The sequence below is a fragment of the Treponema lecithinolyticum ATCC 700332 genome, from assembly GCA_000468055.1.
Lineage (GTDB): Bacteria > Spirochaetota > Spirochaetia > Treponematales > Treponemataceae > Treponema_C > Treponema_C lecithinolyticum.
Genome location: KI260564.1, coordinates 288029 through 345699 on the forward strand (window position 1 = coordinate 288029; position 57671 = coordinate 345699).

Below are 57671 nucleotides of genomic sequence, written 5' to 3' on the forward strand. Positions count from 1 at the left end.
CTGGCGGCAATAAAAAACATAAACTCGGTAACGGTGGAAGTAAGCGACGGTTCGGCTGAAATGCTTAAGGGCGGTGAACAAGTTGCCGAAGAAATGCACAAACTGGACGATTTAACGCGCGTTATTTCGAACAGTATGAACGAAATGGCTGCCGGTGCGATACAAATTAACAATGCGGTGCAGGAAGTAAACGAAATTACCCAACGCAACAAACACAGCATTGAAAACTTGTCGAACGAAGTAAATAAATTTAAAGTATAATTTTTAACAATAGTATCCGTTCGTGTTAAACGCGAACGGATACTATACTATACGAGCGGTACTTCCACAGCGCCGAGCGGTCGTATGCTCATGCGGTATACCGGGCTTTCGTCGGCGCTTTTTCCCAAAGCGTTTTCCATATACGAAGTATACTCTCTGCTCAAACGCTGCGGCATAAACACTTGAATAACACCTGCAAATCCTCCGCCGTGTATGCGGCATGCACCTTCGCCTTTTTGTCCGATAAAATGTTCAGTTAAAGCAAGGCACACGGCTATGCTTTGTTCATCCGGCTGTCCTGGAACGTATACGTTTTGCAGCCATTTCCACGACGAATTACCCGATTGCGTTATTAACTGCAAAAAGGTTTTAAAATCATCCGCTTTTAATGCGGCAACTTCTTTGTCAACCCGTTCATTTTCTTCAAAAAAATGAAACGCGCGCAAAACGGCGCGGTCGCAGCATTTTGTACGTATGCCGGCGAGGTTTGAAACAACGTCGGCAAAGCTTATATCGCGTAAATGTTCTTTGCCGAGTATGCGTGCAACCGCTTTCATTTCTTCCGGGATCGCCGAATATTCTTTTGATAAATCGGCATGGCTTTTTCCCGTATTTACGATTATTAAATCGTATGCTTGTTTTTCAAAATCGAACGGGATTTGTTCTATCAGGGGCTGCGCGGGATTTTTAAAGTCTATTGCGATAAGACCGCCGACTGCGCATGCTGTTTGATCCAATAAACCTGAAGCTTTGTCCCAATACCGGTTTTCGGCAAATTGTCCGATTTCGGCAAATTGCTGTACGCCGATTTTTCCGTCGTTAAACAAATTATTCAAAATAAGACATATAATCATTTCAAACGACGCCGAAGAACTTAACCCTGCTGCCGCTATAACATCGCTGGTAAAACACGCTTTAAAACCTCCGGTTTTATAGCCTTTGTTTTTAAATCCTTGCACTATACCGCGCACTAAAGCTGCAGAACCTTTTTCATCCGGTATACGCTCGCTCTTTTGTGTGTCGATACGGTAGTCTTCTGCATACGTAAGGTCGTACAGGTGTATAATATTATCGTCGGTTTTTTGTACCGCTCCGATAACATCCTGTCTGATACTTGCGGCAAGCACTTTACCCAAATTGTGGTCGGTATGATTACCGCCGATTTCGCTTCGTCCCGGAGAACTGAAAAAGCGCAAGTTTTGAGCGCTACTGCCGGCAAGTTTTTCCGGCTCTCCGAAGCGTTCAACCCACTTTTGTGCGGCAGCTGAATAGCGTGCACGCTGTGCTTCCAAAATACTTTCGTTTGCGCCGTACAGCTTTGAAAAAACGGAACGGTCAAAATTCAAATGCTTAAAATTCAAATCATTCATTATCGATTTATCGGTTAATTAAAACAAAAATAATATGCCGGAAGCGGTAAGTTTTCCGGCAATCCCGACGCTTTACGGAACGCATCGATCAATTGGGCTTCGGCGGGCTTTGCTTTAAAACCTGCAAAGGCTGCCGCTTGATACAAATAATCCTGAAAAGTCCGCTTTTGCGGCACTCGAAACTCTTCTATGGATACGTTTTGTTCAAATAAATCGGTTATATTGTCGATTGCGTTTTCATAATAGTCGATATAATCTATAAGACCGTTGTTTTTTGCTTGCTGTGCGGTGTAAATGCGTCCGTCAGCAAGACGGCGCACTTTTTTTATATCCATTTTGCGACTTTCGGCTACAATGCCGGTAAATTGGTCATAGGCTTCATCGGCAATGCTTTGCATAACCGCACGCTGTTCTTCGGTAAGCGGGCTGTTGATATTCAGCATATTTTTATTTTTGCCTGCGGTAATCGTAGTCATCTTTATGCCGTGCTTTGCCATCAGTTCCGTTAAATCCACGGAACTGGAACTGATAACTCCAATCGAACCGGTAAGGGTGTTGCGGTTGGCATAGATAATATCCGCTGCGCACGCAATGTAGTAGCCGCCGGAAGCCGCTAAAGAGCCCATGTATGCCCAAACTTGATTGTCGGTACGGTGTTTGTAGTTTTGCAGCGCCGCATATACTTCGTCGGATTGATAGACGCCGCCGCCCGGTGAATTGATAAACAGCACAATGCCGCAATTTCTATCGTCGTCAGTAAGTTTTTCTATTGTGTTTAAAAGCCACTGCTGATTATACGTAGTGTTTTGCTCTTCAATAACGCCTTCTATGTATAAAACGGCTATGTAATCCTCAAAGTGAAACGAAGAGGGGAGCGTTTTAAAACGCTTTGAAAACGTACGGGAAAAAAGCAGTTTATCCGTGCTCGGCAAAAAATTACGGAACAAACGTTTGTTCGATTTGAACATAAAAAGCTGAGCACACAGCGCAGTAATACCGACTGCAAGGATTATAATCAATACGACTAATCCGTGTTTTGCCCGTTTGCTTAAACCTTTTTTTTGCGTGTACACGGTTTATCCTTGAGTATACGTCGGTACGACGCCGAAATCTTCAGGTTTTAAAACACCGGTTTTCAAAGCCGTTTCTTTTAAATAACGGTACGCATACAGTTGTGTGCTTTCCATATAGGGAATAAGCCATAAATAACCGATGTACAAGCTCAATGTGGCTAACAGCGCCCAACCGAAAAAGCTTAAGTACATAACGAATAAATCGCCTTTATAGCCCTTAGTCATTGCTATACTTATGCGCATAGCTTTGCGTACCGACAACTTAGGATATTCGGCTAAGATGTAAAAAATTTGCGAGTAAGCAATCATTTTTATGATTCCCGGAATATAAAAAAGGAATGACCACAAGATTACCCATAAAATCGACCATAAAGTAGCGCCAATTCCTTTGCCCCACAAAGAAAAACCTTCCAAAAAAGCGGAAAATGTTGCCTGTTCGCGCCGTACGGTAAAAACGACAAAGTAGCGCGCATACGCCATTTTTAAAGCGGCTAAAAAGCAAAAGCCTAAAACACTTAAGCCGAGCGTAAAAAAAATAAATTGGCTGTACCCGATAGGCAGAAAATCGAATATTTCCTTTTGCATTATCTGTCTGGTAAAAGAATTGGCGAAAAACAATGCATCCCAAACCAAAAGAACGGCAGCGCCGGTCAGTGTTATCAAAATCGGCGTTTTCCAATTATTTTTTAACTGCGCTTTAGCTTGCGCTTTGTATTGCACTCTGTCGAACATTCTTGCCTCCGTTGCTGTATTTTAACCTAAGAAGTAAGTTCTGTGCAAGGGTTTATTTTTCTCTTGTAAAATTTTGCGTTCGATTGTATAGTAAAAGTATGCTTTGGAGCGCTAAAAGTAATGGATATCAATTTTAAAGAAGAAAACGAACAGCTTAAACAAAAACTGCGAGCATGCGAAGAAATGTTAAAGCAGCAGGATACCAATCCGCTGACAAATTTATTTTCGCGCAGAAAATTTTTTGAAGAAATGCGTAAAAATCTTGCGGCAAATCAAGACAAACAATTTGTGTTTATGCGTTTCGATATCGTTCGTTTTCAATTGATTAATTCTTTTTTCGGCTTGGAAGAAGGCAACCGTCTTATAAAATATTTGGCATTTAAAATAAAACAGTTGTCGCTTTTATTTCCCGGTTCTTGTGTCGGTCACATAGAAGGCGACGTTTTTGTCGTATGCTGCCAGCTGAGAGGCAAAGTGGAAGTGCTTATTTCCGTTTTAGAGCAAAACATTAAAGATTTTATCGGCGGTTTCCGCTCCGATTACGAATTGAGTTTTGCCGTCGGCATTTACGTAATAGAAGACAACAGTACGCCCATGGAAGATATTTATTCCAAGGTAATTTTAGCTGCAAAAAAAAGCAAAGAAAATTACGGTTCTCATGTAACGCTGTATGATAAAAAAATGGGCGAAGCGCTTATTAAAAGTCAGCGGATGACAAACGAAATGCGTAGTGCGCTGAACGAAAAACAATTTAAAGTGTATTTTCAGCCAAAATGCAGCTTGGAAACGGGACATATAATCGGAGCGGAAGCTTTGGTACGCTGGCAGCATCCGCAGCACGGACTTATTCCGCCGGATGAATTTATTCCCGTATTCGAAAAAAACGGTTTTATTTCAAAAGTAGACGAATATATTTGGGATACCGCATGCGCTTATATCCGCTCGTGGATGGATGAGGGTTTGCATATTGTGCCCGTATCGATAAACGTATCCCGATGCGATTTACGCAATCCTGCACTGCCGGAAAAATTCCAAACGCTTTTAAAACACTACGGTATCCCGCCGAACTATGTACATTTGGAAATAACCGAAAGTGCTTATGTGGATGATTTGCAGCGTATTCTTGAAGCTGTGCGGCGTTTAAAAGATATTCATTTACATATTGAAATGGACGATTTCGGTGCCGCTTATTCGTCATTAAATATGTTAAGCGAAATGCCGATTGATACGCTTAAATTGGATATGGGCTTTGTGCGCAACTGCGAACATTCAAGAGAAAAAAGTATTATTTTGCGTGCCGTTGTAAAACTGGCAAAAGAGTTAAAACTTTCCGTTATAGCTGAAGGTATAGAAACCAAAGAACAGTTAAAATACTTGCACTCTTTGGGATGCGATTACGGACAAGGCTTCTTTTTTTCGCGTCCCATTCCCGAAAAAGACTTTAGGGAATTTGTTGCCGACAATATCGCAAATTTTCCCGACTGACTGACGCTCATTACACATTCACTTAAATACCGGTGTACGTGTTTTTTGCAATTTGATTTTGCACATTTGACAAACCGGTTTGAGTAGGTTATAATCGATTTGAATTACGAACGATGTTCGTATATACGAATACCGAAAGAGAGGGGCGGAATTCGAATTCCTATGCACAATCCTACTATGCGGGTTATTTCCGCTTTTAATTTAATTTCAGCGCATGAACAGGGTTTAAGTCTTGCTTCTTGTTCCAAGCTGTCCGGAATTCCTGCCGGAACCCTCTATCCGATTTTGCAAACCCTTTACAAAAAAAACTATCTTGATTACGATACTCTTTCGTGCCGCTATACGGTCGGTATACGCTTGTTTTTGGCAGGGCTCGGCTATGTTTCCGGTTCGCAGCCTTACGGCAGTTTGCAAAAGATTTTGCAAAGTATAGCAGCCGAATGTGGAGAAACCGCCCATTTCGGAGTATTGGAAGCGGGAAAAGTGCTGTATTTGGCAAAAGCGGATTCGTCCGAAGCTGTGCGTATGTATTCTGCTGTCGGAAGATCGCTTCCCGCTTATGCAACAGCTTTGGGAAAAGCGCTTTTGTCCGGGGTTTCGCGCGATCAGCTTACGGCGCTGTATCCTGATGGGCTAAAACCCTTGACGGAATATACGATAACCGATATGGACAAACTGTACCGGCAGCTGTGCGATGTACGCTCTACGGGCTTTGCATACGAAAGCGAAGAATCGAACAATTCGATTTGTTGTATCGCAGTTCCCGTTATGCTGCATAAAAAAAATGCCGCTTCATTATCTGTGGCGGTGCCGGTTTTTAGATATACGGAAGAAAAAAAGCGGTGTGTTGAACGGTGTTTAAAAGCTGCGGCTTTATCCGCCGGTAAAATATTACCGTATCTTCATTTATAGTGTTAGGGGGTAACGGATATGAAAGAAGCTATGGATATGAACGTCCTAAGCGAATTGGAAAAACGCGCGGTAGTTGCCGTGCTGGAAATCGAATCGGCAGAAAATGCCGTTCCTACGGCAAAAGCATTAGCAGCAGGAGGCGTAACGGCAATAGAATTGGCGCTGCGTACCGATGCGGCAGAACCATCGATTGCGCTGATAAAAAAAGAAGTGCCTGAAATGATGATCGGAATCGGAACAATTATACTGAGCGGTCAAGCAAAGCGGGTAAAAAAAGCGGGCGCTTCTTTCGGAGTTGCTCCGGGCTTAAATGCAAATATTGTAAAAGAAGCGATAGCTTGCGGTTTACCCTTTGCGCCTGGTGTTGCTACGGCAAGCGAAATAGAACAAGCTTATGCGTTAGGCTGCAAATTGTTAAAACTGTTTCCTGCAGGACCTTTGGGCGGCATTCCGTATTTAAAAAGCGTATTGACGCCCTATAAGCATTTGGGGTTAAAATACTTTCCGTTGGGAGGCGTTACCGAAGATACGTTGGCAGACTATGCCGCAGTGCCGCAAGTAGCTGCTATAGGCGGAAGCTGGATTGCTACCCGAGATTTAATATCCTCTAAAAACTGGGCGGAAATCGAACGGCGCTCAAAAAAAGCGTGCGAAATATGGAAAGGTGCGCGCAGCTAAAGCCGATTTTAAGGAGATACAGATGAATAAAGCTATAGTTACATTCGGTGAAATAATGATGCGCCTAAATCCGAAAGGATATGAGCGCTTTTTGCAAGCGGACGAAATGGAAATAAGCTATGCCGGCGGTGAAGCGAACGTTGCCGTGTCGCTTGCTAATTACGGTTTGAACGCCCGCTTTGTTACCAAGCTTCCGAACAACGATTTGGGGCAGAGCGCTTTGAATACGGTTCGGCATTTTGGTGTAGATACTTCGTATATCGTGCGCTCGGAAGGCAGGTTGGGCTTGTACTTTGTGGAAAAAGGCGCAAGCCAAAGACCGTCCAAAGTTATTTACGACAGAAAAGATTCAGTTATCGCAAAAGCGTCGGTAAACGATTTTAACTGGGACTCTATATTCGACGGCGCCTCGTGGTTGCACTTTACCGGCATTACTCCGGCTTTGGGCGGCGAAAATCCGGCTATTTGTCTTGAAGCGTGCAAAAAAGCAAAAGAAAAGGGACTTACAGTAAGCTGCGACCTTAACTACCGCAAAAAGCTGTGGACGCGCGAGCAAGCGAATACGGTTATGTCTTCTTTAATGCCTTACATAGACGTGTGTATATCGAACGAAGAAGACGCATCCGATGTGTTCGGTATTAAAGCGCAAAACACCGATATAGACAGCGGCAAATTAAACCGCGAAGGCTATGTGAGCGTAGCCCGCCAAATAGCCGAACGCTTCGGCTGCAAAAAAGTTGCAATTACGCTGCGTGCAAGTATTTCGGCGAGCGTAAACGAATGGGCGGGTATGCTTTATGACGGAGAAAACGCTTATTTTTCGCCCAATTATACCGTTCAAATCGTAGACCGTGTAGGCGGCGGCGATTCTTTCGGCGGTGCGCTTATTTATGCGCTTATTCAAAACTACACGGGACAGGATGCAATTAATTTTGCCGTCGCAGCTTCCGCGCTTAAACATACCATTGAACACGATTTTAACGTTGTGTCGGTAGATGAAGTAAAAGCATTGGCTGCAGGAAACGCTTCCGGTCGCGTGCAAAGGTAGTTTTTAATAATTATGTAAAAAAGTGTTTTAAAACGAATTGCTTTAGGAGGCAGTTATGAAAAAAGCACTGGCAGTAAGTGTTTTTATGTGTTTGGCGCTGGCTATGCTCGGCGCACTCGGGTCAAAAGAAAGCGGAACTTATCCGAACGGTCCGGTTTCGGTTATTGTGCCTTACGGGGCGGGGGGCGGAACCGATTCGGTATGCCGTGCTCTTGTGGATGCGGCAAAAGATGCGTTTCCTGCAGGTATTGCAGTTGAAAACCGCACCGGCGGCGGCGGTTCGGTCGGTATGTCGTACGGTCAAAACGCAAAACCGGACGGTCAAATTATTACGATGATTACTGTAGAATTGGTAACGCTGCCGCATACCGGTACGGGCGGCGATATTTCGTTTGAAAAATTTGCTCCTATTTTAATGGTAAACTCTGCGTATTCGGCAATTACGGTTCCCGTCGATTCTCCGTACAAAACGCTTAATGATTTGTTAAATGCGGCAAAAACCAAAGATATTCAAATCGGAAACTCGGGTATCGGAGCTATATGGCATTTAGCCGCTACCGGTTTGCAGCAGACTGCAGGCGTAAAATTTACGCATATACCCTTTGACGGTGCAGCTCCCGCCATTACCTCTCTTTTGGGCAAACACATAGATGCCGTTTCCGTTTCGTATGCTGAAGTGTCTGCTCAAATTCAAGCGGGAAAACTTAAAGCGCTTGCCGTACTGGCTCCCGAACGCCTTGCAGCTTGCCCCGATGTACCTACGGCAAAAGAACTGGGTTACGACATTGCAATCGGTACGTGGCGCGGTTTGGGAGTGCCTGCGGCAACCCCTGCCGAAACGGTTTTGTTTTTGGAAAAAACCTTTACCGATGCGGCAAACAGCGAACAATTTAAAACCTTTATGCGCAATACCAACAACGATATTGAATTGCTCACTTCAGTGCAGTTTAAAGGACGCCTTGCCGTCGATAATGCTTTGTTTAGAAAACTGATCGGCAATATCGGACTATCTGCAAAATAAAATCATAAAAAAAATAATTGCAAGAGCCTGTTGAAAAAGTAGTGCACTTTTGAAGCAGCCTCTTGCAAATTTTCATTTTACAGCGGTACAAAGACTGCTGCGCATTTATAGGAATGGAGGCGCTTGATGAAAAAAGCGAATATGGCAGTTGCCGCCGTTTTTGCACTTATCGCCGTTGCGGCGATTGTTTTATCTTCTTCTTTGCCGCCGGCAAAAGACGGTGTTCCCGGTCCCGGCTCGTGGCCCGTTATTATAGCAGTTGTTATGCTGGGTGCTTCGGTTATGATTGCATTACATGCTTTAAAAAACACTTCAAATGAAAAACCTTCAATCAATATGCTCAGCCGCGATTGTGTACGCGTATACCTTTCGATGGCGTTTTTAATTGTTTATTTTGTGCTTATGTACGTGCTGGGCTTCGGTTCAGCAACCTTTATTATGCTGTGCGGCTTTATCAGTTGGTTCGGCCGTTATAAATGGTATAAAACCGCTGCTGTATCGTTTGTTGTAACGGCAGCCGTATATGCGGTATTCAAATATATTCTTAAAGTTCCGTTCCGCTTCGGAATACTCTTTTAAGGAAAACCTTCGATGATTTTGGAAACACTTTCACTTATTTTTCAAGTACATACGATTTTGTATATTTTGCTCGGTGTTGCAAGCGGCATTTGTATCGGTTGTCTTCCCGGATTAACGGCAACGATGGGTGTAGCATTAGTGCTGCCTTTAACTTTCGGTATGGATGCGGCAGCAGGTATTTTGTTACTTGTGGGAGTATATGTCGGAGCTATCTACGGCGGTTCCATTTCAGCTATTTTACTTAATACACCGGGTACTCCCGCTTCGGCTGCCACCGCTTTGGACGGCTACGTGATGGCTCAAAAAGGAGAGGCGGGCAGGGCATTGGGAATTTCAACCGTTTCCTCTTTTTTCGGCGGTATAACCAGCTGTGTGTTTTTATTGCTGATTTCTCCTCAGCTTGCTAAAATTTCGCTGCGCTTTAGTTCCCCCGAATTTTTTATGCTTGCAATTTTTGGCTTATGCATTATTTCAAGCATTTCCGGTTCTTCTATGGCAAAAGGTATTGCCTGCGGCGCTTTAGGGATTTTGATTGCCAGTATCGGCATAGACGGCATAACCGGCAAAATGCGCTTTACGTTCGGCAATATGAATTTACTCAGCGGTATCAATTATATTCCGGTAATGATAGGACTTTTTGCTATGAGCCAAGCGTTTATCGGCATAGAAGAGTTAAGTAAAGAAAACGCTCTTACCAAAAAAGTTTCGCATGTAATTCCTAAAAAACAAGATTGGTCTGTTATTTTTAAAAACGGTTTTTTATTCGGTACAATCGGAACTTTTATCGGTATTATTCCCGGTGCAGGAGCCGATATAGCCGCTTTTATTGCATACGGGCAAGCAAAAAATATGTCCAAACATCCGCAAGATTTCGGTAAAGGCATACCCGAAGCTATTGCGGCACCCGAAGCTGCTAACAACGGAGTAACCGGAGGGGCTCTTATTCCTATGCTTACTTTGGGAGTTCCCGGCGATGCGGTAGCCGCCATTATGATCGGAGCTTTAACGGTACAAGGCTTACAGCCCGGTCCGCTGCTGTTTCAAAACAATGCGCCGTTGGTATATGCGCTGTTTATAGGCTGTTTTATAGCCAATATCTGTATGGCTGTTTTGGGTTTAAGCAGCGTTAAATTGTTTACCAAAGTGCTTTCGGTGCCGAAAGCGGTATTGATTCCCGTTATCTTTCTTTTATGCTTTGTCGGCTCATATGCTATGGCAAACAATATGTTTGATGTGGGCGTTATGCTTTTTTTCGGCATTGTCGGCTATTTTTTACACAAAGTCGATATATCATCTTCTCCTGCCGTATTGGGGCTTATTTTAGGACCTATGGCGGAAAGTCACTTCCGCCGCGCTTTGCTTATGAGTAAGGGTGATTACAAGGTCTTTTTTTCTACGGGAATTTGTTTGTTTTTCTTTTGCTTAATCGTTGTTTCCATAGTGTTGCCCTTTGTGCGCAAACGCCTTTTAAAACGCTAACGGAGTCCGGTAAACTTGAGCTAAGCGGTTGAAAAAAAATCACATTCGGGGTAAAATAAAAGTTATGGCAAATAAAACAAATATTTTAACAATGTTAAAACTTTTTGCTCAAAAACAAAACAGCGCACTCGTTTATTTTGCCGAATTTTGCGATTATATGAACCGCTATGCGCAGCGCCATTTGGACGCTGATGCCGATCTTACTCCGTTTCTTTCGGATCCGGAAACTGCCCTTAATGCCGCCGTTGCTCAATTGGTGGAACGGCATTCCGTAATGCTGGTAAATGCCGAAAAAGATAAAAAAGCCATTATCGTTATTCCGTTTTATACCGAACGCTTTGCAAGCCGCTACCGCGAAATACTAAGCAATCCGACTGTTCCGTATCCGCTTATCACCGATTTACCCAAACATATACCCGTCGATATTGTAGATAAACAACCGGCAGCGACATTGCTTGAAGATTTATTCGAGCATCAACAAGATTCGTCCGATGAAACCGATTTTAACTACGGTTCATCGGCAAGTCCCGTTTCTGCCGCTCTGTACGGTCTTGTGCTGCCGCGGGAGCTTCCCATTATTTTATATCCGTCGAATATTCCGGCAAATATTTTACTCGATATTGCATTGACTAAAATTCGGGAAATGCTGCGCAAAGAAGAGTATCACGATTATTTTCTTAAAAAGCTTAAAATATCGAACCCGGGCAAAGATCTTTCGGTTAAATCTTTTTTTTCGCAACTTATTCAGCGTCCGGCGGAAGCATTGGAAGCAATTCATACGTCCGGAGAATCGTTTTATTTTTGGAATCAATTATGCTTTTTTATACGGCAAGATTACGACAAAGTTAAAGACTATACGCAAGAAGATACCGCTTTATTGCAAAGTATTTGTATTACCGAAATTGCACTTTCGTATTATAGAAATAAAGCACAGCAAAATATTCAGCGGGATGCGGCGCTGCGTATTTTGGAACAGCATTTTGAACGTCCGCCGTATTATTTTAATAAAGAAACCATTCAAAGCTTTACCGATTCCAAAGGCGCGTCTTTGCTTGGGCAATATACCGAAAAAGATTTAAACGAATTTTTGCACACTAAAACAACCGTACTTTTGGACAATAATTTGCCCGAATTGCTTACGATTAGGCTGCACACGGGACAGCATTATTATGTAAATAAAGGTAAAGTTATTCCGCTTATCGTTAGATTGTGCGGCGATGCACGCGAAACGGTAAAAAGCAATTTAACTGCCGAATGGTTTAATTTATACAAAAAATTCGAAAATGTGCCGGCGATGAGCGACCAAAAAGCCTTTGAGCGCCGCCTTGAACAGGAATTGGTAACTACCGCCCCGGTTTTATATGCATTGCTTAATTCGAATTTTTTATCGCTGATTCATTACGAAATGCTTACTGCGCGTGACGGTCCTAAAACTATGTTTACCTTGTTTGCAGACGGTAAATTGTTACCCTATAGTGAATTACTTATGCTTTCGCGCAGAGAAATCGTTGCCGATGCAAAAATACTTTTGCCTTTTTGGTATACGGTTCCCCCTATATCGTGGATTGCGCGTTTGATTTTACGTCCGAAAAAAAAGAAAGAAGAAAAAAAGAGCGTTTCGGTTCCCGAACAAGCTCGCTTTCAAATGGAAGAAGGCGAAGACGAAGCAACTAAAAATTTACCTCGCAATGTACGCAAAAAAGAATTCCGTTCTGCCGCACAAGAAGCGGAAAACGAGTTAATACCGCCCGGTTCCAATTTGGAAAGGGAATTGGCTTCTTATATAAATCAGTGGAACAAACTGATTACCAAACCGCTTAGAGAAAACTTAATCGAAGACGTAAACTCTCTTATCCGCGATTATATGCGCAAAACCATCCGTACTTTAAAAAGTAAAAACTTTACGGTTGACCGCATGTACGATTTAGCGGACACGCTCATTAAAACTACCGCACTGCAAAAAATAAAAGATAAAGAAGCGCTGCAAATGTACATCGTTTTGTACATTGTAAAGCTGGTAAAAGAATCTTAACTTAAAAAAAGCGTTTTTTTAAAAGAATTTTTCAAAAAATTCCGTTTTTTTGTTCATCGTTCGACAATATATATGTGTGTACGGTCGAATAAAAATAACGGAGGTTTATTATGAATTCGCTTAATTCTATTATTCTTGAAGGTAATATCGTACAAGAGCCCGTTTTGCGTACTACACCGAAAGGAACACCTGTGTGTACGTTTTCGCTTATGTGTATGCGTACATACAAACAGGACGAAGGTTATGAAAAAGAAATTTCGTTTTTTGATGTGGATGCATGGGCAAAGCTTGCCGACGTATGCGTAAAAAACGGTACAAAGGGGCGCGGTTTGCGCGTTGTCGGGCGCTTAAAACAAAGCCGTTGGACGGATCTTGAAGGTAAAAATCATTCCAAAGTATCCGTTGTAGCCGAACATGTGGAATTTAAACCGGTGTTTAAAAAAAGTACGGATGATACGCAGTCTCAGAGCGACGGCGGCTTTGATGACGGTAGTGTAGCAGAAAACGTAAAAAGCGGCGCAAACGGCAGCGAAAACGGTGCCGGCGAATGCTTTGCCGATACCGACGAAGCTCAAGCGGCATTTGTAGCCGATGAGAGTGGTAGCGGCTTTTATCCAAGCTTGATAGAAAACGAAGCTTCGGCATCAGCCGGCACAAAAGCACAAACTTCACAAAAAAACGGCTGCGGTTCGGGTAAAACCGAAAAAAGGCAAGCTAAAGCTTAAGTTTTTTGTGAGCGCGGGGCAAAGCGCGCGCGCTTTTTTTTAAAAGCGGTGTCGACCGTATGCGCTTTGTCTTTCAGTCTTTTTGTTTCGCTTGTATAAAATCCTTCTTTCCAATTAAAGCGCTCGGTATCGGGTAAGGCATCAGCTTTGTGTAAACAGCGCATAAGCGCTTTTAAATCGGCGCGGCGCAGCTGCGTTTTTGACATATCCAATAAAAACCGCGAAAAACCCGCTTGTTTAAGAGCGTTTATGCGGTCGATAATGGAAAAAGGTTTTTCCGGCATAACAAAGGATCCATCAGGTGTGGAAAGCGCGCGGAAACTTATGCCTTCTTTGTCGTTAAACCACGAAAAATCGTAAGATTGCGGTAATTGAAAACGCATACGGAACAGGGCGGGGTAGGCAAATATGCATATCAATACGCGGCTTCGCAAAGTATTTTCAAAGATGTTTTCCAAGTTTTTTAACGAAGTTTCGTAACTCATAGTAAAACAGTCTATGTTTTGGTTTTCGAGCCACGAAACCGCCCAACGATTAAAGGTGTATAAATACGGGCCTGCGATAAGCGATACGTTTTTGTTTTTTAACAAACCGATATGTGCCGGATTGTTAACTACCCACTGGGTGTAACCGAGAGCGCTTAAACGTTCTATGTCTTTTTCCAAAACGGTTTCGGTGTCGGCAGGGCAAAAGGGGTCTAAGGAAATAAAAAATTGTTTTTTTGAACAAGGCGGTTTTTCTTCTTTTTCGATAAGGGAGCGCCGCGTTTCGCTGTTTAATTCGATTATAATGCGTACGGGGTTTTCGGTTGCACCGACGTAAGCATCTGAAAGCGTGCTTACTTGTATATACAAACCTGCCGGAAAATGAGACAAAGATGTTTTATGCACCGGTGTTAAGTCGAGTACGGGAAGCTTTGCATCCGAAACGCGGCGGCGGAAGGGGGTTAAATCTGCCGGCAATACGTGTTTATAGCGTTTGGACATGGACTTTGTTTGCAATAAATAAACCGAATCTCCTTTTGAAAAACCGTCGGGTATGTCTATCCAACACTCTTGCGTATTTTGTGTGCTGCTTTTTGCGTTTGTTACCGGTTCCGTTTGCGTTTTTATATCACGTATTTTATGGCTTACCCGTCCGGAATCATCTTTTTTGTGCAGTCTGATTGAATCTCCTATGTCGGGAGTATAAAAACCGCCTTTAAGCAAAGCGTAATTTTGTTTTACCGCTTCAATTTTTCCCATGTAAATGCCCGTTCCGCCGGCTTGATCGGGATTTAAAAAATCGCTTCCTTTAACGCCGTCAAAAAAATAACGGGTTTTGGAGCGGGCAAAATCGGATGCAAGCATGCGTTTTCCGGTTTCAAGCGCGCCTTTTTTGTCTTTTTGCCAATTGTCCAATACATAGCGGTACGCTGCCGTTACGCAGCCTACGTATTCGGCGCTTTTCATACGCCCTTCGATTTTAAAAGAATCCACTCCCGCCGTTACCAAATCGGGAATGCGGTCTATAAGCTGAAGGTCGTGCGGCGAAAAATAATAGCCGTGTTTTTTAATATTACCCGCATATTCGGCTTCGTAATAGCGTCTGCACGCTTGCGTGCACATACCGCGGTTTGCCGATTTTCCGCCCAAATAGCTTGAAAAAAGGCATAAACCGGATTCGCTTACGCACAACGCACCGTGCACAAACACTTCCAGTTGAGAAACGCAGTTGTGTTTTATTGCACATATTTCTTTAAAGCTTAATTCTCGTGCGAGCACTACGCGTTTGATTCCTTCTTTACTTAAAAGGTTTACCGCTGCCGGGCTTGCTATGTTCATTTGAGTTGAAGCGTGTAAAGTTAAGCGCGGAAAAAATTCCTGCACCATGCGGATAACGCCGAAATCCTGCACAATCAGCGCGTCGGCGCCTACATCCTGCAAATATTGTAAAAAACGGTACAGTTTTTCCGTTTCGTTTTCTTCGATTACGGTGTTTACCGTTACATATATTTTTTTTCCGCGCTTGTGTACCGCTTCTACGGCAGCTTCAAATTGATTCCATGCAAAATTCGACGAACGCATACGGGCGTTAAAACTTTTAAGTCCCAAATAAACGGCGTCGGCTCCTTCACCTATAGCCGCATCAAGTGCTTCAGGGTTGCCCGCAGGGCAAAGTAATTCAGGCATAAGATTTATTATATCAAATTATGCTTATTCGTTAAAGCGGTTTTTGCTTCCCGGAGAAGCTTTTTCTTTTCCTTTACCGCTCAGCACTTTCCAATCTTCGGCTGCTGAAGCGGGTACCGTTTTGTTTTGGTTAAAAGAACGCGCAATAGAATCGATATTGGTACGGCTGAGCGTTTTAACCGCTGTAATGCCGTCCGAGCATACCGCTTCTTTGGGCGAAAATCCGTTTTGCCATACGCCGCTTTTAAAAGCGTGCTGTGCATAAGCGTTCATCAGCGGTTTTGCCCATGAGGTTTTTTCGCTGCGGCAGTATAAAAGGGCATCCAAAATATTGCCGTCGGGACGGTCTAACAGCAATAACACATCGTCGGCTCCCAATTTTGTTTTACTGCGTTCCGCTTTTTCCGCCCATAAGTCGCGGCTTTTGGGGTTTGAATAAATCGTAGTCGAAAGGGTAAGGTCGTTTCCCGTTTCGCTTACCGCCGTTTCTCCGAATATGCGCATATGGGCGCTTATGTAATCGCCTTTTTTTACTTGCACTGCAGGCAGTACAAAGTCGGCAGATGTTCCGTCGTATGCGCTTTGAATAACCATGCCGCCTATGTTGCCGTCTTCAAGTATATAAAGTTCTACGAATTCGGCTTTGGCTTTTTTGGCATCTTTTGAATTGGCGTGAACGGGACCGGCTTCTGAAAAAACCGCATGCGGAACGTGCTCGTTATACCCGATAAAATCAATGCTGAACGTCAGCGTATTGCCGCCGCCGTCTTTAACCGCACCGTTTAAAACGTATGCTTGTCCCGCGCTCAAAGCTTGTGCAAAGTTCAGCGTATAGCATGCTTTTTTTTCACTGTTATTTCCTTCGCCGTCTTTTTCGGATGTTTTGCTAACTTCTGCAAGAATCGTTTCGTTAGACGGATTTTTTTCGGCTTTTCGGCATTCCAATTCGGTAAATGTGATTTCGCGCGAAAAACACAAAGACGCTGTTTGACTTCCGGTAGGCACAAAGCGTTCAAGTTCCGGCGGCGTTTGAGCTTCCACATGCAGGGTAAAGCGTCCGTTTTCAATACGGCACGATGCACCGCTCGATATAAGACACAGTGCAACCGGCAACACATAGGCAAGAATTGAAATAAAGCGTTGTTTTTGAATCTGTTTCATAATTCCTCCTATATCTTATTAGCGCACGGACGCTGGTTTTATTTAATTTTTGTAAAAAAAAGCGCCCAAACGTGCGTACGTTTTAGGCGCTTGTTCTCGTGTACCGTTTTTATGCCGTGCTTATTTTAAGCGCAGCGCTTCGGTCATATAGCGTACCGAAACGCCGGTAGAAGAAGTTAATTTTTTTTCTACGGCAAAAATAAGACTTTTATTGTCCGGAGAGCGCATAATTTTTTCTATCGTATAATCGGTAACTCCGGTACGTTTTATATCCGGGTTTCCGGCGACGTGTTTGGAAAGCAGCGTACCGTTTTTGTCTTTGCGCTCAACGCTGATAAAAAACGATGATTTTGAAGATGCCGTTTTTCCTGAAAACCACGGAATAAGGCGGATATGAAAAAACACGGGGTTTTCTTCGGTAGAACCTTCAAAGTCGGTAAAAACGATTTCTTCAAGCGGTTCTTTGTTTAGGTTTTTAATGTATAACGTATGTTTTAAATCGGCAGGTTCGGGAGAAACGGCGCGTATGTATACTTTATTTTTTTCAAACAATTTTTCGTATACGGTACTTCCGTTTATGCCTTCAGTTTGAGCCGACGCCGATGTTTTAAAACAGCCTGAATGTATGTAATCGTTTTTTTCGATATCTACGCTGTAAATTTCAGCAAAGCCTTGCCACAATTTATCGGTACTTCCGTGCTGGGCAAACATGTATACACGACCGTCTTTTGAAAATCCCAAATCGACAAAAGCTGCTGCGTCTCCTGCGTTCACAAAAGCGCATAAAAAAACGCATACAGCCGCTAGCATAATTCGTTTTACCATATATCCCTCTCCGAATAGAAATCCATACTGTATATATCGGTTTTTTAAATATACGGCTTTACATAAATTTGTTATACGGGTATGCTGGTACTATATGACATTGTATACAAGAAATAGAACACTGTTAGCTTTTTCGACCGTAGCTGCCATTTGTTCGGTTTATTTTATTGTTTTAACCGTATCGACTTTAACGCGTGCAACGGTAAATACCGACTTTTTTTTAGCTCTTCCGTCGATGAACTCTTTTTTTACGTTTTTTGTTTTTCCCAATTATCCGGCAGCTTTTTTTTCGCTTGCGGTTTTTTTGTTTTTTGTGCCGGCTGCAGGTTTTACTTTATATTTTAACTTTGAAAAAACGCAAAGTACCGAAGCGCTTTATTTTTATGCAGTGCTTATCGGTTTTTTTACCGAATCGTTTAGAGTATGCATACCTCTTTTCGGCTTACAGGCAGGGTATTGCAATTTTGTGCGTTTTATAGGCAAAGCTGTTTTTTTCGGTCAAATTCAAATTATGCTGGCAGTTATTACGCAAGGCATTCTTGCCGTTAGAGGCGACGACCGGAACTCGGATAAGTATTTCGGCGTTATACTTGTTATTTCCGTTATTTTTTCGATTTGGATGCCGCTGAACACAACCGCTTTTAAACCCTATATGATTGTTACTTTCGGTTATGCTTCGCTGTTTGCCGTTATCCGTATAGTATTTATGCTGTGTACGTTTTTAGCTTTGTTTTTTTCGTCAAAAAGTAAAGAGTCTTTTGCTTACCGGCAAGCGTCAATAGATTTTTTGCTGTTGTGTGCCGGCTATTTATTGCTTTTACCCTGCAAAACTTTTGCCGCTTTTATAGCCGGTACGCTGTTGATGAGTATTTCGGCAGTATACTTTTTTAAAAATCTGCGCAGTTATTATATGTGGAAGTAAAATTGTGCGACGGCTGCCAATGCAACCGGAATGATCAGATTATCGAAGTCGTGCAAGGGCAATAATTCAATACTCATGCCTGCAAGCGCGAGTACAAAAGCTGTAAAAGTGCTGCTGCTGACCGCCCATGAAGATAAAAATATTGCCGTAAAACACGTAAGGCTTCCGATAACGGTTTTACCGTCGGTGTGCGGAATATGCGTTATGCCGAATAGTTTGCCTGCAAGGCTTGCCAAACCGTCGCCGAATGCGAGCGCGTAAATTCCTATCGCAGCGCTTGCGCTGTTAAAGCATAAAGAACTGATCAGCACGCCGAGCGCCAGGGTTACCGGACCGAGGACAAAACGGTTTTGATCGCGTGTGCGTGCGGCAGTTTCGGTTATTTTTGAAATTAAGGGAACGCTTATTCCTTTGGTGCGCAAAAATTCGGCAATGCAGTATACACCCAGTACCGCACAAAGCGCGCACAGTACGGGAATGCGCGCAATTGACAGCAAAAACGGAACGAGCGCTGCGCATAGGTGTATGGATTTTCTAAACAATTCTTTTATTATATCGTTGATATGCTTGCGTATAAGTGTACCGGATTTTTGTTTTAATCGGAAAATGCACATAAGCGTACCGTTATTCAAAAGCGAATTGTTTTAATTCCGTTTCTCCGTATAAAACGCTGGGAATGGCTGCATAAATTGCAGGCTCATATACGGGGTCGGAATAACTTACATATTTTATGTTTTGTGCAGCTAAATTGCTTCCTTCAAGGCGCACCATTGTTTTTTGGTTGCGGGTAAGCGCATCCCACGCGCGCACCGATTCTGCAAAATGGGAGACGGCTTGTGCTTGCAGGGCGCTGTTTCCGGTTTGCAAAGCCAATCTCGAAAGCGTTACGCCCAAATTGTTTGACGCTTTTAAATACAATTCGACTAAAGTGCGGTGGTCTTCCCGCATTTGCGGCAGCACTATTTCAAAACGCTGTTTATCCGCATCGAGAATATGTACCAGCCGCTCGTAATAGCCGCGCGCCGCCGCATCGTCTCCGCGGATTGAAAGCACATTCCCCAAAGCCAGCAATAAATTACGGTTTGAAGCGTCTTCCGACGCCGTTTTTATAAACGAGCCCAGCGCTTCCGAATAGTTTTTATTGCTGTATTGTACAAAGCCGATACGGTAGCGTATGGATGGCGTATCGTATTGATTTTCGACGGCGCGTTTATAATTGCGTTCGGCGTTTTCAATATCGCCTGAAATAAAATAATCGATGTCTCCTATATCGCTGTACAGCATACCTATGTTTTTATTGCCGGTTAAACCGGTATATTCGCGTTCACGTTCAAATAAAGCTATGCCGTCGGCGTAGTATTTTTCAGCCAAAAGATAATCGCGGGTATTAACATACTGTTCACCCAAAAGCCGGTGGGTGTTTATATATTTTAAAGTTCTTGCATGCGTTTGTTTTTTTGCAGCGGCAAATACGGCAAGGGCGTTTGCTAAAGTTTGTTTTGCTTGGTCGGCGTTTCCGGTACGGATTAAATAACGGGCTAAATTGTAATAGCCTTCCGGAACAGACGGGTCTGATTTTATGCCCATTTCGAGTATATTTTTTACGTTGTCGATATAAGAGCGCAAATATTCATCTGCCGGGGGAAGATAGCCGTATTGTTTTTCAAACAAGTATTCGCCCAGTTCTATTAAATCGGCGCTTTCCAATGTTGTCTTTTTTTTCGAAATAAAATGTGTTTTTAGCGTGAGTACTTCGCGTAAATTATCGGTGCGGATAAAATAACGCAGCATGCGCGCCAAATATAAGTCTTTTACATTGTGAAAATTGATAAGCGTAGCGTATTGCAAGCGCCCTTGTTCAAATAAAGCCGCTTTTTCCGCTTCATCGTCCGTATTGCTTGCCCATTCCAAATAAATATCGCCTAAAAGCAACAATGCGTCTTTGTCGTTGATGTGGTAATCGAGTACCATGCGGCGGGTAATGCGCACGGCTTTTTCGTAATCGGCTAAGTCTTCCATAACCATACGCGCATATTCCAAACCGCCGGCTTTGTCGAAGTTAAAGCGTTTTATCAGTTGTTCGTACATAATGCTTGAACGCTCGTATTGCCGTTTTGCCCGGTAAGCACGCGCATATTTAAAAAACCACCGCTTTTTTACTTTGTAAGTGAGCGCTTCGTTAAACTTTTCTTCGGATTGTACATACAAATCTTGGTCTATAAGATTGTACCCGGTTTTATACAAAACCTCGGCTTTTACCGGTCGGTATATAAAGGTATAACTTAAATAAGAAAGTATGTATAAAAAACCTCCGAGCACAACAGCCGCTATAGCTCCCGGAATAATGCGGTTTTTTAAATTGTATTCTAAAGATGTTTTGTAAATTTCGTATTGTTCTGCCGTTCTGCGTTCGTAGTTAAGCGGTACGCTTACGGAAATGTCGAACATTTTTTCCAAATAACCGGCAAGCTGGCGTGCGGGAACTTTTTTTACAACTTTAAACAAAAGTTCCATTACAGCAGGGTCGGTAAATTCGTTTTTTACAATCAGCTCTTCCAATGCAATGCGCAAGTTAAGCGGATAAGCTTTTAGATTTTTTATAAAAAGTTTGTATTCGTTATCTGTAAGATGCGTACGGTCGCTGTCGCTTTCACCGGCACTTTTTTTCTTAAAAGCTGCGAACGCTTTGTCAGCTGAAGAAGCGGTTGTATCGGAAAATCCGGGAATTTCAAAAGAGTCGAGGTTAAAATCCTGCAAAGCTTCGTCGGCATTGTTCGGAATTTCAGGAGGCGGCATGTCGAAAGGTGCATTCGTTATGGATTCGCCGATATCAGCGGCGCTTCCGCCTTGTGCGTTATCACCGCCGTTCTCTTTTGCCGTTTGCTCGGAACTTTCTTCTGTGCCGGCGGTAAAAGCCGCTAAATCCGTGTCCAAGTCGAAGTCTTTTTCGGCTTCTGCAATGTCCGCCGATAAAGAGGCAGCTGTATTTTTTTCAGCCGATTCATCCGAAAAATCGCTGCTTAGATCAAAACCTTCCGAACCGTTTGTACTATCCGAAAAATCGTCAAGTTCTTGCAGCGTGTCGTTTCCCGCTTTAAAATCGGCAGTTTCTTTTTGTCCGCTTGCCGCATCTGTATCCGCTTCGGCTGTGTTTGCAGTATCGTCCGGTGCAATGTCGTCCGGTAAGGCATCAACTGGTGCTGTATTCTCCGGTACGGCATCCGTATCCGTTTGGGCTATATGTAAGATGTCATCCGCGCTTATATCGCTTTCGTCTATGTCCGGCATATCCATGGACATATCTTGCAAGACATTTGGTGTTTTGTCGTCGTTTTGTACCGAAGTTATGCTTGCCGCTTCGTTTTCGCCGGCATCAGGGGAAAGGGGTGTTGTTTGACTTTGAGTGTTTGCCGCTGCCGGAGTTTTTTCGTTTTCTGTTAAAGCTTCGGCATCCGGTGCCGAGTCGGTATCTTGCGAAAGAGGCATATCCTCTTCTTCTGAAAACATATCCGATTCAAAATCCGGCGATAAATCAAACATTTGTTCGGATGTATTAAATATATCGTTAAAGTCATCCATTTCCGGCATATCGGACGCTGTATCCGGCGATGTGTTTGACGATATATCCGCTATATCTGCAGTTTTTTCGTTTTCAGCACCTAAAAGAGCTGCAATTTCGGGGTCGAGATCGTCGAATGAAGGGATGGGAATTTGACCGGGCAGAGTAGTGCTTTCATCGCTTTCATTTGAAGAATCTAAACCGCTTTGGTTGTTTTTTGCGGCATTGTTTGATGCTTCGTTTTGAGCATCTTTATCGGCGGGCAGCCCGAATTCAAAATCGTATGAATCGTCATCGCTTGGAATATTAGCGGGCATAGCGACTTCGGGCATGGTAGTGCCTTTGCGTTGGCGCACAACCGCTTCATTACCGATACGAGTAATATCTTCACTAAATTGCTTAAGCTGATCTATTCCGGGCATTGTTCTTTGATTTTATCCTACAATAATCGTAATAACAAGAGGCATCAGGATAAATTGACGATTTTTCCCCTCCTTTTATATATAATCGGTTTTTTTTATGCAGTCTTTAAAAAAGGTTTGTGGAGGAGATAAACAATTTAAAAAGTTTGTTCCCTACGGTTTAAAACTTATTTGGTAAAAATACACATAACGGATAGGATAATTAAACCTTTTTTTCGAAATGCCGATATTCAAAAAGATATGAAACGTTTTCTTTTATCATGTCTGTGTGTTTTTTTTATTTTTCCGCTGGCAGCACTGGAAAGAGGTATGTTTGCCGACAACCAAGCAGTGCTGGATGCGATTATGGCAAAAATAAAAACTGCCGAAAAACCGCGTGTTGTAGGCGATTATATTGTATTTACGGCGGACGGCAGCGCCCGTTACACCGGTATTGCATTTGAACACGAACAGTACAAAACAATTCATTCTTTTAAACGATTGGTAAAAGGCGGTATAGATGATGATACAAAAACGCAGGTATTATTTTATATTTTTAAAATACCCGAACACCTTTTTAGTATAGACTACCGTTTAGTTGTTGACGGGCTGTGGACTGCAGATCCGGTAAACCCCGATATGCGTTTTGACGATTCGTCCGGTTTACCCGTATCGCAAATCTTGTTAAGCTCAAAAACGGAAAACAAAAGTGAAGCGCTTGACGGAAATATTGTCCGCTTTGTGTACGAAGGAGATTCCGGGCAAACAATACGTGTGGGCGGCAGCTTTACCAATTGGGATTCTTTTATTTACGAACTGCAAGAAATAAAACCGGGTTTGTACCGTTTGGAATTACCGCTTCCTAAAGGCAAATATTACTATTCATATTACCGCGGTATGAGCGCGTTTACGGATAAAACCAATCCAGAAAAAGTGTATACTGCGGACGGGCGCGCCGCTTCGGTTATAACGGTACGTTAAGTTAAGCAGCTGTTTGCGGCGTAAGTACGCGTGTTTACGCTTGAGTTTGTCCGCCGTTTTATTCGCTTTGTTCTTTAAGCTTTTTGTCGAGTGCCATCGTTTTTTGTGTTTGTATGTACAGTCTTTGTGCGAGCAATTTTGACAAAAATATGCCGTAGTGCGGATTTTTACGGATCAGGTTTAAAAAGGCTCCTTTAGGAATTTTTATCAATTGACCGTTTCCTGCACTCATAACGGTTGCGCTTCGCTTATCGTTGAGTAAAAAAGACATTTCGCCTATAAACATATCGTTCGGCGTCAGTACGGAAACCAATTTGCGGTCGGCATACACACCGTAGCGTCCCGATACAATAAAAAATAAATCGTTTGTGCGTTCATTTTGCATACATACTATTTGTTTATCCGTATAGTTCAGCGTTTCATACGGTGATATAATAAGCGGAACCGTGTTTGCGGTATTTTGTACGGTATCTATACTAAAGCGCACTTCATTGCCTTTGTCGTTGTATGTCAATTTGTTTATTAAACTTTCGGATAAACCTATTCCCATTCCGTGGGTGTCCGGAGCTACCGTACGGTTTACCCTTGAGCGCCAATCAAAGCCTTCGCCGTCGTCGCGTATAACAAATTCAGCGTGCTGTGTGTCGAGCGTATATGAAATATAAATACGCTTTTTTTCGTTTTCGCCCAAGCGGGCTTTTTGCCGAATCAGTGTAACGATGTTTTTCCCTTGCTCCAGCCATTCCGTTTTATCTTGAAAACTTATTCCGCAATTGCCGTGTTCCAATGCATTAAAAAGCATTTCCGTTAATACCGTTTGCAGCTTGTAGCGGGTTTCCGTATCTATGCGGTTTGAACCGTATAAATAGTTAACTAAAAAGCTGGTGTATACTTGTATATCCATAGGATCGTTAGCGCATACAAAAGAACCTTTTTCGCTTGCGCCGAGCTGTCCTTGCATACCGCGGCTGAATAAAAACTGCTGGTTTTGCCACAAAATGCGCAAAAGGCGGGTAAAATTTGCCGTAAATTGTTCTTTTGTTTGCACAATTAAAATATTTGAATTTTTTTGTTCTTCTATTTCTTTTACATGATTCATATCGGAAGCAATTGCGATAATTCCTCCGTTGTGCAGCCACGGATCTGAGCTTATTGTGTCCAGCAATTTTTTACAGTCCATGCGCGCATCCGATGTAAAATCGATAACTTTTATTTCAGGCAACTCAAAGTCGATACATTTAATGATTTCATCGGTTTCGCTGCAAACGGTAAAGTCAAAATAAGCGGCATACTTTGTACATGCTTCTTTTACCGCTTGTTCGATTTCGCTGTGGGTAGTTGCAGCAAGAATTTTTTTCATATATGCTCCTTGTTATAAAATCACTCATTAAGTGAACACGGGTCTTTACATTTTATCATATTATTGATAGATTTTTAACCATAAAGAGGCTTAAAAAGCCATATTTTTTGATTTTCGGAGGGTTTTCCTATGATAAAAACCGTAAAAGATGTCGATTTAGCCGGCAAACGCATTGTTATGCGGGTTGACTTTAACGTTCCTATGAAAAACGGCGTCGTTCAAGACGATACTCGTATCCGAGCAGCGCTTCCTACAATAAACTATATTTTGGAACAAAATCCGAAATCGCTTGTTTTAATGAGTCATTTGGGAGATCCTAAAAAGGACGTAAAAAAAGCGGAAGAAAAAGCTGCAAAAGACGGCTTGCCTTTTGATAAAGAAGCTTTTATTAACGGCAAAAACCGCATGAAACCGGTTTGTGAATATTTGGCAAAAATGCTGAATAAGCCGGTTGCCTTTGCGCCCTCGTGTCTCGGTCAAAAAAATGCAGTAGATGCATTGCCCGTAGGCGGCATAATGATGTTGGAGAATACGCGCTTTGAAGCAGGAGAAACTTCCAAAGATATGGAAGAACAAAAAACGATGGCAAAGGAACTTGCTTCTTACGGCGATATTTACGTAAACGATGCATTCGGAACCGCTCACCGTGCTCATGCGTCGACGGCGACGATTGCCGAATTTGTAAAAGTTAAAGTCGGCGGGTTTTTAATGGAAAAAGAAGTAAAATACCTTGAACCGATGGTAACAAATCCGCCTAAGCCTATGACTGCAATCATCGGCGGAGCAAAAGTATCGTCTAAAATTGCCGTGTTGGAAAGTCTTTTAAAAAATGCTTCTGCATTGATTATCGGCGGAGGCATGGCATATACGTTTTTAAAAGCGCAAGGGCACAGCGTCGGAAAATCGCTCGTTGAAGACGATTTTATCGATACGGCAAAAAAATTGTTACAAGCAGCCGAACAAAAAAATGTTAAAATTGTGCTGCCGCTCGATCACGTGTGTGCAGAAACTTTCAGTGCACAAGCCGCCGCCGTTCCCGTAAACGGAGTCGATATCGCCGACAACTTGATGGGAATGGATGTGGGTCCCAAAACACTTGCATTGTATAAAGATATTATTCTTAATTCAAAATCGATTGTGTGGAACGGTCCGGTCGGTGTATTCGAATTTGAAAACTTTGCCAAAGGAACCGGCGAAGTTGCGCAGCTGGTTGCGCAAGCCACGGAAAAAGGAGCTGTCAGTGTAGTCGGCGGCGGCGATTCGGTAGCTGCGGTTAACAAATTTAACCTTGCTTCAAAGATGAGCCATGTTTCTACCGGCGGCGGCGCTTCGCTCGAATTCCTTGAAGGAAAAACGCTTCCGGGTATCGCCGTTTTGGAAACAAAATAAGTTTTGGCTTAGGATTTTAACTTGACTCCTGCTTTTTAGCACATGAGCGTGCGCTGCAAGTACCGAAAGGATAGCGGATAACAAGACTGTATAAAATATAATATACTAAAGATAGTAAAGATACTTTTGATTAAGGAGAACACCTGCATGAAAAATTACACAAACATGACTTTAAAACAAAACTCATCGGCAAAACACTTGGCTTTGCTCAAAATCTTTGCCTTATGTGCAGTTTTAGTATTAACGGTGCTTCTTATAAGTGCGTGCCCGAATGCGGGAACGCAGAACAACGGAACGGGCGGGCAGCCTTTATTTCCCGGCGATAAAGAATATATGTTAAGCGCTGGTAGCACTACGGTACGTTTTATAATGAAATCCATTGCAGCCGTTCACGGCGGTGCTTTGGGAAACAGCGGGCACACTGATAATATGCCGCACAACGTGAATCTTACGGCATATTTGATAGGCGAAACGGAAGTAACTCAAGAGCTGTGGCAGCTTGTTATGGGAACTAATCCGAGCCAGTTTCAAAACGGTGAGGCAGCCGGAGAAAATCAAAAAAAACGTCCGGTAGAAAAAATGACTTGGCTTGATGCGGTGAAATTTTGCAATAAACTTACCGAAAAAGTATTGGGCGGCGAGCACGCAGTGTACACGATAAGCGGCTCAAACGTAACGCAGAATCTGAGCAAAAAAGGCTTTCGCTTGCCGACGGAAGCTGAGTGGGAATGGGCTGCTATAGGCGGAAGCGCTCGACATAAATGGGCAGGAACAAACGACCCCTCGCAGGCGGAGCTTTATGCATGGTTTGTCACTAATTCGGACGCCAAAACGCACGAAGTGAAACACAACAAAAAAGCTAATGTTTTCGGTTTATACGATATGTGCGGAAACGTTGCGGAGTGGTGCTGGGATTGGTATGGAGATCCCATATTGATGTCTCCTGCAGATGATCCTACCGGTCCTACCAGTCAAAGTCCCGGGCAAGGTAGGGTTCGCCGCGGGGGATGTTATGCAGATACAGTACAAGATATAGAAGCCGTTTTAAGAAGAGATTCGACAAGCGCTTCTCAGCAATGTGGTTTGCGTATCGTGTGCAGACCTTAAAGTAAGTAAAATTGCGGCAGCTGTAAACGATGAGTTTGCAGCTGCCGCTTGTTTTTGTCTGTACCTCGGTTATTTTTGTTCCAATATCAGCGTTTTTGACGGCTGATCGCATATTTCCGACGGTCCGAAATATTGAATGGCGCCGGGGAAAGTATAACTTGTTTCTATAGCCCATTTTTCGCGCTGCAAAGCGAACTTTTTGAATGGCTTACCGTTTAATTCAACCAAAGCTTTTTTTATAACCGGTTTTTTGCTGCCGTGCCGCCTTTCCATGTTCATCATCATGGTAAGCGGAACGCCGCCTGCCGTCCAGTCTTTTGCGCTTTTTACCAAATTGCGCACGGAAGAAAGATATCCGGTCAAACCGCCGGCAATTAAAATAAAAGCGTTGTAGCCTAAGGCATAACAATAATCCGCGTCAAAATTCGAGGGGAATGCGCAGCGTCCTTCATAGCCGAAAAAGTGTGTGTATGAACTGAATTTACCGCAATATGTACCTTCTTTTTTCATTTCTGCAAGGCGTTTGCCGACCGATAAAGCTAAAAGTTTTTCCGTGTCGATTCTGCTTACTTGTACGTTTCCGTGCGGGTCGCGGTCGGCTAAAAACTGGTCGGCAATGGGTTCAGGCAGTGCGTCGAATGCGGCAAACGATTGTTTTGACAAATTGGCTTTAAGCCATTCTTTTTTTTGACTGAAATTTTTCAAAGCGTTAAATTCATTTTGTTTAAGCGCCATTTTATCGTTTAATTCGGCGATAAGCGTTTTCATTTCCGGAATAAATTCAACTAAGCCTTCGGGAATAAGCACTAAACCGAAGTTTTCGCCGTTTTGTGCCCGTTTGGCAATAATGCGGCAGATGTCTTCGGTGATGCGCTTTACCGTCATTTTTTTAGCTTCCACTTCTTCGGAAATTAAACAAATATTCGGCTGGGTTTGCAATGCGCATTCAAGTGCTATGTGGCTTGCTGAGCGTCCCATCAGTTTTATAAAGTGCCAGTATTTTTTTGCCGAATCGGCATCGCGTCCGATGTTTCCGATAAGTTCCGAATAGGTTTTGCATGCGGTGTCGAATCCGAAGCTGGTTTCGATAAGGTCGTTTTTTAAATCGCCGTCTATGGTTTTAGGCACTCCGATAACTTGCGTTGCAATACCGTGTGCGACAAAGTATTCTGCTAAAAGCGCGGCATTGGTGTTTGAATCATCTCCTCCGATAATAACCAGTGCATCCAATTTGTTTTCTTTTGCTGTTTTTGCAGCCGCCGCGTATTGTTCATCCGTTTCTATTTTGGTTCTGCCCGATCCGATAATATCAAAGCCGCCGGTGTTCCGGTATTGGTCAATCATTTTGTCACTGAATTTAACAAATTTATTTTCCATTAAACCGGACGGTCCGCCCAAAAAGCCGAGCAGTACGGATTTTTCATTGCCTTTTTTTAAAGCGTCGTACAAACCGCAAATAACGTTGTGTCCGCCGGGGGCTTGCCCGCCCGACAAAATAACGCCTGCTTTTATTTTTTTTAGCGCATTGGCGTTGCTGCCTTTTTGTACTTTAGCAAGCGGTTTGCCGTACGTGTGTGCAAACAGTTTTTTTAATTCCGTTTTATCGGAAACGGCTTCAGTTTTTTTACCGAAGCTTAAAGTCACTTTGTCTACTTTACCGCTGAGTGCGGCAGGTAATTTCGGTTTATACGCATAGCGTGCGTTTTGTAAAGCGGAAATAGTGTTCATATATTCTCCCGGAATAAGTTATTTTTATATTGTATCGAAACAAAACATAAAACTCAAGGGCGCACGATTTAGCCGATTGACAGTGCCGTGTTTTGAAAAGGCATGATTACATAAACGGCGAAAACAAACGGCAAAAACTCCACCATGCGCGCTGGATTATCGATTGTTCGTTAAACCACGAAAGTTTGTATTCGCTGCACTTTTGCTGGTCTTCGGCAAAAAGATACGCATATTTTTGTGTAAAAAACTCATCGTAAAAAACAACATTGGTTTCGTAGTGCAGTTCAAAACTGCGGCAATCTATATTGCACGAACCTATGGTTAAAATCTTATCGTCTATAATGATGGCTTTAGCGTGAATAAAACCGGGATATCGGTAAAAACGCACGCCGAACGGAAGCATTTCGCGCATAAAGGCAAAAGCCGCCGCCCGTACATAAAATTTATCCCATTCGCCGGGTACCATAATGCGTACATCTATTCCCGAATTGGCAGCTATTTTTACGGCTGAAAAAAATGCCGCGTCGGGGGTAAAATAGGGTGTTTGAATAAAAATACTTTTTTTTGCGCTCATAATCATGCGTATCATTGCATCTTTTATTTCCGTTTGTGCAAGGTTATCCGGTCCTGAAGATATTACTTGCGTTGGAATGCGCGACAGTGCAGAGGGAACATCCGTTTTAAGTTCTTTTAATATGTGTGCGTTTGCCGAATTGATTTTCTTTTGCATAACCGAAGGAGATGGCCAGGACTTTACGGAAAACTTTTTTTTACCGCTTGCCACCGCATACCAATCGATGACAAATGAACTTAAAAGCGAAAGAACGCAGCTTCCCGTTAAGCGTAAGTGAGTATCGCGCCAATGTACTTTGCCCAAGTCTGCATATTCGTCGCCGATATTAAAACCGCCGGTGTATGCTATTGTTCCGTCTATAACGACGATTTTACGGTGATTGCGGAAATTGAGCGACCAAGGACTGCCCGTTTTTATTGCAAAAAACGGTAAGCTCATACCGCCTGCTTTATCGAGCTGTGAAAAAAAAGAGCGCGGCGTGGTAAAAGAACCCATATCATCGTACAAAAGCCGTATTTCAAGACCCTCTTGCGCTTTTTTGCACAATAAGTCCAAAAGTTTTTGACCTGTTTGATCGTTATGTATAATAAAGTATTGTAAGTATATAAAAGTTGTCGCTCTTTCTATATCGCGGAACAGCGCTGTAAATTTTTCTTTTCCTGATGTAAAAAGTTGTGCCGTTTCGGCAAAGGTAACCGGGCTGTTTCCGTATACAAGGTTTAAATGTATAAGGGAGCTGTATTCGTTCATAACGGTATTAGGCAAAGTACCGGATTGCGAAGCAAAAAAACTTTGTTGTGCTTGCATAAGCTGTGCAGTTTCGTCTTTTATATATTTTTTTGCAATTCCCATTTTGCGGGTTTTTGTAAAAAAATGACCGCTGAATAAAAAGTACAGTACAATGCCGATACCGGGCAAAAAGCTGAATGTCAGTATCCATGCAAAGCGTCTGCCCGAATCCCGTTTTTCAAAAAATAAAACAAAAACGATAAACGTGTAGTTTATAATAGTTAAAATACCGATGAACACCGACCAAAAATTTTCCATATCTTTTTAACCGTTTTTTATTGAAACAGCGCCGCTCCTATGCGGACACTGATATCGTGCGTTCTGTTTTCGCCGTATGCATAAGCCGATGAAATTATCGGTGCAACAATAGAGCGCGGCAGTAAAAAGACAATATCCGTACCGCAATGTATACTGCCTAAGGCGCGGATACTTTGTGCATTAAACGGCGAAAAATATGCCGTCCACAAATGAACGGAAACAAAACTTTTTTGAAACGATGCTGCAGCTCCCGTTTTAAGACAGCCTTCAAAAGGAAACAATATACCTTGTTCGCTTCCGAACACTATTTCTTGCGATAAGTTTATAAAAAACGAACCGAGCCGTATGCCGGCAATACCTCCTGCGGCAAGTCCGGCTTCATTAAACACGCTTGAATGCCGCTCTGATACGTACCCGTAACGCAGTATACCGCCGTAATACTGGTTGTGCCGCCGTCCGGCTGCTTTTACGCTTAAGTTTACCGTAAAGGGAAGTGTTTTTTTTTCTTGTACTTCAACCCCAAAGCGGCACGATGTTTCAAGCCATGTTTTGGGTGTTGTTGCAATCCCGATAAAAAAAGGAGCGGCTTTAAAGCCGTCCGGTACGGAAAAAGATGCAGCGCCGCTTGCAAAAGAAACAAGGGTGTTTTCGGGCATAATGCGCGGGCTTGCAACCAAACCCGATGATACGCCGCCTGCGCTTATCGGCGCCAACGGGTAAAAGATCGACCGGTCGATTTCTATGTTTAACGTGTGCGATACATACGGCGTATCGGATGCATCCGGCTCATCGGGCACATTGTACGCATTGGACACAGCCGGCTTATCAGGCGTACCGCTTTCGTTTGCTTTTTCCCAATGCTCATCGGGTGTGCCTTCTATGTGCGCGCGGTATGTACCGTCTTGCAAAAGCACGCCGTTATTGTCCGTACCGTTCCATGTGCAGCTTTGTTCCCAATCGGTAAAGTTTCCCAAAGGCTGCCGGTATACCGTAGTGCCGTTATCGTTTTGTATTTTCAAAACGCCGCTTCCCGGTGCGGAAACGGAAAAGTTCATGCGGCACACGCCCAATGCTCCCGGATTGTGCGGATTAAAGCTTGCAGCGGCGCAAGAAAAGGAGGTAATGTCGAATTGAGCTTTTGGTAAATGCAGTTCGGTTTGTACTGCCGTTTCGGGAAACACGTATACCGAGGTGCTTGCACTTTCCCAGCCGAATTTTTTAGCTTCTACGCTGTGGTAGCCTTCTGGCGCTTCAAGAATAACAAATTCGGTTTTACCGTTTTGTTTGAGCGTATACGCTTTGTTTTTTTGAGCCGTCAGCAGCTCCCCGTCAAAGTACAGTAAAACGTTTTCTTGATCGGCACTGATAAAAACGCTTCCGGTAATGCGCTGCATTTGTGCATAAATGGTATATGTGCTTGCAGCATTTAAACTGCATTCATATGTTTTTGTATACCAGCCTTTTTTTTCAAGCCGGACGCTGTATATTCCCGGTACCATATTTTCAAGCGTTAAAGGTGCAAAACCTTTGTATACGCCGTTTACGTAAACGTTTGTGCCTGCAACGCTTGAGCGCACGTACAGCACCGCTTGTGTGCCTTTGCTTTGTTGAGCGGATTCTGTTTGTTCTTGTGCGCTCAAATTTGCGGGGGATAAGGTGCTAAGCACGGTTAAAACGAGCGGCACAAAAAAATATAAAATTAAACGGATAATCGATATGCACCGGCTTTTTTTCATACAAACATATTACTCTATTTGTCTTTGAAAAACCAGTCCGTTTTCCATAAAACTAAAATAATCTGCCGGTGTTACGATAATATGGTCCAACACGTGTATGCCCAATATGTTTGCCGCTTTAAACAAACGCTTGGTTATATCGATGTCGTTGTCGGACGGGGCGCTGTTTCCCGACGGGTGGTTGTGAGACAAAATAACCGCCGCCGCGCGCTCTTTTAAAGGTTCGGCAAATACTTCACGCGGGTGAATAAGCGTCCGGTTAAGAATGCCGACGCTTACCGTGCGTATATTCATTACTTCTTGAGCTCCATTTAGTGAAATGCACAAAAAGTGTTCTTGTTTTTCGAGGGTATAATGGCGGATAAGAGGCAGTACGTCGGCAGGACCGTATATTTTTATACCCTTTGATGAATGAAGTCTTTTGCCCAGTTCCAGCGCGGCGGCGATAAGGCACGCTTTTCCTTCGCCGATGCCGCGTATGTTTAAAAGTTTGTCTAACAGATTTTCCGCATCGGCGGTTTTAACGGTATGCAGTACGGTGCCGGCAAGCTTTCGTACCGGAGCGCCCGCACTTCCGCTGCCTAATAAAATCATCATTAATTCCAGCGTGCTCAACGATGTTATACCGTAAGAAAGCATACGTTCTCTAGCTTGCGGCTTTTTTTCGTTTTCACTTGCTATTTTAGATAAAGAATACGTGTATTCACCCATAAATGCCTCCTTACTATATTAATGTCGCACGAGTAAGTTTTTTTTTGAATTTTATTGCGCATATTGCAATTTTTTTTAATAAAAAGTATGGTACAGCAATGAAAACCTTGTTTTTATATAAACCCCGTAGTGTTTTAAGTGCCGCTGCAAGCGTGTATAACCGAAGCGTGCATCAAACAGTCTTTCCTTTACCGGCATTCGGCATAAGTATGCGGCTGTGTGCCGCAGTTTTTGCAAGTTTGTGTTTTTCCGCTTTGTTTTTTTCTTGCGCTTCGTTTAGGGGACGCGCAGCGTATCCGTCGGTTATTATTGCGGACAAGGGAATAAAGACGAGCGCTTCTTTAACTGCATTTTTTTTAAACGAAGTGGACTTTGCCGATAAAGACAAAGTGCGCCGCTTGGCGAATTTATATATACAAGAATGCGCTTTGGAAGGGATTAATTCGGACATTGCGTTTGCCCAAATGTGTTTGGAAACGGGCTTTTTGCGTTTCGGCGGTTTGGTGAGCGAAGATATGTATAATTTTTGCGGTTTGGGCGCAATAGACGAAAACGAGCGCGGCTGCCGTTTTGAAAGCGAAAGCGAAGGAGTGCGTGCTCACGTTCAGCATTTAAAAGCGTACGGCAGTACTGAAGCGCTTGTTATGCCGCCGGTCGATCCGCGCTATAAATGGGTTACCCCCAAAGGTAAAGCACCGAGCGTATACCTTTTATCCGGTACATGGGCGGCAGACCCTTCATACGGCAATAAACTTGCCGGTATTTTGGAACGCATGGCGGCGTTTTAATTTTAACTTATTACGGTACCTACAAAATTTTGTTCGTTTAAAACGGCAAGGATATTGTTTATGTCTTTACCGCCTGCGCAAATAACGGAAATGCCGTCTTGTTCGGCACGTTTGCTGGCTACCGGATCAAACGGGCAGTTTTTACCGGGTACCCATTCGTCTCCGACCATTTTTCGAAAATCGCTCCAGCCGATACTGTCCAAAGGCTGTGCGTTCGGATTGGTTTTGGGGTCGTCCGTGTAAATCTTTTCTATATTTGAAAGGTTTATTATTGTTTTTGCGCCGAAACGCTCGGCTAAATAAACGGCATCCGTGTCGGTGGAAAATCCGGGTTTCCATCCAGAAGCAACCAATATGCGTCCGCTAAATTCAATCGAAGCTGTCGGATCGTTTATAACTTCTTGAGTGCACAATCCCGAAAAGATAGCTTTTAAAAGCTGTGCATTCATTTTTGTTGCAGTGATTCCAAGCCAATCGGCTTCGTCGGCATTGTACAAAGAAAGAGCTGTCGTGTGCGAACCTGCACTTGCAATTGAACAAACGTCGCGGTATGCTTTTTGGTATATGCGTGCGGGGCCTCCGCCGCCTGCCACAAGGATAAGTTTTCGCTCTGCGTTTTCATCGAGCCACGAGCGGATCATAGCGCTGAATGCCGTTAAAAAAGCCGTGTCGGGTTCTCCCGGACAGATAATCGAACCGCCTACCGATAATACTTTAACCATAGCTGCCTCCTTGCTTTTTTCGGTTAATAGATGCCTGCAACGACGGCGTCTTGCCAATACGAACTGTATTTAACGGTTCCTGCCGTCGCTTCTTCCCAAATCGATTGCAATGCATAGGATTTGGGGCGGTATACTTTTTTTCCGTTTATGTGAGCCGGTTTGATATTGTTCCAACCGCGCGAAAAAGTAATGTGTTGTGCATCCAAATTACCGAAATAAAATTGTGCAGGATTTTCCTGTTTTTGGAACGCTTTGTACGAAAGCCCTGCGCCCAGTGCGGGGTCTGCCGGTATCCAGCCGATCCCTTCAATGTAAAAATCGCACCACCAGTGGTTGCGGCTTTTCATATCCGAATCTACTAAAATACCGCCGTTTATAACCGCAGGAATTCCTACTGCACGAAGTAAAGCAGTGTACAGTACTGCGTAATCGTATGCGTCGGCTTTTTTTGTTTTTAAAGCGTTTAATGCCGGAGTGTCGGTTTTATTCAATTCGCTTTTTATACGCAAATTTTCTATCAGCCATTCGTATAAAGAAGAAGCTTGCAGCCACGGATTTTTTTCTTTTTTGACGATTGAAGCTGCCAATTCCGTTATACGCTCATCGTCTGCAGGGATAAGCGCATTGGCTTTTAGATAGTTTGTGTACAGTTTTTGTACGGCGGCGCTATAAGGTTTTACTTGAGCGCTTTGTATGCGGCTTTGAATCCCATACACGCTTATAACAAAATCATGGGAAAAAGTTAATTTTTTGCCCGAAGCTTCATTAAGCGTTACTTGATGAACGAGCGTATTCATATAGCCGCAAAGAGACGGTTCCGGTTTTGAACTTAAAATTTGTACCGAATGTTGAGAAGCGGTGGACGGCGGCAGTGGTATAAACAATGTAAGCGTAGCGTTTGCTTCAGCTTCAGCTTCGGCAACATTGGCAGATACGTTTACCGAATAAGTGCGCATATCGGTGTAGGTTTTGCTTCCCGGTCCGTTTGCCACCGTGTACGCATAGCCTTCGCTTTTTCCGCGCGGCGTTTGCACATACATATTGCCGCTGACAGCTCCGTCCGGTATGCGTACTTGTACTTCGTTGTCGCTCCAAAACTGATAGTCGGCATCGAATTCGGAGCAGCGAATAAGCCGGCGTTCTTGATTTTTATCGGATTCCGCCGCTGTAAATAAAACCTGTGAAACGCCGCGCAAAGTACCGAAATTGGTTCCTGTTACGGTAATAAGTGTGCCGACGGCGGCTCCATTTTTTTGTACGGCTTCGATAACAGGAATCGTTGTTTGTGAATTGTGTTTAACGGGTACGGGGGTGGTTTGGCGGTTTGCAAATATAAGCGCTTCGGAGCGCCCGCTTTCGGTAATTACGTATACCATACCGTCGGCAACATTGTAGGGTAAAACGGCCCGAATTGCCGTATCCGTCCACGATATGTACGAAGACGCCGTTAAACGTTCGCCGCCGATTTCCACAAAACAATTTGTTTGTTTTGTGCCGAAGTGTTTACCGGTTAAAGTTATAATTTCGCCCGGCTCTCCGACAGCCGGATTTATATCGGTTAAAACAGGCGCATAGCTTTTTTGTGTTGAGAAAAAAAAGAAAAGCAGTACGACAAAAGCCGCCGATACGATGATTGAAAGCGTTCTGTACAACGGATATTTTTGGAACTTATACGCAAAATACTTAAAAAAGTTCACGGAACCGAAGCCTCGGTTAACGTTGCATTTACCGGTAACACATTAACCGTTTGGTACGGCGAAAAAAGGCTTGTCATATCTGAAACGCCGGACAGCGGAATATATATTTTTACGTTGTCCGCTTGCAGTTCCGGCTGGAATACGTTTACGGATGTTAGTTTTGGCATATCAAGCGTAATTTTATAATCGGTGCCGAGCGCCGAAGCAAGAGAAGCAGCTTGTACCGTATCGTTTGCAAGTATGCCGCGCTGTTGAATCGGTACGGCGTTTACGTTTGAAGAGCTGATCGTAACGATTTGAGGAACAGTGGTTTTAAATGCCGAAACAGCAAAGGGCAGGGTAACGGCAAAAACAAGAGCTGCCGCTGCAGGAAGCAGTTTAAGCGCAAGAGAAGAAAAGCTTTTGTTCGGAAACACAACCGAAGTATAGCTTAATCGCGCTTTTAAGCGTACATAGCCTTCTTCCAATTCCGTTGCATTTAATTCCAAAGTTTCGGCATCTTTACACAACTTAGTGTGCAGTGCCGAGTACGTGTCCAAAACCTTACGGCACTTTGGACAGTGCAACAGGTGCGTTTCAAATTCCTTTTTAAAACGCTCCGGCAATTCATTGTCGGCATACAAAGAGTAAATATCTTTACTGGGGCAGGTAGACATCGTCTTCTCCTATAAGTTTTGCGAGCTGTTCTCTCGCTCTAAAAACTCTTACTTTAACATTCCCTTCGGTAATTCCCAAAACTCTGCCTATTTCCTTATAATTCAATTCGGCATATTCCCTTAAAATCAAAACCATTTTAAGGTTTACCGGCAATTTTTCCAAAGCGCTACGTGTATATTTTACCGCTTCCGCTTTTAGAAGTTCGGTTTCTCCGGAATCGGTTTTGCGCTGGTCTTCTTTTAAAACCCGCTCGTACGCCCGGTACTCCCGTGTTTTCCGTTTTGCATAATTCAGTGAAGCGTTTTTTACCACCCTGATAAGCCAGTACTTTGCGTCGTCCATTGAAGGAAATACCAGCTTTTTTTCGTGCATTTTTATCAATGAATCGTGCACCAAATCTTCGGCGGCTTCTTCGTCGTTTACAATCCTGTAGGATATCTTAAACAACAAAGACATCAGTTCATTGTAAATTTTGCGGAAATCGCTTTCTTTTGCCGCATACACCTGAGTATCAAACAAGGCTTCCCCCGAAAAAGTTACAGCGTTTTTGTGTCTTTATACACGCTTCCATACGGTTCCCTGCGCCGTGTCTTCCAAAACGATGCCCTTTTCTTTTAAAAGGCTGCGTATTTCGTCGGCTTTTGCATAATCTTTACGTTTTTTTGCTTCCGTGCGCTCGGCAATTAAAGCTTCTATTTCGGCTTTTTGTGCATCGTTTTGCTGAGAAGCGCCGAGAGCCGGTGTTTGCACTTTGTCGGCTTGTTCAAGCGCCGTTTTTATAAGCTGCAGCCCCAGCACTTTGTCGGCTTCGGAAATAAACAGCAAACATTCGCGTGCACTCATTTCTTTGTTTTTAAGCGTTGTTTGCAGTATGCCGAGGGCGCGCGGTGTTGCCAAATCGTCTTCGAGTTCGTTTGTAAATGCTGTAAGCGCTTTTTGTCCTTCTTTTCCCAATGCATCGCGCACGCTGCCGGTAAACGGCGCATTTTTGTCGGCTTTTTGCGCCCACAGTTGGGCTTCGCTTCGCGTTAAACCTTCGGCAAATGCGCGTTCTGCCGTTTTAAGCGTGCGCTGTACCAAAGCTTTGCGCGCATTTTTTGCGCTGTCCATAGCTTCGTAAGAAAAAGCAAGCTGGCTGCGGTAATGACCGCCTAAAAGAAACAGGCGGTAGTCGAGCGCGTCGTAACCGTCGTCGATTAATTTTTGCAAAGTTAAAAAATCTCCGGACGATTTGGACATTTTACCCTTGTCTACAACTAAAAACTCGTTGTGCAGCCAATAGCGTACCCACTGTTTGCCGGTAGCGCCTTCTGATTGCGCTATTTCGTTGGTGTGGTGAATGGGTATGTGGTCTATACCGCCGGTGTGAATGTCGAATTGTTCGCCCAAATATTTTATACTCATAGCCGAACATTCGATATGCCAGCCCGGATAACCGGTTCCCCACGGTGAATCCCATACGAGCGCTTGGTTTTCAAATTTGCTTTTGGTAAACCACAATACAAAATCGTAGGGATTGCGTTTGTTTTTATCCACATCGATACGTGCGCCGGCTTTTAAATCATTTAAATTCAAGTTAGCAAGTTTGCCGTAGTCGGGGAAGGTTGCCACATCAAAATACAAATTGCCGCCGGACATATATGTGTGCCCGTTTTTTTCAAGCCGTTCGATTAAAGCAATCATATCGGCAATGTGTTCTGTTGCTTTGCATACGGTAGTGGGGCGGCGTATGTTTAAGCGGTCTATGTCGCGGAAAAAAGCTTGCGTGTAAAAGTCTGCTATTTCCAAAACCGACTGCCCGCGCTCTTTTGCCGTTTTAAGCATTTTATCTTCGCCGCTGTCTGAATCTCCGGTTAAGTGCCCTATGTCGGTGATGTTCATAACGTGGTTTACCGTATAATCCAAAAAACGCATAACGCGGTCGAGGGTGTCTAAAAATACGTAAGCGCGCAAATTCCCTAAGTGTGCGTAGTTGTATACCGTCGGTCCGCAGCCGTAAAATCCGCACGAACCTGCGTGAAGCGGTGTAAAATCTTCGATTTTGCGTCCCATTGTGTTGAATAACCGTAAAGCCATAACTTTCTCCGTTGCACCCTTTATATTTAATGACGCTTGTATTATACTAAAAGCCTTATGACTAATCTACGCAAAATAGCGGAAATTTGCAATACATCGCCAAATTTTCGATGCAAAATGCGTTACGACGAGCCTTTACGTTTTTATACGACGTTTAAAGTAGGCGGAAATGCCGAAGTTTTTGCACAGCCGGAAAACATCAAAAGTTTTATGCATTTACTGTGTATTCTTAAAACGGAAAATGTACCGTTTTGGGTTTTGGGAGGCGGTTCAAACGTCGTTATTTCGGATACGGGTATTACAGGTTTTACTGTAACTACCTCGTCTTTAAACCGTATAGAGGCGAACAACTCGAGTGCTTTGGTTGTTTGCGAAGCCGGCTGCAGTTTTGAAAAATTAACTGCCTTTTGCTGTGAAAACGGGCTTTCCGGTCTTGAAGAATTTGCCGGTTTGCCCGGAAGCGTCGGCGGGGCAGTCTATATGAACGCTCGCTGTTACGAAAAATCGATAAGCGATGTGCTTGGATATGCGGATTATTTTGTTCCCGTATCCGATCCAGCCGTGTCTACACCAAACTTATCCGCGCATAAGGTTGACATTTGCGGCGTAAAAAACAGTGATTTGCCGCCTTTGTGCCGCTATAATATAAACTGTGCCGATTGGGATTACAAAAAATCCCCTTTTATGCCGGCTCCCGGTTCGGCACAACGCACACTGTGCAATGATGCGTTGTGCGCTGATACGCCTTGCGGTGCTATATCTTGCAGCGAACATCCGGTTATTGTAAAGGCGGCTTTTAAAGTGTGTGCGGCAGAGCCTAAAACCGTTGCACAAAAAAGCCGTTTTTTTGTGCAAGACCGCGAAAAAAAAGGACAGTTCCGCTATCCTTCGGCAGGAAGCGTTTTTAAAAACAACCGTACATTCGGTAAACCTTCCGGCAAATTAATTGATGAAGCGGGATTGCGGGGCTTGCAAATCGGACAAGCGCAAGTAGCTCCGTGGCACGGGAACTTTATAATCAATTTGGGCGGTGCTTCTGCCGATAGTATTAAAGAACTGGTAAAACGGATACAAACCGAAGTAAAAAAACACAGCGGGCACGAACTGGAATGCGAAATTTTATTTTATTGACCGCAGCTCTGTCGGATTTTGTATTTTTGTAGGAGAAAAAAAATGCTGCAATTAGCATTTGTAAATTTCAAAAAAGATTCTTATTTATCGGTCGAAGGTAAACCGAAAAACGACTGTTTTTATATTATTCAAAGCGGAAAAGTCCGCACGTTCAGACAAAACGATCCTACACCCGATGCGGCAAGCGTGTTGGGGCCGGGAGATTTTATAGGCGTTGTTTCATGTATGTCTTTGCACAGTCAAATAGAAAGCGCCGTTGCCTTAACCGATGTTACCGCCATTTCTGTAGAAAGAGAGCAGTATCCGGAATTGATTGCCAAAAACACTCCCGTTGCCATGAAAATTATCCGCACGTTTGCGCATAAAACGCGTATGGTAAACGAAGTGCTTACTCGGCTTACTCTTAAAAACACGCTTAACTCTTCTCCCGAACAGTTGTATACGATAGCCGCTTACTATGAAAAAACGGGAAAAACGAATGTAGCCGTATACGGTTATTATCAGTATCTAAAAGAATGTCCTGCCGGAGCAAATGTAGAAGAAGCAAAAAAGCGCTTTGTTGCGCTTAAACCCAAATCGCAAGCCGTATATTTTGAAACTCCTGCAGATACTACAAGAAATTATCCTAAAGACACGATGATATTTTCGGAATGCCAAACCGGGCAGGATATGTTTATTATTCAAAGCGGGCAAGTGAAAATATCAAAAATGGTTGACGGTAACGAGGTGATTTTAGCGGTTTTGCAAAAAGGTGATTTTTTCGGCGAAATGGCATTGCTTGAAAACAAACCCCGTTCGGCAAGCGCAATAGTCCACGAGGACTGTACGCTGATGACGATAAACCGTCAAAACTTTGACAGAATGGTTGCAACACGCCCGCAGCTTATAGCCCGTTTGACTACAACTCTTGCCGACCGTTTGTGGTCTATGTCGCGACATTTGATAAATGCGCAAATCGCCGACCCCGTGTTTCAATTGTTCGATATGCTTGCTTTACAATTGGAAAAAAAACGCATTCCTACAGGTCCGGGAACAAGCTATCAATTCGATCTTACCCCTTACGATTTGGCGAATATGTGCGGTATTCCCAAAAAACGCCAAGCGATTGCTTTGGGGCATTTTATGCAAGATTCCCGTGTGCGTTTGGTTTCCAATAAAATTTACATTGCCGACTGTCATGATTTGATAAAAGCGTCGGAATTTTACCGCAAACAAAAACATTACATACCGGCAGGCTGATTTATGCGAATACGGACTTTTTTTGGTGTGCCGGCGTTTTTTGTATGCGCCGTTTTTATGCAAAATCTTTTGTGCGCTCAAGCGTCCCGTTTTACGCCGAATTCGTTTGTGCGTCCCGACGGGCAAAAAAAAGAACCGCCTGTTTTGGAAATTGCCGAAAATCCTAAAACATTGCCGCAAGGTTATCGTTCAATTAAATTAGGTATGAGCGTAGAAGAAACAAAAAAAGCGCTTAAAGCCGATTCTTTGTTCGGTTACCGCGGAGAGCGCGATGTGTCTTTGCTGCCCGGCGAAAACCGCATGCTTATAGAAACAAGCTCGGACGGTTATTTGGAACGCTGTTGGTTTCAGTTTTATGAAGATAAACTGTATACTATTATTTTGAATTTTAATCCGGAAAAAATGGATTTTTATTCGATATTTAACCGCCTGTTATCAAAATACGGCGAGCCGGAAAATCTTTCGCCGGAAATCGTACGCTGGCAAGACGAGCGGGTATTGTTGAGTCTGGAACGGCCGATCAGTGTTAAATACATAGACCGCGAAGTTTTTGACAAATTAGCGGATATGAGCAGGGTTGAACAAACCGTTTTTGAAAACATACGCGACGGTATTTTGGAGGCTTTATGAAAAAATACGCTTTTTTATACAGCCGCTTTTTGTGCATTTTTCCCGCGTTTTTGTTGTTTTTTTTGGCGTTTTCCGTTTCGTGTACGGCTCAAGGTAAATATAAATTGGAAAAAAAAGAGCTGACAATAACGCGAAGCGACGGTACAACGGTTAGCATACAAGCGGAACTTGCCAAAACCGAAAAGCAGCGGAATTTCGGCTATATGGAACGCACTCATATTCCTAAAGGAACGGGTATGCTGTTTATATTCGAGCAGGATCAGATTTTGCGTTTTTGGATGAAAAATACGCCTTCTGCGCTTTCCATAGCTTTTATCGATTCGCGCGGGACTATACGTGAATTGTTTGATATGACGCCTTACAGTCTTGCAAACGTCAGTTCTACGGTATCTGTGCGCTATGCACTTGAAGTGCCGCAAGGCTGGTTTTCTGCAAATGGTATTGTACCGGGGTGTACCGTCTCTTTGCCGTAAAGCACGCGGGTAAGCAGCAGTCTACGCTAAGCTGTTATTTTTGCAGCGGCGAGCCTTCCAAATCTTCAAGCGCTTTTTTTGCTATGCGGTCGTTCGGATCGAATTCCAAAACCGCCGAAAAGTAACTGCGCGCTTGTTCTGTTTTGCCTTTTTTAAGCATTAAAAAGCCTAGGTTAGACATTATTTTAGTGTTTTCCGGTTCGCTTTTTAATGCTTGCAACAAATGTTTTTCTGCTTGTTCATAATTTTGCAATTCCATAAAACAAATGGCGAGTTCGTTATACGTGTCGCCGTTTTCGCCGCCGCACGCTAAGCATTGCTCAAAAGCCGCTTTTGCATCCTGCCATCTTTGTAACCGGCGCAGCGCCCAACCGAGCAAAAACCATGCGTTCCATACCGTAGGATTTTTTTCCAAAAAACGGCGTATGTAATCCAAAGCTTTTTCTTCTTGTCCCATAGAGATAAAATCATATGCCGATTTAAACAGTTCATCGTCTAAATTACGCTTGCCGATGTCGAATACAATTTCTTTTGCCCGGTCAATTTTATAGCGCACGTTTTCGTTTTTTTCGTCGTCGTTCAAAGACGAAACGAGGGTAAGGTAGGTTTCAAAGCAGCTTTTACCTTTTACAAAATTTTTTTGTTTAAGGTAAAAAAATCCTGCGTTAAAAAAAGCATCCGGAACAACCGATTCGCTTTCCATAGCCGCTTTATAAAAGCGGTGAGCGCTTTCGTCGTATGCGTCCGCATCTTCGTTTAAACCGGAACGGCGGTACGAATCCGCTCTTTGGTCAAAAAAAAGCGCACTGTTCAGTATGGTTGCAGGGTCTTCCGGATCAAGTCCGCGTAGGGCGGAAAATATTTCTTCGGCTATTTCGAAATCTTCATTTTTTGCTTTTAAAATTGCCGCTTCGGTTAATTCTTCTTTTATGTGCGGTTTTGCCGATGTAAGCAAACTGCGGTAATATGCGGTATGTTCGTTTGCCGTATCGTAAGCGAGCACGGTTAAAATACCGGCAAAAATCTGTTCTTTTGTCAGCGAAGCAATATCGAATTGAGCGCTGCCGGCTTCTTTTTGCACGGGAAGCGGAATGGCCGTGTCTATATGAAAAGCTTGGGAAGAAAGAGTGAAATTTTCCGGTACACGGATAAAAATAACCGATTCTAAAGGATTTGCAGGATTCACCGCTTCTCCTAACCGTTTGTACCGGCTGCATTCGAAACATTTTGTGCGGGGCTTGCATTTCCGGTAGGCGCAGGAATGGGCGCCGTAGAAAACGGTGCTGTAGCCGCTGTCGGCATAGGAACTACCTTTGACTGTGAGCCCGGACTTTGCTGAGTTTGCTGTGCTATCGAATTGAGCATTTTTTGTCTTACCGCGGTAAGGCAGTTGTTGATGTGTACTTTATATGCGATGGGAACTTCTGCGTCGTTAAATTTTATAGAGAGTGTTACCAATTCTTTTCTTTCTTCAACGGGTTCCGCTTTTATAATTGTGCCGTTTAAAGTAACCGTTTCGCGCGGTTCGTCGAATTCCAATTGTAAAACCGCTTGTTTGTCTTTTAAAAATTGTGCTACACCCATCATAATAATTTTTGCTCCGGAAAAAGACAAATCTCTTACAATACAGTTTCGCGGTACGTTTTGTACGAGCAAAACGGTTTCTTCCCGCAATAAAGACAGCCGGCGCTTCGATTCGGGCGTAATGGCGATACGCTCTTCTTTTCTGCGGATAAAGTTTGTGTTTGTTTCCAGTATACGGCCGATTATTTCAATAAGATCGTCAGGCGGTTTTGAATTAAAGGTGAGCGTTGCGATAGCCAAATCGCGGGAGTTCATATAGTTTTCGATTCCGCTGACATGTGCGTTTACAAAAAAACTCATTGATTCGCCGTTTTGGTCGGTAAAAAAGAAACGCAAACTAACCGGTGTATTCGGCTTTTGAATTGCCGCGTATGCGCCGCCTCTGGTTCCTATGATAATGCGCGAAGCAAGCAGAGAAGACGAATTGATAATGCAGGGCCACTGACCTTTATTGCATTTAATATAAATTTGACGGGGATCGAGGTGCAGCGTTTTGATGATTTCTTTTGAAAAAACAATTTCCGTGTCGCGATACAAATCGTAAAAACGGGTTATTTGCTGACTTGTTAACAGTCCCATGCGTGTTATAATAAATTAAAAAAAATAATTGGTCAATCGCTTTTTCGGCGGGTTATTATGCTTTCACTGGCGGTATACAATACCCAAACAATTTGCCGCTTTGCGTATGCCGCGTATTGACAGTTTTGGGAAACCGCGCACAATTAAATTAACCGAATGTCCGCCGTCCATTTGCAGCGCGCGCACGGCTCCGGCGTTTTTAAGTATTTGTGCACATTCCGTAAACGATAAACCCGTGCTGCGAAGGTTTTTTTCTACGCATAAAATATAAAGCGTTAAACCGTCTGCACTTATGCCGATCGCCGTGCGCGCTTCGCGGATGTTTTTAAATTTTTTTATGATACCGTTTTCGCTTGAGGGAATACCGTCTACTATGTTTGCGCCGTCCAAAATCGTCCAAAAGCCGCCGAATGCAAAGTGTGCGCCGCTTAATTCCGCTTCGTTTTGACTGTCGGCAATAAAAGCTCGTTTATTTTTATCGAAATACAGCGCCGCGTACTTTGCGTTTGCTTCTGATACGGTGTGCCCTTCGTATACGTATATGCCGCGCAATTCCCGTTTATTTGAAAAAACACAGCCCGTGTAAGCAAAAGGAGATGCGTTTATTGCTACCGCTGTGCCTTTTTTTTTAGCCCATGAGCTTACCGATACCGCTGCTACCGTGCTCGTTCCGTATTTTTCGGGCTGTGTTCCCGTAATGTCGATTGCATTGTCGGCAAGGTTTATGCACACTAAAGAATAAGCAAGGGGAATGGTTTTGTATGTGCGGCGTATGCATTGTACCGGCGGCACGATTGTCTGCCATTCGCCGCTTGCAGCATCGATTTTATCATTGACGGCAGCGGCAACGGCTGCTGAACGCGCGGCAGATTTGGCAGTTTCAGCCGTGTTTGCACTGTCGGCAGTACGTGCTGTACCGTCGGCATTGTCGCTATTAAGCGCGGTATTTTTGTCGTTTTCAGCGGCATGGGCGTTTGCAGGTAGGGCATGGGTGTCCGCCGTATCCTTTGCCGGAAAACCGGTATGTGCGGCAGTTGTACAGCTTACTGTTGTAAAGAGAATGAGCGGAAAAAGGGTAAGTATAAAAAAAAGCCTCAGGAGCAAACCCGAAGCTTTTTGTAAGCGGCGCATATCAGTACGAACCGTGCGCCGAATCCCGTGATTTACGGTTTTTTTTCATCAATTTACGCTGGAGCGTTTTGTTTTTGCGATTTTGGATAGTAGAGGGTTTTTCGTAGTACTCCCGTTTTTTCCATTCGCGGATAATTCCTTCTTTTTCAACCATGCGCTTAAAACGTTTTATAGCTTTTTCAAGGTTTTCGGAATCATCTATAATGATGTGAGCCAAGTGTAATCACCCCCTTCCGGTTTTGTGTAATGCCGGACGCTCAGTATGGCATAAAATATTTTTTCGGTCAAGAGAGTTGATTGATAGAGAGCGGATTGAAAATAAGCTAAATCGACAGAACGTTCTGATAAGTGCTGCCAAGATAGTCACCGAAGATTTGACATTGCAATGTATTTTGTATTATAGTAGAAAAAATATATTGGAAAATAGCAGAGGTGGTTTTATGAAAAAAAGAAATTTTGTATGTACTGCCATTTGGGCAGCTCTTGCCGTGTTTGCCGTATTGACAGGCTGTTCAAAAATTCAAAAAAAAGACAGCTTAAAAATCGGCGTGCTGCAATTAGTCGAACACGATGCGCTTGATTCGGCTTTCCGCGGTTTTAAAGATGCACTGGAAGAAGCCGGTTATTTTGACGGTAAAAATATTGAAATAGATTATCAAAATGCACAGGGCGAGCAGGCAAATTGCCAAACGATAGCGCAAAAATTTATAAACGACCGCTGCGATCTTATTTTGGCGATTGCAACTCCTGCAGCTCAAGCTGTTGCCAATCTCACCGATACAATTCCCGTTTTGGTAACAGCGGTAACCGATCCAGAATCGGCAAAGTTGGTAAAATCGAATGCCAAACCCGGAACAAACGTAAGCGGAACTTCCGATTTAACCCCTGTTGAAGCGCAGATAAAATTGCTTAAAAAAATTGCTCCGGATATGCAAAAAGTTGCTTTTTTGTACAGTTCGAGCGAACAAAATTCGGCTTTTCAAATAAATATTGCAAAAAAAGTATGTGAGCAAATCGGTTTGGCATATATGGACGCAACCGTTTCCAATTCAAATGAAATTCAGCAAACGGTGCAAAATCTTGTCGGCAAAGCGGATGCAATTTATGTGCCTACCGACAATATGGTTGCCGCAGGTATTACGACTGTCGGGATGATTGCCCGAGACGCAAAAATTCCGGTTGTATGCGGAGAAGAAGCGCCGGTAATGCGCGGCGGGCTTGCGACATACGGTATAAACTACTACGAGTTGGGAAAATTAACCGGAAACCAAGCGGTTGAAATTTTGCGCGACGGCAAAAAGCCTGCCGATATGCCGATAGAGTATGTGGATACTTTTAATTTAACCGTAAACGAAGATATGGCGCGCGATATCGGTATAAGTATTCCCGCCGATTTGCGCTGATACGTTCGGTGCTGCAATAATGGGCTTTTTGCTTGCCGTACAAGGCGCCGCTTCCCAGGGGATTTTGTGGGGAGTGATGAGCTTGGGCGTTTTTATTACATTTAAAGTACTTGATTTTCCGGATTTAACGGTAGACGGCAGTTTTGCGCTCGGAGGAGCTGTAGGTGCGGTTGCCGTATCGAGCGGTGTTCCGCCCCTGTTGTCTCTTGCACTCGCTTTTGTGTGCGGCACCGCAGCGGGAACGGTTACCGCTTTGCTCCATACCAAGTTAAAAATTCCGGCTATTTTAGCAGGTATTTTAACAATGCTTGCTTTATATTCGGTAAACATACGTGTTATGGGCGGCAAAGCGAATATTCCGCTTTTAGGTGTTGCAACCCTTATGCGTGATGTATCGGCTTTTACCGGATGGGATAAAAACATCAGTTCGCTGGCAAGCGGCGCTTTTTTTTCCGTTTTGATTATTGCGCTTTTGTATTGGTTTTTCGGAACGGAAATTGGAGCGTCAATCCGTGCAACGGGAACCAACGAAAGAATGATGAAAGCCCAAGGGGTTAATACGGATACGATGAAGCTGACCGGTTTGGCGCTTGCAAACGGATTAACCGCTTTATCGGGAGCTTTGGTTGCGCACGCTCAAGGCTATGCGGATGTGGGGATGGGAACGGGTGCTATTGTTATAGCGCTTGCCTCTATTATTATCGGGGATGTGCTGTTCGGCACGCATATAGCTTTTTGGTATACGCTTGCGGGTGTGGTACTCGGTTCGGTGGTGTACCGCATTATCATTGCCGCCGTTTTGCAATTGGGTATGAAATCCAGCGATTTAAAATTGCTGACCGCTTGTATTGTTGCCCTTGCGCTGTCAGTTCCGGTTTTTAAAAAAAGCGTTACGCGAAGCGGACGCACTCTCGGCTTTAGCCGGTTTAAGCGGGGAGAATAGCGGTATGCTTGTGTTATCGCATATAACTAAAACCTTTAACCGCTCAACGGTGAATGAAAAAAAAGCGTTGTGCGGTATAGATTTACATTTACAAGCGGGCGACTTTGTAAGCGTTATCGGCGGAAACGGAGCCGGAAAATCAACGCTTTTAAATTTGATTGCAGGCGTGTATACTGCGGACAGTGGAAATATTGTGCTGGACGGAATCGATATTACTTCTTTTAAAGAGTACAAAAGAGCTGCATATTTGGGGCGGGTGTTTCAGGATCCGCTGCAAGGAACTGCCGCAACAATGCAGATAGAAGAAAATCTTGCACTTGCATACCGGCGCGCAAAGCGGCGCACTTTGCGCTGGGGAGTGGGTACAAAAGAACGCCAGTTGTACCGCGAAAAGTTGAGCGAACTGGGTTTGGGGCTTGAAAACCGGATGACTTCAAAAGTAGGTCTATTATCGGGCGGTCAGCGCCAAGCGCTTACGCTTCTTATGGCAACGCTGCAAAAACCCAAATTGCTGCTTTTGGATGAACATACTGCCGCGCTCGATCCCAAAACGGCTCAAAAAGTACTCGATATAACCGAAAAAATCATAGAACGCGACAATCTTACCGCTTTTATGGTTACGCACAATATGAAACACGCCATCCGCTACGGAAACCGTTTGATTATGATGCATGAAGGGCGTATTATCTACGATGTGAGCGGGAAAGAAAAAAAGAATATACAAGTTGCCGATTTACTTAAAAAATTTGAAACCGTAGACGGTGCCGAAGCGCTAAACGACCGTATGTTGTTTGTATAAAACGGTATTTATTAAGGAGGAAAGTGTGGATATCCATAAAACAGCGGCATCTTTTGCCGGTAAACACGGTATAACCGTTAACGGTCCGGATATGGATTCGCTGATTGATGCGCTGCTGTGCGATATGCAGCTCGGTTTGGACGGCGTTAAAACCGATTTTTCCGGTACAACCGGCGCAGCGGGTACGGCTTGTGCGGAAAACTCAGCAAATGCTGCGGGTGCTGCTTATGCTTGCCCTCTTACTTCATCTTTGGAAATGATTCCCACATGGAAAACTCCTCCGCAAGAACCGGTAAAAAACGAGCGCGTTATCGTTATAGATGCCGGCGGCACGAATTTCCGCTCATGCTTGGTATCGTTTGATCATACCGGAGCGGCTTCTATAAGCGACTTTGAAAAATGTGCAATGCCGGGAATAGAAAAAGAGTTGAGTAAAAAAGAATTTTTTAATGCGATAGCCGCGAATTTGGATCATTTAAAAAACAAAGCTGCAAAAATAGGTTTTTGTTTTTCGTATGCTATGAAAATTACAAAAGACGGCGACGGTCAAGTGCTCAGTTTTTCAAAAGAAATAAAAGCAAAAGAAGTTATCGGCTCTTTTGTCGGCTCAAGTCTTTCTGAAGCTTTGGTACAGCGTGGATGGAAAAAACCGGAAAAAATCGTACTTTTAAACGATACTGCCGCTGCTTTGCTTGCGGGAGCTTCTACCGCTTCATCCTGCCGCCGTTACAGTTCGTATGCAGCTCTTATTTTGGGAACGGGTTTAAACACTGCATATATGGAGTACGACGCAATCCCAAAAATCGGGCAAAGTGACGACCTTACGCCGCATACACAATCGAAAGGGCAAATTGTCGTATGTGAATCCGGTATGTTTGACAAAGTAGTGCGAAGCGATTTTGATATTGAATTCGATAAAACAACGCAATCGCCCGGCAGCTACGTAATAGAAAAAATGTGTTCCGGAGCTTATGTAGGAGCCGTCGCTTCTCGTGCGGTGCACGGGGCATGCCGCGAAGGTTTGTTCGGAAAAAACGCAAGCAAAGCGTTAACTGCATTAGGCGAGTTTTCTTTATACGATATGGATCGCTTTTTTTATACGCCGTTTTGTACGGATACCGTTTTGGGAGCGGCTCTTGTACATTCGGATGAGCGCGACTATAACATGCTGTATGTGCTGCTCGATATGTTTGTCGATCGTTGTGCACGCTTAACCGCTTCTCTTGTCTCTGCTGCGGTAATTAAAACCGGGCGGGGTAAAGATCCTGTGCTGCCGGTAGCTGTTTTATGCGAAGGGACGACTTTTTATAAAACGTATAATTTGCGTTCGCGGATTATGGGCTATTTGGATGAACTTTTGTTGCGTAAAAGACATATATACTATGAAGTCCTTTCGCTCGATAACGCCATTACTTTGGGTACGGCTGTTGCGGTGTTTTCGTAAAATTGCCCTTTGTGCCGGTTGGTTATTTTTTTTCAGCGCTTTGTTTGCTCAAATACAGCCGGCAGCACACGTATCGCTTTTTAAAAAACTTTCGGTAATTAAAACCCAATACTTTGATATTATTTTTCCCGTGCAATCGGAAAAATCAGCCCGTCATCTTGCTTTACATGCTGATACCCTATACGAAAAACTGTGCGATGCTCTTTTACTCGATACGCACTCACTTTTCGGGAAAACACGTTGTCCCGTGCTCATTACTCCCGAATACGATGTTTTAAATGCATATTTTACCGTTGTGCCGTACAACCGCATTGTGCTGCGCGATTGTGTACCCTCATCTTCGTTTGCCGTTTTTTCAGATACGCTTGTGTCGGTTTTTTATCACGAATTGGTACACGCCGTTACGCTGAATATAAAAAGTCCTTTTTGGCATGGAACTTCAGCCGTTTTCGGCGATTGGGTTTCGCCGTCTTTATTGCTTAATTTTCCGACTTCGTTTGTTGAAGGCGCTGCGGTGTCTTTTGAAAGTATGGACGGCGAGGGCAGGCTGAACGATAATTACAGTTTACACGTACTGCGCCAAGCTAAAATCGAAGATAAATTTCCCGATTGGCGCGATGTTGCAGGCTCTTATTCACTGTATACCGACGGTTCTTTGCCGTATATGTTCGGCGCTTCTTTTTCTTCTTTTATTCAAAAAAAATACGGCATGCGCTCTTATGCCGACTTTTGGAAAAACGGCGGAACTTTTTATCCTTTTAAATTATCTGCCGGAATTTTTAAAAAAACATACGGTATTTCGCTGACGCAAGCGTGGAACGATTTTAAACAAACGCTTGTAAAGCCTGCCGTAGCGGAGCACGGGGTAAACCCCTTGTTTGCTCAAAAAAGCTCTGAATACCGCGAAAGCAAAAAAGGCAAGCATTTATACACGTGTTTAACCGCTTCGTCTTCGGCTATCGCATGGTACGACGCAGCTTCTTTTTCGGTGTTTACTGCACAAACTGTAAAAGACGGCAGGAGCGGAAAAAACGGCAATATAAAAAAGAGTTTTTTGTATACATCGGATTTGCACGAACGTTTGTCGTTTTCCCGCGACGGAAAATTTTTAGTTTCTTCCGGAGCTTCGGGCGGCTCAAAAGCGGTGCATACCGTGCGCGTATACGATTGCGAGCGTGGTAGTTTTGTTGCAAGTTTTAAGCATATTCGAGACGGTGCAATCGTTACCGCTGCCGGCGGAAAACAATTGCTTGCCGGAATTGAAACGGACGGTGCGCAATCTTCGCTTGTGCTTTACGATTGGGAATATATAGCGCACACAGAGCGCCGCCGAACGGTGCATAAGGATGGGCGGCACAGTACGCACGGAGGCGGTACGCCTTTACTGCCGCTTGTACGTATTCCCTTTGAGGCAAACTCTTTGGTGTTTGAACCGACAGACGCAGGAAACGGGCGCATTGTATGCATTGTCCGTTCGGGGGTGCATACCTGTCTTTTTATCTACGATACCGCAAACGGCACAAGCGCGTATTACCGTGTGCAAAAAGCTATACAAACGGGCGGGCAAAGTTCCGCCGGGCAAGCGGACTTTGATCTTTCGCTTTATGATGCACAGCCGGTTTTGTCTTCGTTGTCGGTACAAAACGGAAAGCTGTACGTTTCCTGTGCGCTTACCCCGTATACGCAGCCTGTTTTAGCGTGGCTTGATACTTCCTGTTTGCATACATCCGATACTGTGTTGGAGCAAGGTACGGGCGCAGTGCTTTTGCACGTACAGGATACCCAATTTTCGGGCGGTGTTTTTTGCCCCGTTCCCTTTGCCGGCGGCATAGCTTTTATTTCGCGTTTTTACGAACACCGCAGTTTATCTTTTTTTGAACCGCATAGTGCCGATATGAACAGTTCGTATGCACTGCAGTTATTCCCTGCGGACAACAAAATCCGTCCGGAACACAAGCAAGCGGCGTTTACAGATCGAATGGCGTTTACAACAGGATTTACAGCAAATTTTACCGCCGAATATGTCCCCTACCATCCCTTGCACTACATGAAAAAGGGGATGATTATTCCTTTGGCAGGCTCGCTGAACATGGACGCTTTAAAACCCTACGTAAGCGATATTATGCCGCTCGGTTTTTCGGCTGCTACATCAGACCCTGCAGAGCGCTTTGTTTTATCTTGCGGGGCAGGTTTTAATGTGGAGTCAAAAAATGCCGCGCTGAGCCTATCGGCTTCAGGCAGCGAAAAAGCTTTTACCTTTGCCGCCGATGCGTATGCCGAAACAAAAACCGATAAAATCCAAAACATAAGCACCCGGCTGCATACGGGTTTCCGTATTCCCGTTGTTTCAGATTTTAACAGTTTGTATATCCAAAACAACACATTTGCATTGTACCGGCTTAACGGCGATACGCAAGTCCGCGCAGGGTATACTTTACTCGATGAAGCAAAGCTGGGCTTTGTCCGCACGCAAAAAACGGGCATCGGTTACTACGATGTGTTGAGCGCAGGAGTATCTTTTGTGCTGCACATGCATAAAAACTGGTCGGCTGAAGGAATCTCTTTTATGCCTGCTGTTTTTTATAATGCGTTTGAAACGTCGTTTCATTTTCCTTTTTTAATTCCGTTTAAAAATCCGCGCAATTTTACGCTCAATCTTCCTTTTTCGCTTGTAGCGCGCTACTATATCAATGCCCGAACAAACGTGCACATCGGTGCAACTGCAGTTCTTTTTTCTTGCGATATTCAAAAACCGCTTCCGTTTGCACCGATTTTTTTCCGCCGCCTAACTTTTGACGGCGGAGCGGAATGTAAGTGGCTGGATGCGTATGAAAGGACGCAGCTGAGCGTTCACACTTCTTTGTTTACAACGTTTACGTTTAATTCAGGCTCTGCAGTTGCTTTCCCGATCGATATGGGGGCTGCAGTTTTATGGTCGCCCGAGCAAAAAGATATGCACGGTTTTTCAGTGCGTTTTAAGTTTAGCGTAAAACGGTAAAACACGGAATGCCGGTGCAAAAGCTTTGCCATTTATACGGTGCTTTTTATGCGCCGAGCGGATTTTTTAATGGGGCGTTTAAGCTGTCCATCTGTACATACCGATAATCATACAGTATAATAGTTTATCGGTTACATCCGAACAGGAGGCTGTTTTGGCACGGGGAGTCAGTATCGGAAAAACGCTGGCAATGCTTGTTTTAATACTCATATTAATTCTGGGCGGTATGCTGTGGTTCGATTATTTGGGCGTGCTCAATGCAAAAAAAATATTTGCTCCGGTGTACCGCTTGTTCGGACTGCAAGTGCAAACTTCCGTTTCCGATATGCAAAACGACGCTTCGTTAACTGCCGATTTGGATGAAGACCGCTTGGCAAAACGCTTGGAAGCGTTAAATGTATACGCCGAAGAACTTGATAAACGCGAGCAGGATATTGCGGCAAAAGAAGCCGAAAATCTGCAAATAACGCAAAAATTGGAAGAAATGCGCGTTGCACTGGAAGAACGCGAAAAAACATTCAACAATGAAGTAAAAAAGTACGATGATAGAAATGTAAACATCGAACAAAACGCAAAAAATTTGAACAGTATGCGTCCTGCCGATGCGGTAGAAATACTGAACGCCATGGACGATCAAGACGTTATCGATACTTTGCGTAAAGTTGAAGAGATGGCTGCCGCCGCCGGAAAGAATTCGCAAGTTTCCAACTGGTTGTCTATGATGCCCCCCGAACGGGTAGCCGCTCTGCAGCGAAAAATGACGAATAAACCGTTATCCATACAATAAGTCCGGTGTTTACATCGGAGGTATGCCTATGCAGGCATTGTATACTCATTTTGACCGTCCGCCCTCGCTGCAGACGGCAGGGAGCTTTAACGTTCACGGATCGAACGCTCTCTTTCAAAATGACTCTTCTTTTGAGCAACTTCTAAAAAAAGAAGTTTTTACGCAGGAAGCGAAAGCCATGGAAGGCCCTCCTGAAAACCGGAACTTTGCTTACACAGCACAAGGCGCCGGCAGCGCTGAGGATGTAAACGGTTCAGCGGTATCCAAAGAGCGCGAACGACAGCTGCAGCAAGAACAAAGCGCTCAAAATGCTCATGCCGCTGAAAAAACCGAACACAGCGAAGCGCACGAAAGCGTTGATGCGCAAAACAGCTGCGAAAAAGATTCGTGCGCGGGTAAAAGCGGAGCTGCCGGTAAAAACGAGCATGCGCATGAGCAAGCGCAAAAAGAAAGCGCTGACGGCGTCCAAAGTGAAAAAAGCGGCGCCGATGCTCTTTTAGCGCAAGTGCTTGCAGCCGACGGATTTGGTGCAGCAGGTTCGGCAAACGAAATGTACGGCTCGGATGAATACGACGCTGCAAGTAAAGCTGCAACAGCAAAACTTTCGGATAGCGCGCACGCTGATACCGATGCAGTTGATACTCAAAATGTATTGTTTGCAGACGCATCTATGCTTAACGGAGCGTACGGCGAAACAAACGGCGCTGTGCAAAAAAAATCCGAAAAAAACGGAAAACTTGAGCGTGTAAGTGCAAAAGACAAACACAAAGAAAACGCCGCATTAAAAGAAACGGCAAGCGAGCACAAAGATTTTTCCGCCCAAAATGCCAAGCGCAGAAGTGATCATAGCGCCGCACGCCTTAGCGAACTTCCGTCAATCAGCGTGCGCGATGAGCGTACCAAAACCGTTAAAAGTGAAGACGGTAAAAAAGCTAACGCGCCGCTTTTTTCTTCGGTTCAGTACGACGGAAAAGGCAATATGCAATCCGATGTTTTTTTTGATACCGGATCCGCTTTATCTGCGCAAGCAAAAAGTACCGGAGAAAAAATGCAAACGGAACGCAGTCAATTTGCTTCACTTTTGTCCGACCGCATTAAAAACAGCGCCGACGATTTTGTGAAAGCCGGTTCGATTATATTGCGCGACGGGAACCGCGGCAGCATTAATTTAATTTTACACCCCGAAGAATTGGGAAATGTTAAGATACGTTTGCAAATTTCCGACAATATATTGACGGGGCGCATAACGGTTGCCAGCGAAGAAGCGTACAATGCGTTTAAAGCGAACATTGTTTCTTTGAACGAAGCCTTTGCTTCAAACGGTTTTGACACTGCCGGTTTTGATTTAAGCTGGTCGGGGCAAAACGAAGGGCAGCATGACGGAGGAAACGGAACGGCGGATAAGCGCTTTGCGCTGCGCTACGAAGAAGAAAATCCGTTTGTTGTTTCGGATGAGGGCGAAAAAACGGCTGAATATTCGCTTTATTCGCGTGCATACGTAAACGTTATGGCTTAGCAGGAGTTAGTTATGGAAATAAACACAAAGTTAAATGCTGCCGATGCATTACAAACGCAAATGCAAGTAGACAGCTTTAACAAAACCCTTGCGGTAAACGGACGTACTGCAAGCCAACAGTTGGGCAAGGACGATTTTTTAAAGCTGCTTATAACTCAGCTTGCGCATCAGGACCCGCTGTCCCCGATGGAAAACACCGAATTCATTGCACAAATGGCACAGTTTTCGTCGCTGGAACAGATTACCAATATGAGTACGGGCTTTACTCGTTTGGCTTCCATGCTGAACAATTCCGAAGCTTCAAGCGTTATAGGCAAAACAGTGGATATCGTTTCCGGGGAAACACGTGTTACCGGTACGGTTGAAGCTGCCGTGCGCGGTGAAAAACCGCAAGTCGTTGTAAACGGCGTGCCGTATGAAACGGCAAATATCGAACGCATATATGCCGAGTAAAGAGGTTTAGCGATATGATGAGATCACTTTATTCCGGAGTATCCGGAATGCAAAATCACCAAACTCGTTTGGATGTAATAGGCAACAACATTGCCAACGTAAACACAACCGGTTTTAAAAAAGGCCGCGTTAATTTTCAAGATATGATTTCCCAACAGCTTTCCGGGGCGGCAAAACCGACTGAAGAAGTAGGCGGTGTAAACCCCAAAGAAGTGGGGTTGGGCGTTATGGTTGCTTCCATCGATACCGTATTCACTCAAGGTAACTTGCAGTCTACAGGCGTCGGAACCGACGTAGCTATTCAAGGAAACGGCTTTTTTGTATTAAAAGACGGTGAAGAAACCTTTTATACCAGAGCCGGCGCTTTCGGTATAGACCGCGACGGTACGCTGGTAAACCCTGCCGACGGCTTGCGGGTTCAAGGCTGGATGGCACGCGATTTAAACGGCGAAATGATTATCAATACTGCGGGAAATACCGAAGATTTGATTATTCCGGTCGGTTCCAAAGACCCTGCAAAAGCTACGGAAAATGTAAACTTTGCTTGTAACTTGGATAAAAACACACCGGAAATTCTTGAAGGCGCAACTCCTGCCGACATTGCAAAAGGTACGTGGGCTACCGAATTTAAAATTTACGACAGTTTTGGCAATACGCACAACTTAGCCGTTTCTTTTACACGCGTTACCGGAACTCCCAACAGTTGGTTGGCGACGGTAAACGTCGACCCGGACAACGCCGACTTTACGCAAACACGCGTAGGTTTAGGTACAACCGACGGAACGGGCAATACCTTTGTGGTTAATTTTGACAATACCGGTACGCTGCTTTCGGTAAGCGATTCTGCCGGAAACGGTACGAACCCGGAAGGTGAAATAATCGTACAAACTTCGTTTACCGTGCCCGAATCGAATCCGGACGAAGCGGGCAACCCTTTGCGCCAAACACTGAACATCAATTTGGGTACAATCGGCAGTCAAAAAAACACCGTTACTCAAAGTGCTTCGGCGAGCAGCACCAAAGCGTTTTACCAAGACGGTTACACCATGGGTTATTTGGACAACTTTAAAATCGACCAAACCGGCGTAATAACCGGCGTGTATTCGAACGGTACAAACCGTCCGATAGGGCAAATTGCCATGGCTTCTTTTACCAACCAGGGTGGTTTGGAAAAAGCCGGTAACAACACCTATATGCAGTCGAATAACTCAGGCTTAGCAAATATCGGAACTTCCGGTATTGCCGGAAAGGGTAGTTTGCTTGCGGGTGCTTTGGAAATGTCTAACGTCGATTTAACCGAACAATTTACTGATATGATTGTTACTCAACGCGGTTTTCAAGCGAACTCAAAAACCATTCAAACTTCTGATACACTGCTTGAAACGGTTTTAGCATTAAAACGCTAAGGTTAAGTTTTAACGGCGCGCTAGCGGCATAAGCGGCTGAATACCGACTCGTCGGCACTGCCGTTTTAGCGGCGCTCCATAGCGGTACGGCCGGAGCTGTCTTAAAACTTGTTCGTTTTTCGACGACCCCGCTGTTTTAACCGCTTAA

General features: G+C 44.0%; 49 protein-coding genes and 1 pseudogene. 28 read left to right on the forward strand and 22 right to left on the reverse strand.

The features are described 5' to 3' along the window. Positions 1-261, forward strand: a pseudogene (locus tag HMPREF9193_RS05950) (methyl-accepting chemotaxis protein); the annotation flags it as partial. Between the two features lie 47 nt (positions 262-308). On the opposite strand, the gene HMPREF9193_RS05955 reads toward HMPREF9193_RS05950, so the two are convergent. From HMPREF9193_RS05955 to HMPREF9193_RS05965, 3 genes are read right to left on the reverse strand one after another with little or no spacing between them, the layout of a single operon-like run. Next, complete coding sequence (locus HMPREF9193_RS05955) at positions 309-1631, reverse strand: galactokinase (RefSeq protein ID WP_021687182.1); 1323 nt, start codon at positions 1629-1631, stop codon at positions 309-311. 14 nt (positions 1632-1645) lie between these two features. After that, positions 1646-2704, reverse strand: a complete 1059-nt coding sequence (gene sppA / locus HMPREF9193_RS05960) for a signal peptide peptidase SppA (RefSeq protein WP_021687183.1) — start codon at positions 2702-2704, stop codon at positions 1646-1648. A gap of 3 nt (positions 2705-2707) precedes the next feature. Continuing rightward, positions 2708-3436 (reverse strand): DUF975 family protein, encoded by a 729-nt coding sequence (locus HMPREF9193_RS05965; protein WP_021687184.1) that lies wholly within the window; start codon positions 3434-3436, stop codon positions 2708-2710. A 120-nt stretch (positions 3437-3556) separates the two neighbouring features. On the opposite strand from HMPREF9193_RS05965, the gene HMPREF9193_RS05970 reads away from it, so the two are divergent. The 9 genes from HMPREF9193_RS05970 to HMPREF9193_RS11375 all read left to right on the forward strand — a co-directional run bounded on the left by HMPREF9193_RS05970 (position 3557) and on the right by HMPREF9193_RS11375 (position 13395). Beyond that, on the forward strand, positions 3557-4921 hold the full coding sequence (locus HMPREF9193_RS05970; protein WP_021687185.1) for a putative bifunctional diguanylate cyclase/phosphodiesterase: 1365 nt from the start codon (positions 3557-3559) through the stop codon (positions 4919-4921). Positions 4922-5020: 99 nt separating this feature from the next. Beyond that, entirely contained in the window at positions 5021-5833 is an 813-nt protein-coding gene (locus tag HMPREF9193_RS05975; RefSeq protein ID WP_156882465.1) for an IclR family transcriptional regulator, read from the forward strand. Positions 5834-5851: 18 nt separating this feature from the next. Continuing rightward, positions 5852-6511 carry a bifunctional 4-hydroxy-2-oxoglutarate aldolase/2-dehydro-3-deoxy-phosphogluconate aldolase gene (locus HMPREF9193_RS05980; protein ID WP_021687188.1) on the forward strand — a complete coding sequence of 220 codons (660 nt, stop codon included), beginning with the start codon at positions 5852-5854 and terminating at the stop codon, positions 6509-6511. 22 nt (positions 6512-6533) lie between these two features. After that, positions 6534-7559 carry a sugar kinase gene (locus HMPREF9193_RS05985; protein ID WP_040847673.1) on the forward strand — a complete coding sequence of 342 codons (1026 nt, stop codon included), beginning with the start codon at positions 6534-6536 and terminating at the stop codon, positions 7557-7559. A gap of 55 nt (positions 7560-7614) precedes the next feature. Continuing rightward, entirely contained in the window at positions 7615-8580 is a 966-nt protein-coding gene (locus HMPREF9193_RS05990) for a tripartite tricarboxylate transporter substrate binding protein (protein ID WP_021687190.1), read from the forward strand. Between the two features lie 126 nt (positions 8581-8706). Next, on the forward strand, positions 8707-9159 hold the full coding sequence (locus tag HMPREF9193_RS05995; protein ID WP_021687191.1) for a tripartite tricarboxylate transporter TctB family protein: 453 nt from the start codon (positions 8707-8709) through the stop codon (positions 9157-9159). Between the two features lie 12 nt (positions 9160-9171). After that, the gene (locus tag HMPREF9193_RS06000) at positions 9172-10638 is read left to right on the forward strand and encodes a tripartite tricarboxylate transporter permease (protein ID WP_021687192.1); all 1467 of its coding nucleotides are present in this window, start codon (positions 9172-9174) and stop codon (positions 10636-10638) included. A gap of 64 nt (positions 10639-10702) precedes the next feature. After that, positions 10703-12670 (forward strand): hypothetical protein, encoded by a 1968-nt coding sequence (locus HMPREF9193_RS06005; RefSeq protein WP_021687193.1) that lies wholly within the window; start codon positions 10703-10705, stop codon positions 12668-12670. A 110-nt stretch (positions 12671-12780) separates the two neighbouring features. Further along, positions 12781-13395, forward strand: a complete 615-nt coding sequence (locus HMPREF9193_RS11375) for a single-stranded DNA-binding protein (protein WP_021687194.1) — start codon at positions 12781-12783, stop codon at positions 13393-13395. Here HMPREF9193_RS11375 and HMPREF9193_RS06015 read toward each other — a convergent pair. The 3 genes from HMPREF9193_RS06015 to HMPREF9193_RS06025 form a co-directional block, all read right to left on the reverse strand. Beyond that, complete coding sequence (locus HMPREF9193_RS06015) at positions 13392-15566, reverse strand: peptidase U32 family protein (protein ID WP_021687195.1); 2175 nt, start codon at positions 15564-15566, stop codon at positions 13392-13394. The two genes, HMPREF9193_RS11375 and HMPREF9193_RS06015, sit on opposite strands and share 4 nt — an antisense overlap. 24 nt (positions 15567-15590) lie before the next feature. Continuing rightward, a complete protein-coding gene (locus HMPREF9193_RS06020; RefSeq protein ID WP_021687196.1) occupies positions 15591-16727 on the reverse strand; it encodes a lipoprotein TP_1001-related protein in 1137 nt (378 codons plus the stop codon). A gap of 120 nt (positions 16728-16847) precedes the next feature. Further along, entirely contained in the window at positions 16848-17552 is a 705-nt protein-coding gene (locus HMPREF9193_RS06025) for a DUF2259 domain-containing protein (RefSeq protein WP_021687198.1), read from the reverse strand. Between the two features lie 94 nt (positions 17553-17646). Between HMPREF9193_RS06025 and HMPREF9193_RS06030 the strand changes: the two genes are divergently transcribed. Further along, positions 17647-18474, forward strand: coding sequence for a hypothetical protein (locus HMPREF9193_RS06030; RefSeq protein WP_040847675.1), 828 nt, complete (start codon positions 17647-17649; stop codon positions 18472-18474). Here HMPREF9193_RS06030 and HMPREF9193_RS06035 read toward each other — a convergent pair. Together HMPREF9193_RS06035 and flcA are read right to left on the reverse strand one after the other, a co-directional pair. Then, positions 18459-19088, reverse strand: coding sequence for a diacylglycerol/polyprenol kinase family protein (locus HMPREF9193_RS06035; RefSeq protein ID WP_021687200.1), 630 nt, complete (start codon positions 19086-19088; stop codon positions 18459-18461). The two genes, HMPREF9193_RS06030 and HMPREF9193_RS06035, sit on opposite strands and share 16 nt — an antisense overlap. A gap of 10 nt (positions 19089-19098) precedes the next feature. Continuing rightward, on the reverse strand, positions 19099-22455 hold the full coding sequence (gene flcA / locus HMPREF9193_RS10800; RefSeq protein ID WP_021687201.1) for a periplasmic flagellar collar protein FlcA: 3357 nt from the start codon (positions 22453-22455) through the stop codon (positions 19099-19101). Between the two features lie 240 nt (positions 22456-22695). Here flcA and HMPREF9193_RS06045 point away from each other — a divergent pair, with 240 nt between their 5' ends. After that, the gene (locus HMPREF9193_RS06045) at positions 22696-23415 is read left to right on the forward strand and encodes a glycogen-binding domain-containing protein (RefSeq protein WP_040847791.1); all 720 of its coding nucleotides are present in this window, start codon (positions 22696-22698) and stop codon (positions 23413-23415) included. A 58-nt stretch (positions 23416-23473) separates the two neighbouring features. On the opposite strand, the gene HMPREF9193_RS06050 is transcribed toward HMPREF9193_RS06045, so the two are convergent. Continuing rightward, the gene (locus HMPREF9193_RS06050) at positions 23474-24775 is read right to left on the reverse strand and encodes an ATP-binding protein (protein WP_021687203.1); all 1302 of its coding nucleotides are present in this window, start codon (positions 24773-24775) and stop codon (positions 23474-23476) included. Between the two features lie 129 nt (positions 24776-24904). On the opposite strand from HMPREF9193_RS06050, the gene HMPREF9193_RS06055 reads away from it, so the two are divergent. Continuing rightward, entirely contained in the window at positions 24905-26164 is a 1260-nt protein-coding gene (locus HMPREF9193_RS06055; RefSeq protein ID WP_021687204.1) for a phosphoglycerate kinase, read from the forward strand. A 147-nt stretch (positions 26165-26311) separates the two neighbouring features. Beyond that, complete coding sequence (locus tag HMPREF9193_RS06060; RefSeq protein ID WP_021687205.1) at positions 26312-27271, forward strand: formylglycine-generating enzyme family protein; 960 nt, start codon at positions 26312-26314, stop codon at positions 27269-27271. Between the two features lie 69 nt (positions 27272-27340). Here HMPREF9193_RS06060 and HMPREF9193_RS06065 read toward each other — a convergent pair whose 3' ends face one another. The 4 genes from HMPREF9193_RS06065 to radC form a co-directional block, all read right to left on the reverse strand. Next, positions 27341-28999, reverse strand: coding sequence for a diphosphate--fructose-6-phosphate 1-phosphotransferase (locus HMPREF9193_RS06065; protein WP_021687206.1), 1659 nt, complete (start codon positions 28997-28999; stop codon positions 27341-27343). Positions 29000-29105: 106 nt separating this feature from the next. After that, a complete protein-coding gene (gene cls, locus HMPREF9193_RS10805) occupies positions 29106-30620 on the reverse strand; it encodes a cardiolipin synthase (RefSeq protein ID WP_021687207.1) in 1515 nt (504 codons plus the stop codon). Positions 30621-30637: 17 nt separating this feature from the next. Next, positions 30638-32356, reverse strand: coding sequence for a PEGA domain-containing protein (locus HMPREF9193_RS06075; RefSeq protein ID WP_021687208.1), 1719 nt, complete (start codon positions 32354-32356; stop codon positions 30638-30640). Between the two features lie 9 nt (positions 32357-32365). Then, complete coding sequence (gene radC / locus HMPREF9193_RS06080; protein ID WP_021687209.1) at positions 32366-33067, reverse strand: RadC family protein; 702 nt, start codon at positions 33065-33067, stop codon at positions 32366-32368. A gap of 209 nt (positions 33068-33276) precedes the next feature. Here radC and HMPREF9193_RS06085 point away from each other — a divergent pair, with 209 nt between their 5' ends. Next, positions 33277-33855, forward strand: coding sequence for a glucosaminidase domain-containing protein (locus HMPREF9193_RS06085; RefSeq protein WP_051306023.1), 579 nt, complete (start codon positions 33277-33279; stop codon positions 33853-33855). A 2-nt stretch (positions 33856-33857) separates the two neighbouring features. On the opposite strand, the gene pyrH is transcribed toward HMPREF9193_RS06085, so the two are convergent. From pyrH to cysS, 5 genes are read right to left on the reverse strand one after another with little or no spacing between them, the layout of a single operon-like run. Continuing rightward, positions 33858-34577 (reverse strand): UMP kinase, encoded by a 720-nt coding sequence (gene pyrH, locus HMPREF9193_RS06090; RefSeq protein WP_021687211.1) that lies wholly within the window; start codon positions 34575-34577, stop codon positions 33858-33860. Positions 34578-34600: 23 nt separating this feature from the next. Then, on the reverse strand, positions 34601-36229 hold the full coding sequence (locus HMPREF9193_RS06095) for a transglutaminase domain-containing protein (RefSeq protein WP_211227772.1): 1629 nt from the start codon (positions 36227-36229) through the stop codon (positions 34601-34603). A 41-nt stretch (positions 36230-36270) separates the two neighbouring features. Continuing rightward, positions 36271-36930, reverse strand: coding sequence for a zf-HC2 domain-containing protein (locus HMPREF9193_RS06100; RefSeq protein WP_021687213.1), 660 nt, complete (start codon positions 36928-36930; stop codon positions 36271-36273). Further along, positions 36911-37450 carry an RNA polymerase sigma factor gene (locus HMPREF9193_RS06105; protein ID WP_021687214.1) on the reverse strand — a complete coding sequence of 180 codons (540 nt, stop codon included), beginning with the start codon at positions 37448-37450 and terminating at the stop codon, positions 36911-36913. The genes HMPREF9193_RS06100 and HMPREF9193_RS06105 overlap by 20 nt, the downstream gene beginning before the upstream one ends. Positions 37451-37486: 36 nt before the next feature. Continuing rightward, entirely contained in the window at positions 37487-39007 is a 1521-nt protein-coding gene (gene cysS, locus HMPREF9193_RS06110; RefSeq protein WP_021687215.1) for a cysteine--tRNA ligase, read from the reverse strand. 57 nt (positions 39008-39064) lie between these two features. On the opposite strand from cysS, the gene HMPREF9193_RS06115 reads away from it, so the two are divergent. The 4 genes from HMPREF9193_RS06115 to HMPREF9193_RS06130 are packed head-to-tail and all read left to right on the forward strand — an operon-like array spanning position 39065 to position 42480. Continuing rightward, a complete protein-coding gene (locus HMPREF9193_RS06115) occupies positions 39065-40138 on the forward strand; it encodes a UDP-N-acetylmuramate dehydrogenase (RefSeq protein WP_040847678.1) in 1074 nt (357 codons plus the stop codon). Between the two features lie 42 nt (positions 40139-40180). After that, complete coding sequence (locus HMPREF9193_RS06120; protein WP_021687217.1) at positions 40181-41377, forward strand: Crp/Fnr family transcriptional regulator; 1197 nt, start codon at positions 40181-40183, stop codon at positions 41375-41377. 3 nt (positions 41378-41380) lie between these two features. After that, positions 41381-42007, forward strand: a complete 627-nt coding sequence (locus HMPREF9193_RS06125; protein WP_021687218.1) for a hypothetical protein — start codon at positions 41381-41383, stop codon at positions 42005-42007. Next, positions 42004-42480, forward strand: a complete 477-nt coding sequence (locus tag HMPREF9193_RS06130) for a DUF192 domain-containing protein (RefSeq protein ID WP_021687219.1) — start codon at positions 42004-42006, stop codon at positions 42478-42480. Before HMPREF9193_RS06125 ends, HMPREF9193_RS06130 begins: the two co-directional genes overlap by 4 nt. A 34-nt stretch (positions 42481-42514) precedes the next feature. On the opposite strand, the gene HMPREF9193_RS06135 is transcribed toward HMPREF9193_RS06130, so the two are convergent. The 4 genes from HMPREF9193_RS06135 to rpsU all read right to left on the reverse strand — a co-directional run bounded on the left by HMPREF9193_RS06135 (position 42515) and on the right by rpsU (position 45991). Next, positions 42515-43666, reverse strand: coding sequence for a tetratricopeptide repeat protein (locus HMPREF9193_RS06135; RefSeq protein WP_021687220.1), 1152 nt, complete (start codon positions 43664-43666; stop codon positions 42515-42517). 8 nt (positions 43667-43674) lie between these two features. Beyond that, positions 43675-44643 carry a PilZ domain-containing protein gene (locus HMPREF9193_RS06140; protein ID WP_021687221.1) on the reverse strand — a complete coding sequence of 323 codons (969 nt, stop codon included), beginning with the start codon at positions 44641-44643 and terminating at the stop codon, positions 43675-43677. Positions 44644-44706: 63 nt separating this feature from the next. Continuing rightward, positions 44707-45774: a phosphodiester glycosidase family protein gene (locus HMPREF9193_RS06145; RefSeq protein ID WP_021687222.1), complete on the reverse strand. Its 1068-nt coding sequence runs from the start codon at positions 45772-45774 to the stop codon at positions 44707-44709. A gap of 1 nt (position 45775) precedes the next feature. Next, positions 45776-45991, reverse strand: coding sequence for a 30S ribosomal protein S21 (gene rpsU / locus HMPREF9193_RS06150; protein WP_021687223.1), 216 nt, complete (start codon positions 45989-45991; stop codon positions 45776-45778). A 223-nt stretch (positions 45992-46214) separates the two neighbouring features. Between rpsU and HMPREF9193_RS06155 the strand changes: the two genes are divergently transcribed. From HMPREF9193_RS06155 to flgE, 9 genes are all read left to right on the forward strand, one after another. Beyond that, positions 46215-47177: an ABC transporter substrate-binding protein gene (locus HMPREF9193_RS06155; RefSeq protein ID WP_040847680.1), complete on the forward strand. Its 963-nt coding sequence runs from the start codon at positions 46215-46217 to the stop codon at positions 47175-47177. A gap of 19 nt (positions 47178-47196) precedes the next feature. Further along, positions 47197-48120 (forward strand): ABC transporter permease, encoded by a 924-nt coding sequence (locus HMPREF9193_RS06160; RefSeq protein ID WP_021687225.1) that lies wholly within the window; start codon positions 47197-47199, stop codon positions 48118-48120. 4 nt (positions 48121-48124) lie between these two features. Continuing rightward, the gene (locus HMPREF9193_RS06165) at positions 48125-48919 is read left to right on the forward strand and encodes an ABC transporter ATP-binding protein (RefSeq protein ID WP_021687226.1); all 795 of its coding nucleotides are present in this window, start codon (positions 48125-48127) and stop codon (positions 48917-48919) included. Between the two features lie 25 nt (positions 48920-48944). After that, positions 48945-50363 carry a hexokinase family protein gene (locus tag HMPREF9193_RS06170; RefSeq protein WP_040847682.1) on the forward strand — a complete coding sequence of 473 codons (1419 nt, stop codon included), beginning with the start codon at positions 48945-48947 and terminating at the stop codon, positions 50361-50363. Between the two features lie 40 nt (positions 50364-50403). Beyond that, entirely contained in the window at positions 50404-53361 is a 2958-nt protein-coding gene (locus tag HMPREF9193_RS06175; RefSeq protein ID WP_156882466.1) for a WD40 repeat domain-containing protein, read from the forward strand. A 154-nt stretch (positions 53362-53515) separates the two neighbouring features. Further along, complete coding sequence (locus HMPREF9193_RS06180; RefSeq protein ID WP_040847683.1) at positions 53516-54148, forward strand: periplasmic-type flagellar collar protein FlbB; 633 nt, start codon at positions 53516-53518, stop codon at positions 54146-54148. A gap of 28 nt (positions 54149-54176) precedes the next feature. Further along, a complete protein-coding gene (locus HMPREF9193_RS10810) occupies positions 54177-55664 on the forward strand; it encodes a flagellar hook-length control protein FliK (protein ID WP_051306013.1) in 1488 nt (495 codons plus the stop codon). A 12-nt stretch (positions 55665-55676) separates the two neighbouring features. After that, positions 55677-56117 carry a flagellar hook assembly protein FlgD gene (gene flgD / locus HMPREF9193_RS06190; RefSeq protein WP_021687231.1) on the forward strand — a complete coding sequence of 147 codons (441 nt, stop codon included), beginning with the start codon at positions 55677-55679 and terminating at the stop codon, positions 56115-56117. Positions 56118-56131: 14 nt separating this feature from the next. Then, positions 56132-57523, forward strand: a complete 1392-nt coding sequence (gene flgE, locus HMPREF9193_RS06195) for a flagellar hook protein FlgE (protein ID WP_040847685.1) — start codon at positions 56132-56134, stop codon at positions 57521-57523. Positions 57524-57671 lie beyond the last annotated feature (148 nt).

Coding starts and splice junctions, on each gene's coding strand:
- HMPREF9193_RS06025 (WP_021687198.1), bottom strand. CDS start 17,552: ATGGTAAAACGAATTATGCTAGCGGCTGTATGCGTTTTTTTATGCGCT.
- HMPREF9193_RS05985 (WP_040847673.1), top strand. CDS start 6,534: ATGAATAAAGCTATAGTTACATTCGGTGAAATAATGATGCGCCTAAAT.
- flcA (WP_021687201.1), bottom strand. CDS start 22,455: ATGCCCGGAATAGATCAGCTTAAGCAATTTAGTGAAGATATTACTCGT.
- cls (WP_021687207.1), bottom strand. CDS start 30,620: ATGGAAAATTTTTGGTCGGTGTTCATCGGTATTTTAACTATTATAAAC.
- HMPREF9193_RS06045 (WP_040847791.1), top strand. CDS start 22,696: ATGAAACGTTTTCTTTTATCATGTCTGTGTGTTTTTTTTATTTTTCCG.
- HMPREF9193_RS06065 (WP_021687206.1), bottom strand. CDS start 28,999: ATGAACACTATTTCCGCTTTACAAAACGCACGCTATGCGTATAAACCG.
- HMPREF9193_RS06000 (WP_021687192.1), top strand. CDS start 9,172: ATGATTTTGGAAACACTTTCACTTATTTTTCAAGTACATACGATTTTG.
- HMPREF9193_RS06100 (WP_021687213.1), bottom strand. CDS start 36,930: ATGTCTACCTGCCCCAGTAAAGATATTTACTCTTTGTATGCCGACAAT.
- HMPREF9193_RS06015 (WP_021687195.1), bottom strand. CDS start 15,566: ATGCCTGAATTACTTTGCCCTGCGGGCAACCCTGAAGCACTTGATGCG.
- HMPREF9193_RS10810 (WP_051306013.1), top strand. CDS start 54,177: ATGCAGGCATTGTATACTCATTTTGACCGTCCGCCCTCGCTGCAGACG.
- HMPREF9193_RS06140 (WP_021687221.1), bottom strand. CDS start 44,643: ATGGGACTGTTAACAAGTCAGCAAATAACCCGTTTTTACGATTTGTAT.
- HMPREF9193_RS06155 (WP_040847680.1), top strand. CDS start 46,215: ATGAAAAAAAGAAATTTTGTATGTACTGCCATTTGGGCAGCTCTTGCC.
- HMPREF9193_RS06160 (WP_021687225.1), top strand. CDS start 47,197: ATGGGCTTTTTGCTTGCCGTACAAGGCGCCGCTTCCCAGGGGATTTTG.
- HMPREF9193_RS06165 (WP_021687226.1), top strand. CDS start 48,125: ATGCTTGTGTTATCGCATATAACTAAAACCTTTAACCGCTCAACGGTG.
- cysS (WP_021687215.1), bottom strand. CDS start 39,007: ATGGCTTTACGGTTATTCAACACAATGGGACGCAAAATCGAAGATTTT.
- HMPREF9193_RS06115 (WP_040847678.1), top strand. CDS start 39,065: ATGACTAATCTACGCAAAATAGCGGAAATTTGCAATACATCGCCAAAT.
- HMPREF9193_RS06145 (WP_021687222.1), bottom strand. CDS start 45,774: ATGCGCCGCTTACAAAAAGCTTCGGGTTTGCTCCTGAGGCTTTTTTTT.
- HMPREF9193_RS06035 (WP_021687200.1), bottom strand. CDS start 19,088: ATGTGCATTTTCCGATTAAAACAAAAATCCGGTACACTTATACGCAAG.
- HMPREF9193_RS06130 (WP_021687219.1), top strand. CDS start 42,004: ATGAAAAAATACGCTTTTTTATACAGCCGCTTTTTGTGCATTTTTCCC.
- HMPREF9193_RS05990 (WP_021687190.1), top strand. CDS start 7,615: ATGAAAAAAGCACTGGCAGTAAGTGTTTTTATGTGTTTGGCGCTGGCT.
- pyrH (WP_021687211.1), bottom strand. CDS start 34,577: ATGGTTAAAGTATTATCGGTAGGCGGTTCGATTATCTGTCCGGGAGAA.
- HMPREF9193_RS06020 (WP_021687196.1), bottom strand. CDS start 16,727: ATGAAACAGATTCAAAAACAACGCTTTATTTCAATTCTTGCCTATGTG.
- flgD (WP_021687231.1), top strand. CDS start 55,677: ATGGAAATAAACACAAAGTTAAATGCTGCCGATGCATTACAAACGCAA.
- flgE (WP_040847685.1), top strand. CDS start 56,132: ATGATGAGATCACTTTATTCCGGAGTATCCGGAATGCAAAATCACCAA.
- HMPREF9193_RS06085 (WP_051306023.1), top strand. CDS start 33,277: ATGCGGCTGTGTGCCGCAGTTTTTGCAAGTTTGTGTTTTTCCGCTTTG.
- HMPREF9193_RS06050 (WP_021687203.1), bottom strand. CDS start 24,775: ATGAAAAAAATTCTTGCTGCAACTACCCACAGCGAAATCGAACAAGCG.
- HMPREF9193_RS06005 (WP_021687193.1), top strand. CDS start 10,703: ATGGCAAATAAAACAAATATTTTAACAATGTTAAAACTTTTTGCTCAA.
- HMPREF9193_RS05965 (WP_021687184.1), bottom strand. CDS start 3,436: ATGTTCGACAGAGTGCAATACAAAGCGCAAGCTAAAGCGCAGTTAAAA.
- HMPREF9193_RS05995 (WP_021687191.1), top strand. CDS start 8,707: ATGAAAAAAGCGAATATGGCAGTTGCCGCCGTTTTTGCACTTATCGCC.
- HMPREF9193_RS05970 (WP_021687185.1), top strand. CDS start 3,557: ATGGATATCAATTTTAAAGAAGAAAACGAACAGCTTAAACAAAAACTG.
- HMPREF9193_RS05955 (WP_021687182.1), bottom strand. CDS start 1,631: ATGAATGATTTGAATTTTAAGCATTTGAATTTTGACCGTTCCGTTTTT.
- HMPREF9193_RS06120 (WP_021687217.1), top strand. CDS start 40,181: ATGCTGCAATTAGCATTTGTAAATTTCAAAAAAGATTCTTATTTATCG.
- HMPREF9193_RS06055 (WP_021687204.1), top strand. CDS start 24,905: ATGATAAAAACCGTAAAAGATGTCGATTTAGCCGGCAAACGCATTGTT.
- HMPREF9193_RS06030 (WP_040847675.1), top strand. CDS start 17,647: ATGACATTGTATACAAGAAATAGAACACTGTTAGCTTTTTCGACCGTA.
- HMPREF9193_RS06060 (WP_021687205.1), top strand. CDS start 26,312: ATGAAAAATTACACAAACATGACTTTAAAACAAAACTCATCGGCAAAA.
- radC (WP_021687209.1), bottom strand. CDS start 33,067: ATGGGTGAATACACGTATTCTTTATCTAAAATAGCAAGTGAAAACGAA.
- HMPREF9193_RS11375 (WP_021687194.1), top strand. CDS start 12,781: ATGAATTCGCTTAATTCTATTATTCTTGAAGGTAATATCGTACAAGAG.
- HMPREF9193_RS06125 (WP_021687218.1), top strand. CDS start 41,381: ATGCGAATACGGACTTTTTTTGGTGTGCCGGCGTTTTTTGTATGCGCC.
- HMPREF9193_RS05980 (WP_021687188.1), top strand. CDS start 5,852: ATGAAAGAAGCTATGGATATGAACGTCCTAAGCGAATTGGAAAAACGC.
- HMPREF9193_RS06075 (WP_021687208.1), bottom strand. CDS start 32,356: ATGAAAAAAAGCCGGTGCATATCGATTATCCGTTTAATTTTATATTTT.